Raw genomic sequence first — 57,671 nt, 5'->3', positions numbered from 1 at the left:
GTTTTAATATCTTCTAAAGCGCGTGGATCATTTTTCATGCCATCTCCTGGGGGTTCATCAACAAAACTAGGACAGCCTTTTGTAATATCCCAGTTGTAATCAACAAAATGATGAAAACTAGAGTTAGCTACAGTACGCCCTAAGTTATTACCTTGTGCATCTTGGTAATGGTCAATTGCCACAATCAAATTAAAATCACGACCTGTAACTAAGCTTTTTCCTAAAGCAATTACTCGCGCATTAGGATTACTTGGAGGTATACCAATACCGCCTTCGTGAGGATGTGCAGGGAAAAACTCAATCTTTCCTGAAGGTGAATTAGGATTTTTCAATAGTTCGTGAACAGGTTCAACAACCGTGATTTTTTGATAGTCACCATTTGCTCCTGAATGATAGTTAGGCCAAGAAATATAAGTTGTATACGGGTCATCTCGACTCCAGCGAGATTCATCAGGGTCAGGATTTTTGGTATTGAAATAATGGATATCGCCAATATCAATTAAATCGCACATGGAACACCCCATGTCTTGATGATCGCGCGTAGTTAAAATACCGCCACCGCGTCGTCGAAAAGCATTAATTCCGGCAATATCTTTGGCTGTTAAACCGTCACCGACATCTAAAGCAAATAACCAAAGTTCGTCAAAATCAGATTGATCAAGGCTACCTAAAATAGGATCATTACCTTCTGCATCTGAGTGGCGATCGCGTGCTACAACTTCAAATAAAGAATTGCCCACTTCATCTTGAATCGATGCCAAATACTCCTGTAGCATAGAAAAACGAACAATGCTCCAGTCGTTTTCAGTGGTAGGAATCGTCGTCTGTAAAAGAATCCGAATTGGTTGTGCCATACCCTGTGCAACTTAATTTTTCAGCCACTTGAGGTAATTAATACCACAATAGAGTGTATGGGTATAGCGATCGCAAAACTTGCTCACTTGATTTTGACACGGAACCGAATAAAACCATAAGAATTAGTTGGTGTACCTTGTCCAGTAGCTGGCGGTAAACTGGACAAAACAGAAGCTTTTGTAATATTTACTACTACAGCTCCATTCGTATTATTACCACAGCTTGCAGGCGTAGATGAACTATTAGCTGCGTAAAAAGCTCCCCGGTCAGTGTCTACGGCATTACTAAAATATACAGTCGGTGTAGCAGAACCAACAGCCAGTGCAATACCTTGGTCTCCTGCGGAACCACCATCATTAGGAGTTAGACCATTAAAAGCTGTTGTGACAAAACTGCTATTAGTTGGAATTAAATCACAGAATTTGACATTATTAGCGCTATTGCCACCGTTCGAGAGAAAATAAATTGTGTATTCTAATTCATCTCCTGATTTAACAGCACCAGCATTAATTTGTCCTCGCAAGTAGCCACTAGGCCATTTAGGATCATTATCATCAACGTCACGCGGCGATAGGACATAATTGTTAGCACTTGTAGGCACATCACTGCGACCATCAACAATATCAGTTACATCTTGATTGTTAATCCGGGTGATACGTTTTACTAACAGTAAGCTGGCGCTACTACCATTATTGCTTAGACCAACACTAGTAATTCGATTACCAATACCATCAGTATCTCTGGTTGGTAAATAAGTAGAACATCTATTGCTGGCACTGTTACTAGTAGATTGTTCCCAACAAGCACTAGTATTAGTGTCATTGCCATTGCGAGTTAAGCTAATCGACTGACCACTACTAGCCCCAGCCAGGGACGATTGATAAGCGCTGTCCCAAAGATTGAGAGAACTTGGCGGGGGTGTGTTAATGCCGTTATTCGCCCCATAAGCAACGTAATCAATAATCTGATTTTGACTATCGTATAACCAGACATCATCGCCATTATTATTGAGTCTAGAAGACAACCCTAACCAATCTTGAAAAGATGCTCCTGTAGCTTGGGTACTAGCGTTTTTTGAACCTATCCAAATAACAGCGTATTGTCCAGGTTGTAAAGTTGTCCCATTAGGAAATGTGTAAGTAAATCCACCGGATGAACCATCAGTATCATTAACTATAAGATTACCATCTGCTAACTTTAAACTACTCAAATCAGCAGGTGACGACGAAGCATTATATAGTTCAATAAACTCATCGTTTGTACTGGCACTACTTGATGTTTCTCTGTAAAGTACTTCATTAATAATGACTTGGCCTGCTAGAGGCGAGACTTTGTAAACATCAAAGCCGAAGTTTTGATTTACTATTGCATTGCCAGAGACACTAACAGCTAGGTCATTAGGTGTCCCCAACGAAAATCCAGCAGGAATGTTGCTATTAGTGGTATCAACTTGAATTTTATAATTACCATTCACTACACCTGTAAAGCTGTAAGTACCATCTGCTTTAGTCGTAGTAACAGTTACAACAGAATTATCACTAGCTCTCAGTAGTTTGACACTAATACCAGCAGGTAAAGTAGGTTCACCAGCATCAAAGTCATCTCCGCGATCGCTGTCTTGATATAAAGTGCCAGAGATAGTTACACCAAAGTCAATGATATTTAATGGCGTTTGTTCAGTATTACTGGGATAAAACGTCCATAAATCCAGTCCTTTACTATCTCCAAAAGAACCAGTGCATTTTGAATTGGTATTACCAAGGTTACCGAACTGGCCAAATTTCCTGTCATTGTTAGTACTATTAAACCCAGAAATCGGATTGCTAAAGGCTGGGTTTGGTTGACCAATACCACAGAGTACAGTCCCTGGAGTACCAACACTTGTACCACCAATGGTTGTATATCCGCGATCATCATAAAATACAGTGGTATTTCCCAGTGGATTAGTGCTATTCAGCAGTGTAATTGTCGGGCCACCAGAAAAATTATTCTCTGCATCTAGTAAAGGAAAGTGGTATTCACCTGAATGAACCTTGACGCGGACGTTATAATTAGTGCCAACCGGGAAATTATCACCACTATTATCTTTACCATTCCAAGTAACTGACTGTCCGCCTGCTGTATTCATTACACCTCGCAGCACACGGTTTTGGCTGCTAGTGGGGTCAAAATTTGAACCGTCTCTACTAATAACGATTTCGTAGTTGCCTGTTATGTTAGTGTTAAAAGTAAAAGTACCGCCTGTACCTAAAGAACTTGTATTTCCCCCAGCTGTACCTATGAAATTTAAACTATCTACAGTGGGTGCAATGGGAACAGCAGGAATACCAGTGCCATCCAACGTGCCATCGGGTCTGTAGCGATCAATATATGGAAGTACTGTAGAATCTAAGGTATTCAAAAATGTAGCATATTGCGGACGAGATAAGCTAGTACCCCCTTCTGGAGGATTAAGTGTATTATTTTGTGCCAGGATATCGTGATAAAGCGGTGTCTTACCATCACTGTCATAAAATCCCACTTGATTGCCGTAAAGAATAAATCCATTGGGATCTGTACCTCTTAGCTTTATTTCGTATTGGTAGCCATCTGTAGTTACAGGATAGACAGGAAAATTGAGATATCGACCGTTATCACCAGTAAATAAGGCAAAATAGTAACTGAATAACCTGCCGTTTATATCTGTTGTTGAGCTTGCACTGCTGCGGACTGTGACATCCCAAGCTGCAATACTGGTGCTTTGCTTGCTATTAAAATTGTCTGCATTAGTTAAATCAATTTCACCGGTGGGAGCAGTTTCACTGTCAGAGTTCTCTCCTGATGGGCCAGAAAAGACAATATCATAAATACCTGTTGTTGGAGCTTGATAAAAACAAGGTTCATAGCCATTTGTGTTACCCGTACCATCAACAGAACGAGGCCCAGCTAACTCTAGCTGACGAGTAGTAATTTTACCTGTATTTGTTCCTGGTTGAGCCTTACAGCTAAAAGCCGCTGAAGAAGGAATGTTTTCGTTGCCAACTGAACCTGTAACAGCACCAGGGCTAAAAACCCGAATATCACCATTATTAACTTTGACAGCAGAAGACCCCATCAGAATATATTCACCAGCTTGAGCATAGACCTTGAGTAAGGTACGACGCTTAACTAAATTGCCGTATGTACTAGTACGCCATTCTATGTTGGCGCGATGACCCGTAGCTCCACTAGGATAAAGTGTGCGACTTCCTTCTGCTCGGACAGTTTGTGAGCAAACACTCAGGGTTAATAGTGATAGCACTACACTGTTGAATAGTCTCTCATAGCATTTTAGAGGGCGTTTTTTAGATGCTAAAAGATGTATGTACAGTAGATTCATTGGTGTGTTACTAGCTCCTGAGGTCAATTGAAACCGCATTCACGGTAAGTTCAGAGATACTATTGCTGAAGGATAATTAACTCATTTACCAAGTCTTTAGCTTTTAGGTTGCCCAAAGTCTCGCAAAATCTACCATCTTAATAAAGTTATATTTATACTTTCTAACGTTGTGGTGGGGGAATTTTTTGCTGTCCAAAGCCGTCAAATAATTCGTTGAGTTTCAACGTTAAACCCAAATAAGGGCCGCCTGCGGAACGTACACCAGAAAAATCGCGGTCATCAACTCTACCAAAGGCATATCCCGCAGCTAAACGCAGGTTTGGAGACAGGTAATAACCCGTCTCCACAACAAAGCCTGTTTCACTATAATTACCTTGCCCTATCCAACGCGCCTCTCCGACTAAATCCATTTTGTATCCCAGGCGATAAGTAGCTCGAAATTGCGCCAAGTTAACGGTACTAGTCCCTACTAAATCGTTAGCTAAGTAAGATGTACTGTTACGCAAAGCATACTTACCGTAGAATTCCCATTGCCAGTTAGGCGCATAAATAGCTTCTAAAGCAAAGGTATGGTCTTGAGAGCCTGTACCACTATTTAGTAGGATAGTGTCTGGAATTACCTCTGGATTTTCTCGATATTCATAACGCAATAAAGCATTAAATTTATCATTGCTGGGGTCACGGTAGGCTAAACCCAGTTTCAGGTTTACTGTATCACCCAAGCCCGTGAGTTTTTGATTGGCTGAGTTTGCCTGTTGATAGCGTACTAAAGCTGTCAAAGCTGGCGAAATTTTTCCTGTAGCGGCTGCTGAGATTACAGTATTAGAACCACTAGCAGAGGTACGATGCTCATAACGCGCACTTGCTTGGAACTCAGGGTTATCACTGTATTCCAGACCAGCACTGTAGCTATCACCACTCTCAAAACCAATAGATGAAGCTGCTTGACCGACTGTAAAAGGTTGGGCATATTGTTGTCCTGTTGCAGTCCAGTTAAAGAAGCTGCCAAATACGTGTTCATACGCAAGATTCAGCCGCAAACCAGGAGCAATTGTCCAACGATTATTCAGACCAATAGCTCCTTGGGTTGTTAGTTGGTTTGCACCTCCTAAGATTGAGTAACGAGTTGTTATGGTGGTGTCTGTGCCGAGTTTGTGTTCGCCATTAATACTTAAACTGGTGATAGAATTCCCACTCAATTGACCACTACTGTAAAACTGTTGGGCGAGACTGATATTGACACCAGGGATAGCAGCCCAATTTAGCCCTAAGATGGTACGGTCTGGGTAAACAGTATCGGCACTAGATGATAGTGTTAGTTCATTTTGGGCTGCGAAAGTCAGGTTTTTGACAATGGGAAAAGCCAGACGCGATCGCAGTTGATGAGAATCACTAGTTAAAGCATTAATCGGAATCCTATCTTCTCGATGGCGATGAATCCAATCAACGTCAACCGTAGCCTTACCTAAACGTTGTTGAATCCCCGCCGAAATCGTCGTCAAGGAATTATCAACTTTACTTCCAGGTGTGGCTTCCGAACGTGGTGCAAATAGTTCTTCAAAGGTATCTAAAGGTTGGGGTGCAATGCCAAAATTATCTTCGTAGTCGTACTGCATCCGAAGATTAGTAGTTGTAGAAAGTCTACCTGTTAGTTGCGCTCCGTAGCGAGTTTGCCCAGGAACAAAGCTAATCGTGGCATTATTGGCAAAACCTGTATCGGCAAATCGATAATAAGCACGTCCTTGAATAGCATTGCTAATTTGTCCCTCAGCTTCTAAACGGTAAGCAGTACCACTGACTTTACCTATAACTTCCGAATCGTTCGTCGAATGGGCATATTCAGCTATTAGTCTGCCATTACTACCCAGAGAAATCAGCGCATCTGCACCATAAAGTTGAAAGTCACGCATTCCCTGATTTTCTTGAACGAAAGTTGCACCCAACCAACTTTCTTGATTCAAAGTGCGGGAGAGGTTATATTGCAATCGACCTGCATAGATATTACTGTCAGAGTTTTGGCTTTCGTATTGATAGCTAACAACAATCCGTCGTACCAAAACTTGTCCGGTGCTATCTATATCGGTGCGGAGAATTGGTTCGCGGAAAATTAGTGTACCGCGATCGTAGTCAATTTCGTAGTCTGGGCCGCGACTTAGTTGTTTGCGATTCAGTACAGTACCAGGACGATTCAGTTCTTCTAATTCAATAAAGACATTTTCACTTCCGGGAACTAATAGCCGTCGGGAAAGAAAGTAATAACCACTCGTACCATCAGGTGCGATGGTATCTCGTTGAAATCCTTCTAGATGATTGCCATAAAAACCTGTAAATTGCAGATTTCCAAAGTTATAGTTAGCTTTAAAACCGTGTAGTTGACGGGTGATAGAAGTATATTGCTGGGATGTGCGGGCAAACTCTTCTGTGTTGTAATCACCCCATATGAAAAAATCAGGAGCCGCATTAGGAATTTTCGAGTTTCGCTCAAACCGCAAAAACACACTATCTATGGAAGGTGCAACGACATCTATTTTGGAACTATCACCGTAAACTGGATAGTTCTGCTCGTTAAATTGGTAAGTTCTAAACAGACGATTATCACAGTTACAATCTTCGTTGAGATTGCGGGAACTGTTGTATGCACCTGTAAACAACCACTCTCCTAACGCACCTGTGGCAAATACGGCTGAGTGAAAATCTAATTGAGTTTTTTTATCTTTGTCTGGACGGATAAAGTCTCGAAAACTACCGTAATAATCTGTACCTCTAGCACCCAAGCGAACATCTATAACGCCAGTTAATAAACTGGGACGCAGGGACGTTTCAAATTGCAGTTGAGTAAAGGCTTCTAAAGCATTGGTTGTGGCGCGAATGCGGACTGTTTGTGCTTTTAAATCTGAGCGCAATGTTACTCTAAATTCACCAGCTTTCGCTTCTACCTGAAATCCAGGTTCATCAGGCTTGAAGTCCTTCTCGACAAACTCTCCCGCAGTCGATGTCAATGTAACAACAGCATCACGGTTAGAACGATTGCCATTTTCATCAAGTAATTGACCCCGAATGGTTGCTGTTGAACGTCCATCAGCGGGGATACGAGATTCAACTGTTTCTATAGTGAGTTTTTTTGCCGCACCCCGCACTACTATTCGCGCTGTTACAGATGATTCTGATTTACCTACCTCTTGTGCAGAGATGAAGTTGTCTCCTTCTTTAAGTGAGACACCGTACCATGTCTGCGTTACTAAATTGGTAGTACTATCAGTTTCTGTCCGTCCTATTAAAGATGAGTCTACTAAGATGCCATTGACACGCAATTCTACCTGACTACCACTAGGAAATTGCACACTGACATTGGCAGCAGGTAAATCAACCACACTGTCAGTAGTTGGAGTGAGAATTTTGATGGTTGGGTTTTGATTGTCTACAGATGCCGCAATTTTACGTAAGCCTTTAGGTAACTGAATATCAGTTGCGGGTTGAAATGATTGTATGTTGGTTTTTGTTAAGAGAGGTTCAATCGAGGTGAGTTTGTTAATTTCAGAAAAAGAAGCAGCAATCTGATTATCCTTCCCGCTTGTCTTATTAGTTTTTGTTGATGCGTTAACAGAAGGCTCATAATTTAATTCAGAGATATCCAAACTAGGAAAAGTCTGAATATTATCCTGAAGACTATTTTCTGTTTCAGGAATAAATGCTTGTGCTTTAACGACAGCTGGATACAAAATAAAGCTGATTGCACTTGCCATCGCACCCATCAGCTTGAGATTAAAGCTAGTTACACCGTGCAGTTTAGGTTTCATACTTTATTTACTCCTGCTGGGGGTGACAGCAAAGTTCATTCTGACTAAACCGCCAGGTTCCAGACGTACCCAGCGAGATTGGCTATTGCGTTCGCGGAACTTCCGGTTGGGAGCGAGAGTATAGCCAGGGATGCTGCTGAGGTCGAGAACACCAGTATGACTACCTGGCAAAACATTGGCGACAGAAAACAAGCCATTGGGATCTGTGGTGATGCGGTTACCGTCTTCCATAAAAATCACGGCATTTGCTATTCCCGGTTCACCAGATTGCTGTTCGCCGTCGAAGTTTTTATCTTCAAACACACGACCGATAATTGTGCCGCAGTCAGCAACAATCCCCGGACGAATCACTAATTGATGGGTTGCAGGGCCATCCTTGGTACTTAGACGGTTGTCAATTCGCAGTGCATTTGCGATCGCACTATTACGACCATTCCCCCGCAGTGCATCAGGTGTAAGTTGAGCAGCGTAGGCGATATTCAGAACTTTTTCTGGTGGGATAGTTGCATCTGTGCGGAAGGTGACTGTATTACCATTACGATCGCTAGTAATGTTAACTGCTTGACCATCTAACTCGCCCCGGACAGATTTCGGGATAAAATGGAAGCCTAAAGGCAAGCTATCAGTGACCACCAGGTTATTTAAGCCAATATCAGCTAAATTTTTCACAGATATGCGATAAATGACTGTATCTCCTGGTTCCGCAGTGGCGCGATCGCCTGTTTTAATAATCTGCAACTGTTGTGCTTGACACATGTTTGTTGTCAATTCAAAAGCTAATAAATCTAGCCCCACTACCTCTGCATTGGGTACTACAACAATGGTGTCTTCTACTCTGGTGTCACCTGTAAGACGGATTGGTTGACCATCTAAAGAAGTAGCGGCATAACGCACAACAGTGTTATTACCTGTACCTGTGCGATCAAGAATATCAATTCTAATCCGACGTTGTTGGTATCTAGAATTAGCTGGGGGATTGATGACAAAAATATATTTTCTTCCTGGATCAGTTTGACCTTTGTTGGGGTCAAGTAAGAAATTATAAACACCGGCTGGATTATTAGTAATCAAAAAGGGATTACTATTCTCGCTATTAGGTGATTTACCACCAGGAATATTATTATTAGGAATATCAGGAAGTTCTGTACGCGTTAAAGAAACTAATTGCCCTAATTCTGTTCCTGTGGGGTCACTGGGATTAGGTTCATATATACCCACAGAAAAACCTGTATAGTCTGCTAAAAGCGTACCTCCACAACCTAAAATTCTTCCTGATGGGTCAACTAATGAGCTAGTATTCACATTAAGTTGACTAGTAGTACCTTGATATGAAACATTCTGATCATTATCTTGATAAGTATAAGTAGCTTGGTTGATAAGATTAACTGTACGAGTATCTTGCGCGGTTGCTATTGTGGGTGCGTTAGTATGCAAAAAGCTGACCAAAAAAACTATTGGTGTTAACCTTTTGTGCCAGTTACTACCAAAATACATCTGTTTTTTTTTATGAGGACGACTCACTGAATTTAACTCCTCAGAAACGCCCTAACATTTGTTAATAAAGGCATTTATTTATAAGTGAAAACTATTGTTAGCGAGAAGAAGTAAGTATCTATGAATGATGAATTAGTAGTGATGTAGTCAACCAATGTTTTAAAAATGAAAATAGAACAACAGTTGACTAGTAAATAAATATTGCCCAAAAGCAGCACAAAAACCGTCAGTTAGCGTACCTGAGTTTGGTAAGTTACCTTAACTGTAGTTTTTGCTGCTACCAAGGGAAGTTGCACCCGGATGTGAGTGTACGCAGTTGCAGGCGCTGGTTGAGTTTCCACTTTGCCGTTAGGGCGATTCAGTTTAATCGTGGGATTTTCGACAAAACTGCGTCCGCCATCAATGCTGTAGGTAATTTTGGCATTACCAGGAAAATTTGCTGATTTCAACACATAAACCATGCCTTGGGGAATGGGAGGATTGAGTATCAGATTTTTGATGGGGCGATCGCTGGTATTTTCTCCAGTCAAGGTATACCGCAACACATCTCCTGGGTGGACAATTGCATTATTTTTCAAAGCTTGCCATGTTGCCTTTTGCTTACCTTGTTCATCCTTAACTAAAACCTGTTTTTCTGCTGCCAAAACTAACTTTAAAGCGGCTTGCTTTTGCGGACTTTGTGCCACAGCAGTACTAAGCCACCAACTAACTACCCCTGGTAAATGAGTAGTAAACGAAATTGTTGTTAGCAATAGACTGGAACCTACTCCAGCAATCAATAAATATTTCATCTTCATACTAGTTAACCTTACGTTGGAAGATAAATGTTCTTGTTTGACCTGGTGCAACCGGATTATTAAGGGTATTTACATACTTAGTGACATCCGTAGCCGCAGTAGCACCACTTTGTTCACTACCAAGAAGAGTAGTAGCAGGATCACCACTGAAAAATGTGAGTGTGCTGCTACCAGAGTCTTTAGCCGAGCCAACAACATGACTTGTATCAATTACGCCATTGGAGGGTGCGTTATCTTTTGCCCAGTTATTTGGTGATGCAGTACCATCTTCGGTAATTACTACATTAACTGCATTCAAAGTTACATTACTGCTACCACTCCCTGGCTGTGGTTCAGAAATATTTTTATACTGAATTAGGTACTCAATAATATTTCCTGGCGCAGGTTTTTTCGGTGTTGTACTGAAAGTACCATCACTACCTTGAACTGCTGGCCCAAATCCTTGTAAAATCCGTGACTGTTTTATCAGTTGCAAGAAACCAGTGTAGACGCGATCAATAGTGGTGTTTGTGGCTGCATCATCTAATAAACCGTTAGCATTAGTGTCAATGAAAGCTGTAATTGGTACAGGGAAACCGCGTTCAAAACCAGGATCAGTTGAAAGTTGTGTACCATTAGGTAGGTCAACAGTCACAGTGTAGTTAGCTGTACCGTTTGCTGCTATTCCATCAATTCGCACTGGGTTTGTGGGACTAACTGGGTTACCTCCCACAACACCAGTACCATTCGTGAATGTAAATGTCGTGCCATTGTATGTATAAGTGGCAGTAGTCGCACCATTGTTAGCGGATATAGTTACAACTGTACCTACTGGTAAGTGACTTGCATTAGCAGGTGGTGTAGGTACTATGGAGATATTGTCTGCTTGAGTACCACTATTTCTAATGGTGTTATTGAAAGTAACTACATTTGGATCAAATGTTGAACCTGGAGCAATATTAGCCGGAACATTAGAAGACTTGTTTGTAAAGTCATCATTGTTATTTGTTGGCCCTACTGCATCTGGTTGCCCATTTGGGCCATTCAGTAGTGTGGTAGTGTATATTGCAAAAACGTTAGCTTCACCACCAGAGCCTTGACCAGTGTTGTCATTATTGGTGTCAGTTCCTGTTGTGTTCAGAACACCTGGATTAGTTTTCGGGTCATCAAGATAACCATTAGGTACAGTAGGCGGTAACTGATCTGGTACGCCATCCCCATTATTGTCGGTAGTTGGTGGGGGTGTCATGTTACCTGGAGACCCGTCAAAGTTGCTGGGATTTTGGTCACCAGACTCATCCAGTACGGGAGCATTTGTTTCGGGTGTTTTACCGAATACTTGAGCGATGTTGGCGATGGTTAAAGGTGCAGTCTGTCCAGTTTTAACTTTTAACTGAATAGAGAATTGGGTGAGTTGTGCATCCGCAGCAGGTAAGTATGTACTCGTATTACCATCTACAGTGGCTTTAACAAAACCGATGCGAGTGACTGTAGATAAAGCTGGTGCTGTGGTTGTCCAGGTAGCAGCATTAGCAGGTGTAGAGGGCGAAGTAGTAGAGTAAACTACAGTCCAACCAGTGGGTGCGGTTGGTGCTGCTGCTAATTCTGTTCCAAAAGGAATAGCATCAGAAACTAAGATATTTTTGCCAGTAAGACCAGGCACATCAGAACCCGCTAAAGCTGAAGGAGTGATGTTTTGCCCTGTGTTATCTATAGACCTAACTTGCAAACTCAAGCTGTAGTTGATGGTATCGTCTGTGATATCTGCTGGTGTATTCTGGTTGCTATAAGCGCTACGAGTTTTGAGTATGGTAGCTAAGGAATAATACTTAGGAGCGATTGTGATGCTGGCTGATGCGCTGCCTTCTACTACACCGTTAGCAGGTACACCTAAAACTTCTCCAGGTGTACCATCAGGATTATCAACAGTGTAAACATCTCTAGCGTCATTAACAGATCCGGCACGCGGGGAATTAGTTGCAGTATCAGCAGGTGTAGTTTCCCCTAAAGTAACTTTAATTGTTTGACCTGGTGTTACTCCTGAATTTACTGTGACTGGTACTCGTACCTGTATCGTCCCATTAATAGGTATAGAAGGTGTAGTGAAGCCGCCAGCCGGAACATCTGTCCATGTTGCCCCATTGTCGGTGCTGTATTGTAATGTGCCTACTGTACCTGGGCCTGTAATACCAGCTTGGGTAGGAAGTTGGAACTGAGTCGGGTCGTTGCCGATGTTAGTAATAGTAAAAGGAAAATATACCAGATCACCTGATTGCAGAGTTCCACCGTTGTTATCTACAGGTGTACCAGCCACAACGGAGATACCAGCTACTTCAGCAACGGTGACAGTTACAGTGTTAGAAGTACTATTAATTGGTACGTTGGGATTGTTGGGGTCTTCGTAGGTGGCTGTCGCTTGGTTATTGATAGGTGTACCTGGGGCTGTTGGCGTAGTTTGAGCTAACACAGGAGAGACCAAAAAAAAGCCATTCGCCAGTAATGTTGTTGCTGCTAAGCTTCTGTAGAACTTGATACTCGTAGTTTTTTTAATTTTGTGACGAAGTTTCATTTAGTTAATATAGTTACTTGGCATATTCAGGTAATGAAAATCAGTCTGTTATTGCTGTATCAGACGAAATGATTCCAAAGCAATATAAATTACTTCGGAATACTGGTTTAACTACATATATAAACGTGCAATAGCGATGTAATTAGTTTTAGCTAACTCAGTTTTATTTACTGATATTGAGCCGACTAGTTGTTACACAGCGATCGCGTAACAATCACAACGTTAAATCAACTACATCTAATTCCAAAACAGTTTAAATACTAATATGTCAAAAATTCACACTCAAAAACCCTAAGTCTTATTACTTAAGTAAAGATTAATTTATATTATATTTTTATACTAAATATCTGTTATGCTTCCGTATGTACGTATTCTAATGAGCAAGAGAATACGTTTTTGCGAAGTTATTTAGACAGGACTTACGCAGAAAGGTTATCTGTTGAGACTGGGTGTAGGGGTGTAGGTGTTTAACGCCCTTACACCCTCATACCCTTACCTTCCTACACCCCTATACCCCTGCACTCTTCCCTCAAACCCTTAATTTTTCGTTTTCATGCGTAAGTCCTATTAGATTACCGGAACATACCCGATAATTTTTGTCGGGTATGTTTGACTGGTATTTTTACTCGTGATACTATCAAGCGACAGTTGACGGACAAACAGGGAAAGTGATCGCTATGACTCAGGCAACCTCCACACACACCCAAACAACCAACGCCACCTTAGAAGCTTTGAAATGTAAGGAATGTGGCGCGGAATACGAACTCAAAGCTAGTCATGTTTGTGAGTTTTGCTTTGGGCCTTTGGAAGTGAAATATAACTACAGCAATCTCCGCCTGAGTGTTAGCCGCGAAAAAATTCAAGCAGGGCCAAATTCAATTTGGCGCTATCGTCAATTTTTACCTGTTGCAACTGACAATGTAATTGATGTCGGAACTGGGATGACTCCTTTGGTGCGTTCCCAGCGCTTAGCCCGTCGCCTGGGTCTGAACAAGCTTTACATTAAAAATGATGCCGTCAACATGCCCACCCTCAGTTTCAAGGATCGGGTGGTATCAGTAGCACTGTCTCGTGCTAGAGAATTAGGGTTCACCACAGTATCTTGTGCAAGTACTGGTAACTTAGCAAATTCTACAGCTGCGATCGCTGCTCACGCTGGTTTAGATTGCTGTGTATTCATTCCCTCTGATTTAGAAGCAGGTAAAGTTTTGGGCAGCTTGATTTACAGCCCAACTCTCATGGCTGTCAAAGGCAACTATGATCAGGTAAACCGCTTGTGTTCTGAAGTTGCGAATACACATGGTTGGGGTTTTGTGAACATTAATCTGCGTCCCTACTATTCAGAAGGTTCCAAAACTCTTGGCTTTGAAGTTGCTGAACAACTTGGTTGGGAACTACCAGATCATATAGTTGCACCTCTGGCTTCTGGTTCACTATTTACCAAAATCTACAAAGGCTTCCAAGAATTTGTCGAAGTTGGTTTGGTAGAAGGTAAAAAAGTGCGTTTCAGCGGCGCACAAGCTGAAGGTTGTTCCCCTATCGCCCAAGCATTTAGAGAAGACCGCGACTTCATCAAACCTGTGAAACCAAATACAATTGCTAAATCGATCGCAATTGGTAATCCAGCAGATGGTGTATATGCTGTCGAAATTGCTAAGAAAACAGGCGGTAATATTGAATCAGTTACCGATGCAGAAATTATTGAAGGCATCAAACTGTTGGCAGAAACCGAAGGCATCTTCACAGAAACAGCTGGCGGTACAACCATAGCTGTGCTGAAAAAATTGGTGGAAGCTGGCAAAATTGACCCAGATGAAACTACCGTTGTTTACATCACTGGTAATGGTTTGAAAACCCAAGAAGCAGTTCAAGGTTACATTGGCGAACCATTAACTATTGATGCCAAACTCGATAGTTTTGAACGTGCGCTAGAACGTTCTCGCACCCTTGACCGCTTAGAATGGCAACAAGTTCTTGTCTAAAGTCTGAAGTTTAAAGTCTGAAGTCTGAAAGATTTAAACCCAAAGGGGTTGCTCGCAGGCTTCACATTTCATACTTCATAACTTCACACTTCACACTTCACACTTCATACTTCAATTATGGCTGTAACTGTTTTAGTTCCTACTGCTCTCCAAAAGTTCACAAATAATCAAGCTACCATAGAGTGCAGCGGTAGTAATATTTCTGAGTTGTTCGATGCTTTAGAAACAAGCTGTCCTGGTATCAAATCTCGCTTGTGTGATGAACAAGGACAACCGCGCCGCTTTTTAAATTTATATGTTAATAGCGAAGACATTCGCTTTTTAGAAGGAACAGCTACACCCTTGAAAGATGGTGATGAGGTAAGTATTGTACCCGCTGTTGCAGGTGGTTGATCTGGCAAAGTCTAAATTAGTAAAATCCGCTTTCTACAGCAAGTCAATCAAGTCAGTATAGCAAAAATTTATCCCCTATTTATCCCTGTTTATAGAGGATGAACTCTTAACCCAGTCTTGTAAACTGGGTTATTTTATTGTTGTCAAATGACTTTAAAAAAATACAGGATCATCCATTAATAGGATTCATCCTGTAATTCTGTGATTAACAAACTAAAACTGTTGGTATTGGTCAACGTGATCATATCTGGAATAACCAGATATGATATTAATTCACTACCTGACTACCATGACTGCGGGGGTCGTCTTGAGTTTTTGGTGTAACTGAGGTGGAAACTTTAGAAGTTTTACCACTAGCTTGGGCATAAGGTAAAGGCGTACCAGCTACTAACGCCTCGACATTATTAGCCATGATAGTACGAGGTATATCACCGATCGCCTGGGCTATGCTTTCTCCATCTTTAGTTAAAAATACAAAATGGGGAATGCCATCTACACGGTATTTCAGCATTTCTGGCAACCATTTGTTATTATCTACGTTCAGCATGACAAAATTTGCTTTGTCTGCATACTGCTGTTCTAGTTGAGCCATATCTGGAGCCATTTTTTGGCAGACAGTACACCAGTCAGCGTAAAACTCAACTATTGATGGTTTACCGTTAGTTAAAGCGACATCTAGGGGTGTAGAGTTTTTACCCAATTCTGCTACGGAAATAGAATTACTTTCAGTTCTTAACCCTAAGAAGAGGGCAACGCTGAGGACAATCGCTACTATTACAATTAAGAAGTTTCTCAAACGCCCCCCAAATGTAGATTCCGGCTTGGCGGGAGAATTCACGGGTGCTTCTGTAGTCATAGCAAATTTATTCATACTTATAATGCCACTATTTAGTTTATCGTTTTCTCTGTTTGTGACCTCGGCTCCCTAAAACTTAGACCAATCTCTGCTAAATCTGTGAAAAAACGAGTTACCCTTACCTTTCCCAAACGCGCCATTCAAATGCCAGTAACTTACGTATTGGCAAAAGATTTTAATGTAGCTGCCAATATTATCCGCGCCCAAGTTGCTCCTAATCAAATTGGCAAACTGGTGGTAGAACTATCAGGAGACATCGATCAGTTAGATGCAGCAATTGAGTGGATGCGATCGCGTCATATTGGTGTCTCTTCGAGTTTAGGAGAAATTGCCATTGATGAAGATGTCTGTGTTGACTGTGGCTTGTGTACTGGGGTATGTCCGACAGAAGCCCTCAGTCTACACCCAGAAACATACAAGTTAACATTTACGCGATCGCGCTGCATTGTTTGTGAACAGTGTATTCCGACTTGCCCTGTACAAGCGATTTCTACGAACCTTTAATTTAATTGAAATACATCTGCTGTGACGCTGCGATCGTCAATTAACCTAGTCTCGGCTGGAGAATCATAAACTACCAACACAGAAGGTACTCCAGATATATCTTGAAATAAAGTCATGCCCTCAGCATGGTCATTGCGATCGCCATAAGGAATTTCTTGCACAAGCTGTGGATAGTTTAGAAGATTGTCTGGCGAGTTAACACCATTTTGCCAACGATAAACTTGCACTGGGCCATCTAAATCCATTGTTGGCCCAGCTAAAATCAATAAATCTGTTCCATCCACACACAAATCTCGAATTCCTAACCCATTCAAGCAAACAAAATGTTTTTTATATTCTTTGTTTTCTGTACCAATCTGCAAAAGTTTCATCACTCCAGGGCTAGAATCTTCTAACTCAATTTCTAGAACTATAGCCCAACCTCGCAATACAGGGCCGCGCAGACCCAAAAAAATTCGGTTTTGATAAATCCCTAAACCTTCAATATCAAAACCATTATCTTTGCCTGGAATTGCAGCTTTAATAAATGAACCCAAATGAGGATCATTTGCTAAAGCTACCATAAGTAAGTTACCTTGCTCTGTTATCTCTAATTGGGCAGATGTTAACTGCACATTTGAGTCTTTTGGGTGTTGACAAGACAAACGTAGATTGCCGTCTATCAAGGGAATTCTGCCTAAAATGTAACGGTTGGGTTCTAATTCAATTTCTGCCAGCCGAGCAATATTTTTTTGATCAGACTTATCTGGCTTTGGTTTTTTACGCTTGTAGCTATGAGAACCGACCAACCATAAATAGTAATCTGTATAAGCCAGTCCTTCAATATCAATTTCTTGTTCTTCAGAAGCAGGTAGATTGAGAAAATCAGCTACTCGGAACTGTTGATGTTGGGCAAATATATTTTTCTCAGCAAAACTTAGCCGTTCCAGGGTTGTAGTTTCATCGGAACCCAGCCATAAATGCTTGTCATTTGTTAGCATTACTCCAGAAATATCTGTTCTGTGTTTTCGGAAACTTTCAGTAAATGAAAGTACTATTTGCTGGATTAAATGTGGGTTTTTCATTTTTTATTAATTATTTGCAATTGAAAAATTAACTTTGATGTTTGAAATTTTATAGTGAATATTATATATTAGGTAATTATATTTTTATTTAAAAATCTTTGTGATCGCCCATAGAAAATCGACTACAAATTTATCATATTTTAAAGTTTAATACATTTTTTTAAATCAATTAAAAAAATAATATAGACTAGATTTCATAAAAAGTATATTTATGTTAATAACTAAAAACTTGATAAAAATTATCAAGTTTTTATTCGAGTTTTCAGTAAATAAACATAGAAAATAAATTTGTATTTATGGGTGCTTTCGCATTTAGTAACTAAGTTTCATGTTAATATGAATGCCTATCATTGTAGCTGTAAAGTTAAAAAAAATATCTAAAGATAGATGGAAGTTTTTAGCTAATGCTATTATGCAATAAAACAAATAAGTAACTAGTTGTTATTAATCATGAAATTAGCTACCAAACCCACAGTAAAAACTCTAGGGGAATACGCCTATCAAGCTATTCAAAAACATTTTAATAAAACTTTAAAGTACGAAAAAACTGTTAAAAAAGATGAAGATCCCGAAGCATTACACCAAATGCGTGTAGGTATGCGCCGTCTCCGCACCGCAGTTAGTAGATTTGATATAGCTCTAAATTTGCCAAAGCCAGCCAGTGATAAAAATATTGGTAAAATTGCTCGTCGGCTTGGTAGCCTTCGAGATTTAGATGTATTAAAAGAAAGTTTAGAAACTAGTTATCAACCAAAATTACCCGAAAAAGAACAAGAATCTCTACGTAAAGTCTTTCAGACTTTAGCAAAACAGCGAGAAGATGCATTAGAAAAAGTGTTGAAGACATTCAAAGATGAACCGTATAAGTCTTTTAAGCAAACATTAGAAGAGTGGTTAGAAAAACCTAGCTATCAGTCTTTAGCTTCTCCACCAATTCAGCAAGTACTACCTGATTTGCTATTACCTGAAGTGAGTATTTTTTTCCTACATCCAGGATGGCTAGTTGGAACCCAAGTTACCGAGTCTAATGTGAAAGTTCGCACTGACTGGAAACCAGAAAAGATAGAACAACATTTAACTAACAAAGGCGACACAATTCATGATTTACGCAAACAAGCCAAACGTGTGCGTTATCAAATGGAATTATTTGCTGATTTGTATACTGACTCTTACGCAGCTTATATTGCAGAAGTAAAAAGCATACAAGACATTTTAGGTAGCATTCAAGACAGTGTAGTTCTGGGAGAATGGTTGACAGATGTTTTTAAATCAGAATTTAACACTCATTTACCCACACTAGCTAATTTATTAGCTGAAAATCGTTATCAATTATGGCAGCAGTGGCAACCTTTACAAGAGCGTTTCCTGACAGTTGAAAATAGGCATGATTTTCATTTAGCTATATTACAACCATCGGAAAATTATAGAGTTACTTCTCATTAGTCATTTACATGTATTTTTTATGAGATTGTCTGCTGTTGTCTTGTATTAACGAGGAGATAAACGCATCTATTTTGTTCAATGTCATTTGAGCAAACTTACATTTCTGTCCTTATGCTGTTAACAGCAAGAAGGACAGAATGCAAAAATATTAAATTTTTAACCTATTTACTGTTATTTAACAGTATTTTTGAATTCCCGAATGTAATTGACTGGCTGCTTCAATAGGTAAAGAGTTATCTAAATTCTTTATAGATTTTTCTAGGTGATTAGCTTCCGTAGCAATAAATTTATTTTGTATACATAAATTGCTTTTATTGGGTATTAGACTAGAACTAATGGGGTAAGCAATGATATCCGATGAATGAATAATATTTACCCATTTGAGATTTTGTTTTTGATATTGTAAGATAAACTCATTAATAGTTTCAGCTTGAATATCAAATATCATATTAAATAAAATTACTGGTGAACCCATAGTAGTTATACTCCCTAATTCCACTTTATCTTTAATTAATGAGCGGAACTTAAAGGCTGCATCACCAGGCTGAAATTTAGTGGAAAAGAGTATATCCCATAAAATTACAGTTCCCATCGAATGAGCAATTAGATGTATTTCTTTCTCTTCAGGATGATTATTGATAAAATCTTCTAAGTGTTCTGTAATAGACGCTCGTATTTTTGCACCTCTTTCAACGTTAAGATAAGTAAAGGCATCTCCTACAAAATCAGAGAGAAATTGTTCTCTAAATTCTTGTCCACGAAAAATATCTTGATGATTGGTATTAGGATATTCTTCACAAACACTTTCTAACTCTTGCTGAATAAAATTCCATATTTTACCTTTAGAGTTTAAAACATCAGCATAGAAACCTGAATGAAAGTATGGTAAAGATTTGCCCCTATTTAAAAACTTATTTTTAATTAAAGATTTTAATGGTTCAGCAAATTTCACTTTTGATTCAGCTACGCCATGAATAAAAAATACAAGCATTATATTCCTAGCCAAATGACAATGCTTGCAATTTACTCCATGATATTGCAAATCAACAATGTAGAAAAAACTTAGAAATATATCCTTTAATAATTTAGGTGCGAAAATTTACTTTTTCTTTCCCTGATTCAACTCACGCCTACGTAACTTTACTATAATAAAGACCGAATGGTTTGTAATTGGATAAAAAATTTTAACTTTGCTGACACTCTGCATATTTCTTTTGCAATTCTGCTGGGATGGGAATAGGACGATTATTTTGCAAACTCACAAACGCACCTTTTTGTGTAGCTACTGCTGCTAACTCATTATTAGAGAAAATTTTAGCTTGTACAGTCCATTTTAGCCGTCCTAATTCGCTCAACTATAAATTTCCAACTACTTTATCTATAAGTTTGATGGAACGTTTATAGCTGATTTCAGTTCCTAGTAGGATTGGTGTATAACCTTGCTCAATTTGTTGCTCAAGTTGCCAATGTTCATCTAAGAACTTTAAGCGTAAATCTTCTAGCCATCTGATATAAACAATGTTGCTGACAATTCCTGCAAAGTCGATGTCATAAGTTCTGACAGGAATTGTTAGTTTTACTTCTAAGGCTCTGTGCAGATGCTGATTTAATGCCATAATTTCTCCTTAAATTAATATTTAAGACTCAAAGGTCTGTTTGTTGTCAAACGTATCTAATCTAGATAATTATTGGGTAATTTTATTTTGGTTGATTACTGAGGCATAAATTCAAATTTCTACCTTGTAGTTCAAATTTAATTCATCTCCTGGAATTCCTCTAATTCCCCAGTTAGATTTAGGGGTCTCAAAGATAGTAATTTCAATATCATTAACAGAAATATTGAAAGTCTCATTAATATTTTGGAACAGGTTACAAATTAGCTCTTTTTTGGTTTCTATTGAGCGTCCCTCAAACATAACAATTTCAATAATCAGATAATTTTCTGACCGATCGCTGGGATAGTAAAAATTTTCTCTTTCTAGGGGGAAGAAACGGTGAAATTTCTTTTCAGGCGCAATTTTTAAAATTTCAATTAGAGATGTATGAACAATATTTGATAGTTCGGCTTTTATAGGATTAAGTTTATCTGCTAAACCGTAGATTTTAATTTGTACCATCGCTTTTAATATGAGTGTTTATATACTGTTTCAAGTGAGTAATTGCCCTTTGCATATAAATTTCATTGTCGTATAACTTACTCATCATCATCGCTCCTTCTAAGGTTGCAATGATAATAGTTGCGACTTCATCAACATTTACTCCAGGGCGAATTTCACCTCTATCAATTCCCTTGGTGATAATTTGAGCAATTAAGTTGAGCCAAGAGTTCATAGCTTTTTGCGCCCGATCTCGCAATGCAGGATGAGCATCATCACTCTCAATTGCTGTATTTAGCAGTGGACAACCGCCTTTAATCGGTGGATGCTCGACAAAGCTACTAAATACTTCAATAATCGCTTGCAGGCGTTCAATTGCATGATGTTGACTGCGCACTGCGGCTCTCGTCCGCTGACTAACAAGGGCGATCGCAAAATCAAAAGCTTGTAGTGCTAGTTCATCTTTGCTGGAGAAGTGATTGTAAATTCCTCCTTTCTGCAATCCAGTAACACGCATGATGTCTGAGATAGACGAACCTGCATATCCTTGTTGGTTAAACAGTTCCGCCGCTTGTTGGAGAATTCGCGTTTTGGTTTCTTCGCCTTTAGACATGAAAACATTACCGACCGATTGGTCTGATTAAGAATAACACGATAAAAAGTTGGAAATCAACTGTGATAGAGATGATTAACAATAAATACAGTCAGCGTAATTGATGAATATGTTTCGCAACCGCTATCAAAACCTAAATCTGATTCAGCAACTTGACCCAGTGCAAGACCATAGCCAGATATATTATCTGATGTCGGGGTATGAATTTACTTGGGAAATGCAGCGATCGCTCGAATTAGCCTTAATGCGAACTTATTGTGTTCCCAATATTTCTAAATTACTGGATAAGACAAAAGAATTTTATGAGCGTCCGCAAAAACGCTACGACGACACATCGATTATACTTGTGGAAATTATCAAGTGGGGTTATGAGAGCGATCGCGGTAAACAAGCATTGCAACGCATGAATGCCATCCACGGACGCTTTAAGATTGATAACGCAGATTATTTGTATGTACTTTCGACCTTTATTTATGATCCTATTCACTGGAATGCCAATTTTGGTTGGCGACAGATGTGCGAACAAGAAAAATTAGCTTCTTTTTACTTCTGGCGAGAAGTAGGTAAACGGATGCACATTCAAAATATCCCCGAAACCTACGCAGAGTTTGAACGCTATAAACAAGACTACGAACGTGATAACTTTCGCTATTCCGACACAAATCGCCGTGTTGGAGAAGGAACCCTCGCTTTATTTTTAAGTTGGTTTCCTTGGTGGATGCGACAACCCTTAAAACCAATCATCTATGCTTTACTTGATGAGACAATGCTCGATGCCTTTGGTTTTGAACATCCTTCACCATTGTTGCGCTCTACTATGGTAAGAATACTGAAATTCCGAGCCAAATTAATGCACTTGTTCCCACCCCGAACTCATACTGATTTTTATATTGATTCTCCTATTCCCAGTTATCCCAATGGTTACGAGATAGATAAAGTGGGGCCAGAAGATAAGGTAGCAAAATCACACGGTAAATAACGTTTGTGGTTGAGCAAGCGATCGCTGGGCGGTAAAACTGCAAAAATTAGGCATTGGTGATTCAATTTCTAAAACTAGATTTAAACTATGAGTCAACTTCCTAATACACTTGAAGATGCGATCGCTCAAGCTCGTGAAGCTACTAAAGCCGCTTTGGCAGATGGTTACACTCGTTTGCAAGTTGAGTTGCTGTTCCCCGAACTCAAACCTATGCCTGTAGCCGAACAATTTCTGCCGCTATTTGCGGAATACGAATCTCGTTTGAAGGTTTTCTTTGCCGATGCTGGTGGTGCAGCCTTAGCCCGCCGTGATTGGGTAGATGCACCATTTCAAATTTTTGATATCGGTACAGGTAGGGCTGCGTCGATTCAGTCTAAAATTCAGCCAGAAGACGAAATTTTCTTATTTGTTGCACCCACTGCTGTGGAAGTACCGCAACTAGAAAAAGTTTGTGAAATTATCGGCGATCGCGCTTTGGTGATGTTAAACCCACGTTTAGAAGATTCTGGTACTGTGGGTATTGGCTATGCTGCCAGACAAATCCGCGATCGCTTTATCAATACAATTGAATCTTGTTACTACCTGCGTCCAGTAGATGAAACCACGGCTGTATTTCGCTGCTATCCCGGACAGTGGGAAGTTTTAGTCCAAAAAGGCGAAACCTGGGAAAAAATTGCCGAATTGCCCAAAAAACCATCAGGTGATGATATAGATTATCTTCTCATGCAAGGGCGATCGCAGACATCAACTGATGCTACACCTGTGAAAAAGCCCAGTATGTTTAAGAGTTTGCAACGGTTTATCAAGGCTTTGAGTAGTTAGTCAAACAGAGGTAGCAAGGAAATATTTTTTGAGTAGAGACGCGAAATTTTGCGTCTCTACATCCTGGGAAATGAAGAAGAGTATCCTGTTTCCTATTCAATTTTAATAAATAAAAAAAGGTAGGAAGACCTACCTCATACCCAAAAAAAAGCATTTTGTAACCAAATACAGCATCTAATATCACACATACGTATGACGACAATATTGCAAACACACGACAAATTTGTGAATAATTTTACTTCTTAGCTGCTTGCACTAGTTTGCCATCTTCCATCTGTACAATGCGATCGGCAATGTCTAAAATCCGATGGTCATGAGTCACCATTAAGATGGTACAGCCTTGTTCTTTGGCAAGTTTTTGCATCAGGTTAACTACATCTCGCCCTGATTGGCTATCAAGCGCGGCGGTAGGTTCATCGGCTAGGACAATTTTGGGATAACTTACCAAGGCGCGGGCGATCGCTACTCTTTGTTTTTGTCCGCCTGAGAGTTTATCGGGATAGTAATGTAAGTGATTTCCCAATCCAACCTGCTCTAGCATCTGGGTTGAGCGAGTTTGTATTTCTTGTGAACTAATATGTGAGTGTAATTCTAAACCGATTTTGACGTTCTGCACTGCTGTTAAACTACCATGCAGATTGTGTGCTTGAAATATATAACCGTTATGGCGACGTGTCTGCACTAATTGTTCTGCTGTCGCACCGCAAAGTTCTTTTCCTAAAACCTGCAAGCTGCCAAACTGTGGAGAGCGCAGCCCACCTACTAAAGTTAATAAAGTAGTCTTACCAGAACCAGAAGGGCCAGTCAAAATAATTATTTCACCAGCGTTAATTTTTAAGTTGATTTTAAATAAAACTTGCTTACGCAAAGGCCCGTGTCCAAAATAGTGATTGAGATTTTCAATGGCAATAATGGGTTTGTAAGTCATAAGTAAGTTGTAATTAAATCAGGGATAATTATGATTTTTTGTCCTTGATACTCAAAATCAAATTTTATTGATGAAAAAATCTAATTACCTCATTAATTCGTAATTTTTTTAAACGCAGCGAAAAGTTGCGTGCGGGGGTTCCCCCCGTTGAGCAAACTTGTCAAGACAAAGGTATGCAGAGTCTTCATTCAAATTTTCTTTATGAACTTGTGAAATCCTGTACTAAGTATTTGATAGAAGTGTGATGCTGTTGCTATAAGAAAGGCGATTCCTATAAAAACGATACTAAAATTGAGAAATATATTGCTGCTCTTTGTACAGATAATATGAACACTAATACCGTCAGTTTACCTGCTCCCCTCGAATTAAGTATTGACTTAACTGACGAGCAATTTTTTCAGCTTTGTCAAAATAATCGTGACTTGAGATTCGAGCGTACAGCTACAGGAGAATTAATTATTATGCCACCTACAGGAAGCGAAACTGGTGATCGTAATGCCGATCTAACTTATCAGTTAAGAGCTTGGAGTCGCCAGAATCAGCTAGGAAAATCCTTTGACTCTTCTAGTGGTTTCAAACTTCCTAACGGTGCAGAGCGCTCCCCAGATGCGTCTTGGGTGAAAATGGAACGGTGGAATGCTTTGACTCAAGCCGAAAAAGAAAGATTTGCTCCTTTGTGTCCCGATTTTGTGGTGGAATTAATGTCTCCCAGTGATTCTCTAGAAAAGACACGCGCCAAAATGAGAGAATATATGGATAATGGCGCAAAACTAGGATGGTTGATTAATCGCCAACAGCAGCAGCTAGAAATTTATCGCCCCAATCAAGAAGTCGAAATTTTGCAAAGTCCACAAACTTTATCGGGAGAGGATGTTTTACCAGGGTTTGTTTTGGATTTAGCGGAAATATGGTGAATATTTTTCGACAACTTTTAAAACATATCAGCAGGGTCAGCAGATTGAAGTTTACGGGTAGCGATCGCTCCTGAAATCGCACACATGATAAAAGTTAAAATTATTACCTGCAATCCCCGCATTAAAGTCATATACATTGGCAGATTTGTAGCGGCGCGAGTTAGTTGGTAAAGTCCCAAGGATACTGCTACACCAGGGATAAAACCTAGTAATGCTAAAATTAATGCCTCTTCAAAAACTACACTAAGCAAATAGTAATTGCGATACCCGATCGCTTTAAAGGTGGCATATTCTTTGATATGGGCATTAACATCAGCAGAAAGAACTTGATAGACAATAATTACTCCAACAACAAATCCCATTGATACACCCAGGCTAAAAATAAACCCAATGGGTGAGTTTGTTCGCCAAAAGTTGTTTTCAAATTCAATAAATTCGGCATGAGTTAGCACCGTAACATCATCTCTGAGATGTGCTTGCAATGCCATTGCTACCTGTTTGGAATCATACCCAGGTTTTACCTGAATTAAAGCCAAACTAATACTACTTGACTGTCGCCGGGGAAATATCCGCAGAAAATTCTGATCACTAGTAATCAGGCTACCATCTGCCCCAAAAGATGCACCAACTTGGAATAATCCACTAATTTTAATTGTGCGTCGTTCGATTTCAGTAGTCAGGATTTTACCTTGATCAATTTGTGCGATCGCTTTTTGATAATCACCTCTAGCACCACGATCAAATAGAACATTATCAGGGAGGGCGATCGTCTGCAATTGTTGGTTGACATCAGGTAAATCAAACGCTGGCTTATTGGGATTAAACCCAATCACTAACACCCCCGTCTCACGTCGCGTTTGGGGATTCTTCCAAATACTGTTACTGAAATACATTGGTTCGGCTGACTTTACCCCTGGTACATCCATCGCTTGGTACAAGCGTCGCCGCGAAAACGAAGACATACTTTGCAGGTTACGGGCTTGAGGACTCAGTAACACAATATCTGCTTGTAAACTCCGATGCAGTCTTGTATTACTGTCATACAGTGCAGTCTCAAAGCCAAGCTGCATAAACATCAGCACATCAGCAAAAGCAATGCCTGATAATGCTACCAACAGACGACTTTTTTCATGACTCAGTTGCAGCCATCCTAACGGTGTGCGTCGCTGCATTTGTTTGATTAGTCCCATCATAATTAAGTGCTGAGTGCTGAGTAATAAGAGTTAAGTAATAAATTACCCTCCTGCCTCCTGCCTCCTCAAATTTGAATTACTACTTTGACTTGCATATTGCTAAGAGTGGCTGCTTTTTGGCTGGATGCTTTATCTAGTCGGATATGCACTTCGACTACGCGGTTATCAATATTGCTCATGGGATCAGTATTGACTAGATTCTGCCGACGTACTTGCAAGCCTTTGCGTTCTACTGTTCCTTGCAATTCAATTGGCAAAAAATCACCGACTATTTGCACTTTTTGTCCTGGACTGACTTTGCCGATATCACTTTCATAAACTTCAGCGACAACATACATCTGGCTGGTTTGTCCAATGTCCGCAATGCCATCATTGCCAATTAATTCACCTGGCTGGGTGTGAATTTCAATTACTTGGCCATCTTGGAGCGATCGCACGTAAGCTTGTTGTAAATTGGCCTTAGCCTGATTCATTGCTGCTACAGCACGATTTACTTCTGCTTGGGCAGCTTCGACATCAACTTTTGGGACTTCGGTAATTTGGTCTAGTGTGGCGGTGGCTTCTTTGAGTTGTTGCTGACTAGATGCTTGAATGCGTTTTAACTGTGCTTGGGCTTCTTGAAGATTTTTTTGGGCAGTTTCTAAATTTAAGCGTTTACTATCTCGTTGAGAAACTGAAATTGCCCCCTCTTGATAAAGAACTTGGTAGCGCTTATCTTCAAGTACAGCGTTGCGGACTTCGGCTTGCAACCGGGCAACTGTTGCGGCTTGGGAAGCAATATTTCCTTGTCTTTCTGCTTCTAGTCCGGCTATTTTGGCTGTTTGGGCGGCAATTTCTCCACGTTTTGCCCCTGCTTGAATGCGGTTTAGATTCGCTTGGGCGACTTTTACTTGTTCTTGTGCTTCTTTAAATGCTGCTTCTAAGCGATCGCGATTATCTAAAATGGCAATTACTTGCCCTGCTTTTACTTTATCCCCTTCATTAATTAACAATTGCTCGACTCGACTCACTTCTGTTGATGTCGAAGCTGAGAGTTTTATAACTTTTCCCTTTGGTTCAATTCGCCCCAAAGCTGTTACTGTTTTAATTTCTGGCAAAAGTGCTGCTGGAACTTGCGCCCTTTGATTAGCAACTTCCCGAAATTTCAATACAGTAAAAATACTGCTGCCAATTACGGTTAAAGATACAATAGTGGCTATAAAAAAGGGTGGACGGAAAATCGACTGACGAGATATCGGCCTACCTAGCTTTGAGTTCTGCACAATAGCATACCTTTGAAACCATTCCAAATCGGTTGATTCAAATTCGGGAAAATAAATTTTGGTAAATGCTGTGACCCAGTTTGGATAATTGGATGTAGAGAAGAGTATAGAGGTGTAAAATAACACCTACTTCCTTACACCCTCATACCCTTACACCCTGTTCTATGTAAGTCCTGATGTAGATGCTCAACGGTTATTAGAGAACAATGAAGCGTGAAATACAAAACTAAACCGTATAGTTATATAATTAGGATTATACTAAACCGAGTAGTTTAGTCAAGCGATCGCGGAAAAGTATTTACTATTTAAAACCATTGCTAGACTTACTTTCGACTCAAGTGTTACAGCTACAGAAATTCTTAAGACAGTTTACATAAGGAATATTGAAGATGGCACGCCCAAAAGTGGGAGAAACTGACCGTTCAAATTCAACAGAGAAAGTAGAAAAGATTCTCCAAGGGGCAATGCAGGAGTTTCTCGCTCACGGCTATGCTGCTACTAGTATGGATAAAGTAGCAGAAGCAGCCAGCGTTTCTAAAGCCACGGTATACAGCCACTTTCAAGATAAAGAAGGATTATTTCGGGCATTAATAGAGAAACTAGCTAGAAAGCGGTTTCATTCAATTTTGGGAACGCAACCCCTCCAAGGAGAACCTTACATCGTGCTGCGGAGGTTAGCCAAAACAGCGTTAGATCAGATGGTTAATGACCAAGAATATCAAGCATTTGAACGGTTGCTGATGGGAGAGTCAGCGCGTTTTCCCGAATTAGCGCAGGTATTTATCGCTAGTATTGCCAAACCCGCAATCGAGACTATCAGTAAATATTTAGCCTCTTGTTCTGAATTAAACATCCCAGATCCAGAAGCAACAGCCAGAATACTCATTGGTTCATTAGTGCATTTTGTGATTACACAGGAGATTATGCACGGTAAGAATATTATGCCAATGGAGAGCGATCGCTTAATTGATGCCTTAACTCACCTAATTGTCAATTGCGCTGATTAACAGCTTGTATTTTCCATAAACCAAAAACTAAATTTTTTTCCATATAAACAGGTTCTAGATTATAGTGAACCCTTAAATATTTACGTAAATTTATTGATGGATAGAACAAAAATAAGTTTTCTTTTACTTGAGAAATAACCAAATCTTGAGGCTGAGTAATTAGCTGAAAATTAACATCTGAATTAACTATATGAGTTAATCCTAAAATATAAGGGAATTTAGCATCACTTACTACTATAGGATGAGAAATTTGATTGATGACAGCAGCGACTTGATTTAATCTTAAATTATTTGCCGCACCTTTATTCCACCAAATGTCAGCAGAGGAGATAATTACACAAGATATCACCCCACCAAAAATTACAAAAATAGTGATTCCTCTCCAAATTTTTTGCCATTTTAGGCTTTGAAGTGCGACTAACTTACTAGCTAATAAATAAGCAACTGTTAATTGAATTCCTAAAAATGTCGGTATTAGATATCTAGCAACTCCCGAACGTCTACCGCCAAAGATAATATCAGGAATTATTAAGGCTATTGCCGTTGTTAAAGTTAAAGTGAATATAAATAACCAAGTAGTTTTAGGCGTTGAGCGACAGAGATAGTAAAATCCATAAGTAATCAATATTAAAAATGCCAAAGTAAATGGTATCAACCAAATTATTGCTTTAATTGATGTATTTTCATTAATAATTATCCAATCTAAAAAAATTCGGGTGATATTTAGCAGCCACTTACTAATTAAAGCTGGTAAACTAGTCGGTTCTGTTATCCAATCTAATCGTTGAATTCTACCAGCCATTCTGCTTTGATTAATAACTATCAGCCAAGGGATAAAAGCGATAATTGCTGCTGTTAGAGATAATATATAAGCCATTAATGTCTTAGTTATTTTAAATCTATTAATTCCTAATATATAAATGCCGTGTCCAAAAGCTAAAAAGATTGAGAACAAAAATGTGTAAAAACTCAAAGCCAGGGAAATTGTATAAATCAACCAACTGAAAAATGTTTTTTTCCTTAAAGCTAATAAAACTGAATAATTAGCCATGACAATAGTTAATGTCCATAAGCTATATTCTCTAGCTTCCTGAGCATATAAAACATGAAACGGAGAGATAGCTATCAGTGAAACAGCCATCCATCTTGTTAATGGCAATTCAAATAATTCTCGGCATAAATAATATATGCTGATTAAAGAAAGCACACTAATAATGGCAGATAAGCTTCTAATTGTAGCTACCGAGCTACCAAACCAAGCTGACCATAACCAAGCCAGACAGTAATATAGTGGTGGATGTTGAGAATCTTCTAAAGCCAGCCGCGTAATTGCACTACTAATACCTTGTGCAATATTGGGCTGTTGATATTGTTGTAATACGCCAACATTAACAATTTCACCATTATAAAATTTTTCAATAATTTCTGTACTAGCATGACCAGAAAGCCATAAAGAAGTATAAACTTCATCTGTCCAATAAACTTTTTGATCAATGTTAACAAAACGAAAATAAATCCCTAAAAGCAAGATAGAAATAACAATAATTGTTAGCCAGATATAATCTCTTTTGCGATGTTGACTAGCTAGATTTTTCATTGTCAGAGAAGTTAGTAGAATGTGAATTTAACTAATCCAGTCATAAGTACATTACAGGAAAAAGACTATCTCAAGATTTCTTTTTCCAGGCAACTCTTGGGTTAACTTCGAGCAAGTATTTTTTTATACTATAAACTTTTGCTGGCAATGCAGCATCAAATAAGTATTTTTGCTTATGAAACGGTTGTAATTAGCCTCATCTCTAAATTCATGGTTAGCAGTGACTTACAATGAACGATGCCAATCTATTCAATAGTTGTAGTTGGGCTGTTTCAACAAGAAAGCACAAATTTTGTCGCCTCAATACCAACAATTTAACCCTTAGATAGATAAAAATTTGTATGCTGAAGTTAACAGGTCTTAATAGTTCTTTTTAAAGATTGTGCAGGAAGATTTTAGATTAATTGTCGATTTAGTATCAGTTTTGGCAGTTGCAGCCTGTGGGGGACTGTTGGCATCCCTTTTAAAACAACCCGTGCTGTTGGGGTATCTCATCGGCGGAATGGTTGTTGGGCCTGCGGGGCTAGGGCTGATTAAAGAAGTTATTCAAGTAGAGACTCTAGCGCAGTTTGGAGTCGCCTTTTTATTATTTGCCTTGGGTGTAGAATTTTCTTTTGCTGAATTAAAAAAAGTAAAAGCGATCGCCCTTGGTGGAGGTGGACTACAAATAGCCTTGACAATCTTAGTCACAGTGGTAGTGTGTGGAGTAACGGGAGCTTGGGGCAGTTTACCCGCTAAAGGTGTATTTTTGGGGTCAATTCTCTCCTTGTCTTCCACCGCCGTTGTCCTCAAGTGCTTGATGGAGCGAAACGAGACGGAAACGCCCCACGGACAGGTAATGCTGGGGATTTTAGTGGTGCAGGACTTGGCTTTAGGGCTAATGCTTGCCGTCCTACCCGCGCTTCACGCACCGGCCGAAGTCATTGGTGTAGCAGTACTCACAGCGTTGGTGCGGATTGGTTTATTTGCCGCTGGGGCAGTAGTAGCGGGTATTTGGCTGATACCGCCATTATTGCGAATGTTAGCCCGCACGGAAAGTAGAGAATTATTTTTACTAGGTGTAGTGGCTCTATGCTTAGGTATTGCTCTGTTAACAGAGTATTTGGGCTTATCTATTGAAATGGGGGCTTTTGTCGCCGGCTTGATGATTTCTGAGGTGGAGTACGCTGACCAAACCCTGACTTACGTAGAACCGCTACGAGATATTTTTGCCAGTTTGTTCTTTGCCGCCATTGGGATGCTAATTGACCCAGTGTTTTTGTGGAACAATCTGGAATTAATTTTAGGCTTAGTAGCGCTGGTATTTGTCGGTAAGTTTTTGATTATTACTCCCTTAGTCAAACTGTTCCGCTACCCGTTGAAAACCGCCTTAATTGCTGGGTTAGGACTAGCACAAATTGGAGAATTTTCCTTTGTTCTAGCCAGTGAAGGTCAAGCGTTGGGGTTGGTGTCTCGACGCATATATTTATTAATTTTAGGAACTACAGCCGTTACGCTGATTTTGACTCCTTTTGTGCTACGGCTATTACCATTCCTGTTTAATTTTGCCGAATCCATGCCTTGGCTGAAACCTTATTTAGCTGGAGAAGGTGAAGCACGAGATGTATCGGAAGAATTACCTGTAAAAGACCATATAGTTGTCTGTGGCTATGGGCGTGTGGGCAAGAATTTGGTGAAGTTATTGCAACAGCATGACTTGCCTGTGGTAGTTATAGACCAATCCGAAAGTCGAATTCAGCAGTTACGGGATGCGGGAGTATCTTATGTTTATGGTAATTGCGTGAGTTTTCATGTTCTAGAAACCGCAGGTGTCAACCACGCCAAAGGAATGGCGATCGCACTTCCTGACCCCATGAGTACTCGTCTGTCCTTAAAACGTGCTTTAGAACTACATCCAGAATTAAATTTGGTTGTCCGCGCCACCCAAGACAAAAATATTGAAGTGCTTTATCAGCTAGGGGCTAGGGAAGTAGTACAACCAGAATTTGAAGCCAGCTTAGAAATGGCAACTTATTTATTAAATGGTTTAGGTTTCTCGCCATTTATCGTCCAACGCGAAATGCAGCAAATCCGTAATGATCATTACTTAGATTTACGGCCAGAGCGTTCTGCTTCCGAGGTTTCCCGTGATTTACACCAAGCAACCCGTGATTTAAATCGTCGTTGGTATCCCCTACCTTCTACTTCACCCCTAATTGGGATGAGCTTAGAAGAAGCCGATATGCGTTACTTAACAGGGGTCAGCTTGATGGCAATTCGCCGCGTTAACGGCAATGAAATCGACTATCCTAATAATCAAACCAAATTAGAGGAAGGCGATCGCTTGTTGGTTGTCGGCGCATCCGAAGAACTAGCAGCCTTAGAAGAATTCGCTCAGGGTAAGATAGCCGTTCCTGGAGAAAACACTGCTTGTCAGTGGATAGCTATTGAAGCGGATTCTCCGATTGAGAAGAAAACCCTTGCAGACTTGAGGAAACAGGATAAATCTGTACAGGTACAAGCACTGCGACGGGATGGCAAGTTTATTCGCCGCCCTGATGACAAAACAGAACTAAGAGTTGATGATCAAGTATTACTATGTGGTAGCTTACCGAGCTTGAATCAACTACAACCATTATTCGCCGCAGCCAATAAAGTGCCTTTATCTATCCCTATAGCCAAAGCTAATGAAGCGCAGACGCTGAAAGAGTTTCTGCCTTGAAGATTAACCTTTGGGTTGGAAGTAGGCGATCGCTTGTTTCCAAATAGTTGTTTGCTGACTGTTTTCATCCGCAATACACACACAACTGGGGTCTTGCCATAAAATCTTACCTGTCAACAGGTCGCCTGTGACCAGTTTGAACTCAACTACTGCGGCTTGTTTAATCAAGTTCTGCACTTGCCGAATGCTTGGCAGTGACGTATCAAATTCAGTTGTAGACATTTTTGATAATGGTTTATGCACAATGGAAAATGTTTTCTGTAAGCAGTTATGAATTATCAATTATGAAGGATAAAATTTGATACTACCCTTAAGGAAGCCACCCAAAGGTGTCTACAAACTTTATCCTTCACACTTCATACTTCATACTTTCTAATCATTGATAATTCATCATTGGAAAAATGGCAATCGAATTTACTAAGTATCACGGTCTAGGAAACGACTTTATTTTAATTGACAATCGCTCGTCAGCTTCACCAGTCCTGACTCCAGAACAAGCAATTCAGTGGTGCGATCGCCACTTTGGCATTGGTGCAGATGGTGTGATTTTTGCCTTACCAGGAGAAAACGGTACTGACTATACCATGCGAATTTTTAATTCTGATGGTTCAGAACCCGAAATGTGTGGTAACGGGATTCGCTGTTTAGCTGCATTTCTCGCCGATTTAGAAGATATATCCCGCACTCAAGATAAATATCGTATTCATACCTTAGCGGGTACGATTACACCCCAGCTAACACCCGATGGTCAAGTTAAGGTAGATATGGGTTTACCCAGGCTACTAGCTAGAGAAATTCCAACTACTCTGGGTGTTGCTGATGCCAAAGTGATTAATCAACCTTTAGAAGTCGCAGGGCAAACTTGGGAAGTCACCTGTGTGAGTATGGGTAATCCCCACTGCATAACTTTTGTTGAAGATGTAGCGGCGATTCCGTTAGAAACAATAGGGCCGAAGTTTGAACATCACCCAGTTTTTCCCCAAAGAACCAACACCGAATTTATTCAAGTGGTGAGTCGTGACCACCTCAAAATGCGAGTATGGGAGAGAGGCGCAGGTATTACATTAGCTTGTGGTACAGGTGCGTGTGCATCTTTAGTTGCTGGCGTGTTAACTGGAAAATGCGATCGCTCTGCTACCGTAGAATTACCAGGAGGTTGCTTACAAATTGAATGGTCAGAAATAGACCAACGAATTTACATGACTGGCCCGGCTGAACGAGTCTTTAAGGGTACTGCATAACTGAATAGGGAACAGGAAACCAGCATCACACCGTTTCCTGTTCCCTATATTGCAGACTATTGCTAAGTTATTCCTAGTATTTAATCAAACATATTTACTAAGCGATAACCTCTAGTATAAAGCGGCTCAGAAATTTGAGTCTGTCGTCGTTGCCGCATCTGTTCTACAGTTTCATCAAATACAATTAACGTTTCTTTGCCAACCTTCAGCCAGTCTTCATAAGGTACACTCATATCTTCTTCAACACCGCCAATATTAGGTGCTACCATTGCTCGGTAAGCTTCATTGAATTTCCTGCGAAACCGAAAATCTACTGAAATCCTCAGACCTTCTGTTTTCCGTCTAACAGTTTGATGCAATCCCCGTGCATCATTAAAGTACATCGTTCCGTGTTTTAGTTTTGCTTCTGTGTAAGAAACAACCATCGGAATATTTTTACCTTCATCGAAGTCAGACATAACACGCATAGCTTGTAGTTCCATTTTGCGGGGCATTTCACCTGCTTCGATGGTGATATGATCAATGTCACCAAATAATGGTAAAACTACTACAGTTGCATCAGCAGGAACACCAGCCCATACATCACTATGGCACTTTGAACTTGTAAAAGGCAAACGCAGTTTTTCTATACTAGTTTGACCGTAAACCATCCGCAGATTGACTGGTAAATCTACAGCATCAATAATGTCATTTGCACCTAATTGGTAAAAAGCGTCAGCTACACTTTTTTGAAAAACGTTAAATGCTAAAATATGTTCTCGCTTGGGCATTAATAAGCCAGTTCCAGTGTAGTTAGGCAAATTATTTCTGGCTTCTAACAGCCGATGCAGCATTTCAGTTTCTGAGAGAATAATAGGGCTATTTAGACAAGCTGAAATATAACCTGCGGCTGCAACTCTAATTTGCTGAAATAGCTCAGGTTTTAATGTATGTTCAAATAATAATCGATACTGATGCCTTGTCGCCATTCTCTCTGCAAGTTCATTGAATAGTTGGTCACCAAGTTGAGAAAAAGCGATCGCACGTTCGTATTGTAATTGCTCGGTTACTGGTGATTCTTTAATTATCATTTTTGCCTGAGATATTTCTAAATTAACAAAACTACTTAGTATATCCAGAGATAAATCGTTACTTAAAACGAATACTGCTATTAAAATTTAACAATGTTTATTACATTTATTCTTCGTAGGATATACGAATTTATTTTTTAAGTTCTCTTTAGGAAATTATTAATTACTGGAAATCTCAGTTAAATCAAGATAAAGTTAAAGATAGCTTAATAAACAGATACAATTATGAATTTCATGTATATTTCTAAAATCAAGAATTTATTAAGTGAGAAATAGATTTATTTAGCCACATTGAAAAAAATGAATATTTCACTGTTGATAAGCGTCTAATACAACGCAAATATACGCTATCCAACCAAAAACAGATTCAAGAAATCAACTTCAGTAAAATCTACATTCAAAAATCTACTTGATAGATGTTAGAAAATAAGTAATTTCAGTAACTATTAATCTTTTGATTTTTGCAATGAATAAAGATTAATACATCCAAAATATAAATAATCATTTAACAATGTCAATGTCAAATAATACTAAATCCACTAGGCAGTTATATAATTGCACAGCAACAGAGTGGATTAGAACTGAACCTATTTCCCTCTCTGACTTTACAGCGCGTCCTTTTATCCTGGAACTTTGTGAACCTGTTCATGGGCTGCGAGTACTCGACTTAGGTTGTGGCGAAGGTTATTGCAGTCGAGAGTTGCGCCGCCGTGGTGCTGCACAAGTTCATGGCATAGACCTTTCCCAAGGCATGATAGAAGCAGCCCGTTCACAACAAGTAGAAGAAAATTTAGGAATTACATACGAAGTAGGATGTGCTACCGATTTAAAACAATTTGGTAATGAAGAAATCGACTTAATAGTTGCAGTTTTCTTATTTAACTATTTGACAATTTCTCAGACCCAAGAATGTATGCAAGAAGTTGCACGCGTTCTTTGTCCTGGAGGTCAATTTATATTCAGCATCCCCCATCCTTCTTTTCCATATATGCGGGAAGCAGCATATCCGTTTTATTTTCAAGTGGAGGATAAAGGCTACTTTAGCAAACGAGATCAGCTATTTCCTGGCCGTATTTGGAAGCGTGATGGTTCTTGGCTAAATGTCCAGCTAATTCATAAAACTCTTGAGGATTATTTTAGTGCTATGAAAATTGCTGGCTTCAATACAATGCCAACGTTACAGGAGTTACGCGTTACTCCAGAGCATGTTGCATTAGATCAAGCTTTTTTTAGTCCTTTACTCGATTTACCTCTCCATTTAGCCATCAAAGTCTCGAAGTAACAAATAACGCATTATGTCATCTTTAATCAAACATTCTTACAGTGAAATTACGGCTAATCATCCTTTATGGAACCATGATTTCTTGAGGCGTTGTCGTACTGGCAATTTATACCTTTCAGACATACAGATACTAGCTGTTCAAATGTATAAATTCTCTAAAGAATTCAATCGAATTTTAGCCAGTATCTTGTCCTGCTGTCCAGATGAAGTTGTTCAGTTAGTCATCCTAGAAAACCTATTTGATGAAATGGGACAGGGAGACACAAATAAGTCTCATCCAGAATTGTTTCGTCGATTTACCCGCGCCCTTGGTATTGATGACAACACTTTAGCAAAATTACCCACCGCCCCAGAAACTCGTGCTTTAATTGAAACCTATTTACGAATTCCCCATCAATATGGCTACTTAGCTGCACTAGGTGCAGTTTGTTATGCTTCTGAGGGAATTGTTAGTTCCTTATACACGCAACTTTATAACGGTATTGTTGGTGCTGCACCTTTACCTAAAGAATCTTTAGTGTTTTTTGAAGTCCATATTGATGTGGATGATAGTCATGCAGCAAAACTAGCAGAAGTTATTGAACCTAGAATTGCTATGAGTGAAGAAGATAGCGACATTAAGGTTAAGCTGGCTATTGTAGAAGCAATGAATGCTCGTGTGCAATTCTTTAACGGTATCCAGCGTCAAATTTCTAAATATAACTTTTCTTCCGATTCCTTGCTGCTCATCAACCCATAAGTATAGGCAAATGAAAAGGGTGTAAATACGGATGCAATCATCATGACTTGTAGCATTAAAATTCAAGAAATGTGTTTTACTTTTTTTAGTTTTTAAAACTATAAATTATCCGCCAGATTAAAGAGAAATAAGGAAAAAGCGAAATTTAGATCACTAAGGTAGGAAATACTTTAGTTGAGCCTTGGTCAACTTGACCAATTAAAAGTTGGGTATAGATTTAGAGGAGGCTTTTATGTATGGATTAGTCAACAAAGCGATTCAAGATATGGTGTGTACTCGCTTTGGTGAAGAAATTTGGAAAGAGATTAAGCAAAAAGCTGAGGTGGGTGTAGATGTTTTCATTAGTATGGAAGGCTATCCCGATGACATCACTCACCGCTTAGTGAAAGCTGCTAGTGTGGTTTTAGGTTTATCCACTTCCGAGATTATGCAAGCCTTTGGAGAATTTTGGGTGCAATATACATCCGAAGAAGGCTATGGCGAAATGATGGATATGAGTGGAGATAACCTACCTGAATTCCTAGAAAATCTGGACAATCTTCATGCTCGTGTCGGAGTAAGTTTTCCTCATCTCCAACCCCCATTATTTGAGTGTAGTGAGATGGAAGAAAATTCTCTTAGTTTACACTATCGTTCTCACAGAGAGGGGCTAACTCCAATGATTGTTGGTCTAGTTCAGGGTTTGGGAACAAGGTTTGATACAGAAGTTGAGATTACCCAAACCCAGAGCCGGGATGATGGTGCTGAACATGATGAATTTTTAGTGAAGTATAAACCACACTAAGCACTGAGCGTTACATGAATGGTTACTCCTCACATCAGCCTTTCACCAGAGTTGTTTGCTAAAGCTTTTCCATTCCACTTTGTATTCAACCGGAAGCGAGAAATTTTGCAGACTGGAGATGTATTAGAGCGTATCAGTCCTGAATTATTAGTTGGTAGTCAGATTGAGCAGCATTTCCAGATTAATCGTCCAACTATTACGGTTGATTTTGATGCCATTAATAAAAAGTCACGCTCTCTTTTTATTTTGGAGTTTATCCATAATGGTATGTATCTCAAGGGCCAAATGATGTATCAGCAAGAGCAGGAAATTATATTTTTTCTAGGCTCTCCCTGGATTACTGATACAGCCAGCTTACCTCCTTTTGGTATTAAACTTAAGGATTTTGCAATTCACGACCCAATCACTGATTTTCTATTTCTTTTACAAGCAAAAAATACTGCTTTAGCTGATACCGAAAAGTTAACTACAGAACTAACTCAGCAACGTACAGAATTACAGAACGCTCTCCGCATCAAAGAGCATCTAACTAAAGTTGCCCAGATGCAGGCTCAAAAACTGGAAGAATCTCTGAAGGAACTACAGCAAACTCAAGCGCAATTAATTCAAGCTGAGAAAATGTCGAGTTTAGGGCAATTAGTCGCAGGAATCGCTCACGAAATCAATAACCCTGTTAATTTTATATATGGAAATTTAAAGTATATTAATGACTATACTAAAGACTTGCTTAAACTAGTACATCTTTATCAAAAGTATTATGACTGTCCAGAGGCTGAAATCCGCAATCATATCAAAGCTATAGAATTGGATTTTATACTGGAGGACTTACCCAAAATTGTCCATTCAATGCAGGTAGGAACTGAACGCATTACAGAGATTGTTCTATCTCTAAGAAATTTCTCTCGTCTTGATGAGGCGGAGATGAAAAAAGTTGATATTCACCAAGGTATTGATAGTACTTTATTAATTTTACAAAATCGTCTGAAAGAAAAAGTTGATCATTATCGGATTGAAGTTGTAAAAAATTATGGAAATATACCTTTACTAGAATGTTATCCTGGTTCTCTTAATCAGGTATTCATGAATATTATTAGTAATGCAATTGATGCGTTGGATAGCTTTAATAGTGAACGAGCGATCGCAGAAGTTCAATCCAATCCCAGTAAAATTACCATTACTACAGAAGTTTTACAAACAAACTACGTCGCTATCCGAATTATTGATAATGGCTCAGGAATGCCTGAAGCAGTTAAAGAAAGAGTATTTGATCCATTTTTTACAACAAAGCCCGTCGGTAAGGGTACAGGATTAGGTTTATCAATTAGCTATCAAATTATAGTTGACAAGCACAAGGGTAATATGAGGTGTGTGTCAGAACCGGGAAAAGGAACAGAGTTTTGTATTGAACTACCTCTATCAATCAATAGTGAAGCTGTTAGCGGTGTTCAACCACTAAGTTTGGCTAAATAAAATATAGAGTTCTTTGTTCTGCCAAAGTGAGAAAAACCTATTCCTAAAAGCTTTCTGCTCCTTGACCCATTTTCTATTACATTACTGTTTAACTGCTTTCATTGACAAACTAATTCGTTTTAATTTTTCGTTGACTTCTAGTACTTTAACTTTGACAACTTGTCCCACCTTAACTATGAGTTTGGGGTCATTGACAAATCTATCGGCGAGTTGGGAAATATGCACTAAGCCATCTTGATGTACGCCGATATCCACGAATGCACCAAAATTAGCAACATTAGTCACTATTCCTTCTAATTCCATACCAATTTGTAAATCGGCGATGTCCTTGATCCCCTCTTTAAAAGTGGCATACTTAAATTCAGCACGAGGGTCTCTACCTGGTTTTTCAAGTTCGTTGAGGATGTCGCGCAATGTAGGTTCACCAATATTATCGGTGACATATTTTTTGAGATTAACTTTTTTGAGTTTTTCCGGAATTTGGATTACTTGATTTAATGGTACGTTGAGGTCAGAAGCGATCGCTTCAACTACTGAGTAGCTTTCTGGATGTACCGCTGTATTATCTAAAGGATGATCTCCATTACGAATCCGCAAAAATCCTGCTGCTTGTTCAAAAGCTTTCGGCCCTAATTTTGGGACTTTCAAAAGTTGGCGGCGATTTTTAAAAGCTCCATACTGGTTACGATAAGTAACAATGTTATTGGCAACTGCGGCTGTAATGCCAGAAACAAAAGTTAAAAGTTCTTTAGAAGCGGTATTTAAATCTACACCAACAAAGTTCACACAGCTTTCAACAGTTTCGTCTAGCTTTTTTTTCAGTAACTTTTGATCAACATCGTGCTGATATTGTCCCACCCCAATTGATTTAGGATCAATTTTGACTAATTCTGCTAATGGGTCTTGCAAACGACGACCGATACTAATCGCACCCCGCACTGTCACGTCTAAGTCGGGAAATTCTTCCAAGGCTACTTTGCTGGCAGAATATATCGATGCACCAGATTCATTCACCATCACCTTAATTGGTTTGCGGTCTAGAGTTTGTAATACTTGCGTGACAAATTCATCAGTTTCGCGAGAAGCTGTACCGTTACCAATAGCAATTAGCTCAATTTTGTATTTTTCAATCAAATTTTTAATAGTTTGTGCTGCTTTAGTTCGCTGTTCAGCAGCTTGGTGGGGGAAAACTGCCTGATATTCTAAAAATTTGCCTGTTTCATCCAAAACTGCTACTTTGCATCCAGTTCTAAATCCGGGATCAATCGCTAGGGTCGGTTTCATTCCCGCAGGTGCAGACAGTAATAACTCACGCAGATTAGCTTCAAATGTTTTGATTGATTCGATATCTGCATAATCTTTTTTAGCAGAGATCACCTCTGCCGTTAGAGAGGTCTTCATCAGACGATTAAAAGCATCTTTCAGCATCATCTGATAGAAATCTCTAATTGCTCTGACTTTTGTGCGAATTACTTGAGATTCGAGATAAGCAAGCACATAATCTTCATCAAAAGTAATATCAAAGTCTAATATTTTCTCTGTTTCACCACGACACAATGCCAACATATTGTGGGGAGCAATATTTTTCACTTTGATTTGATAATTCCGGTACATCTCAAATTTAGTTGTACCTTCTGAATAATCATCTTTAATTTTGGAAACAAATACTCCTGATTCCAGTAGGTAGTCGCGCAAATAGGCACGAAGTTCAGCGTTTTCTGCTACTGTTTCTGCTAGAATATCGGCTGCTCCTTTGAGCGCTTCATCTGAGGTTTTTACACCTTTCTCTTCAGAAATATATTTGCTGGCTTCTACTTCTAAAGATGCAGCTATGCCATTTTTGATATTCAGCGATTTGATAAACTCTGCTAGAGGTTCTAATCCTTTTTCTTTAGCCACTGTGGCACGGGTGCGTCGCTTTGGTCGATATGGTAGGTATAAATCCTCAAGTTCGGTTTTTTGTTGACAAGAGATAATTTTTGCTTTTAACTCATCAGTGAGTTTACCTTGTTCGGCGATCGCATTTAAAATTACTGCTTTTCTCGCTTCTAATTCTGTTAAGTAATTGTACTTATCAAACAAATCACGCAATTGCACTTCATTCATTTCACCAGTGCGCTCTTTGCGGTAACGTGCAATAAATGGAATTGTTGCACCCTCCGCCAAAAGTTCCAGCGCGTTTTGCACCTGATAAGGTTTGAGGTCTAGTTCAGTTGCTAATAGTTGAGGAATGTTCAGCATTGGGTATCTAAGTGGAAAACGTTACTTCTAAGGGTAATATCCTAGATCGTTATTATAGTGACAGCACTGAGTGTTAAACTTATTTACTAGATAATTACGGAATTTTGACTTGCAGATTGTTTCTTTATTGAGAGTATTGTGAAGAAAACATCTTTGGATGTAAGATTGACAGCAATGATTATGAAGAAAAATTTAAATTAAAACTGTTCATTCCTTTACATCTTACGTTAGGAGAAGATTAACGATGCCTTTGTTTTTTTTAATTCCACTGTTTGCAGGTTTAGCAACTGGCTACTTATCTAAAAAATGTAATGATGAACTAGCCTATCTCACCAGTGTCTTTACAATTGTCAGTCTAGTTGTAAGTTTAGTCTTAGCACCTTGGCAAATCCAGCTGATACTGTTAGTTTTTGTGGTGATCACTACTAACAAACTTTTACGAGATAACGATAAAAATTATACTCAAGTCAGTAGAAAATAGCTAAAAAGAATTAAATTATCAGGAAAAAGCAATCAATACTATAGCAGCCCTAATTGAGTAGCACATAAGTCTACTACCTATTGCCTATCTCCAAGAGTAGTTGATGAATCAAATAGAATTGCTATCGCTCACTTAGGGTTGTATGTGCAGATATGGCATATGTGACTGTACTTATCTACTATAGATAAAGAGGCTTCAGTCTTAAAGCGATCGCGCCCTTGACAAGAACATTTGATGCTAGAAATTTACAAAAAATCTAGTATTAATGCTACTCTTCATCTTTTGTGTTCACTTTGCACCAACTCATACAAAGCTTATCTATCTTTTAATAATTTTGAAAGTTATTTTTTTCTCCGTTACCAACTATACCTAATATATTCAAGCGAGAAAGCTTCAGATTTTCCATAGCACGTTTCAGTACCAAAGACTGTGTTTTGCCAATCTTCACGACTATCAAAATACCGTCTGTATGCGGTGCAATCAAGCTGACATCAGCCAAGCCAACCAAAGGAGGTACATCATAAATTACTAAGTCAAAAGAATTATGAAACTCTACCATCAGTCGCTTCATTTTTTCAGAAGATAACAATTTTGTAGCATCTGGTGGTACTGGCCCAGAAGTAACTACAGATAACTGACTTAATGTGGGTATCTGCTGAATTGCTTCCCCTACTGGCAAGTTTGTCGAAATTAAGTTACTCAATCCCCACATATTACTTAAGTCTGATAAAGCATGAATTGTGGGTTTACGTAGATCTGCATCTACAAGTAACACTCTTTGTCCCATTGCTGTCGCTATTTGAGCCAGATTAAAAGCAACCGTAGATTTCCCATCACCAGGCATAGCTGAAGAGATGATAATAGAGCGAATCGGGCGATCGGAACTGAGAAGCTGAATATTTGTATACAGTATTCGTAAAGATTCTAAAAAGTTTGTAGAGTAGTTACTGCTTTCTTGAACTGTTGCAACATTTAAATCAGGAAGAAATTCAGCAAAGTATTTGGGTAGGTTGATTAAAGGGAGATTTTGTGCAAAATGGTGGTCTTGCTCGGTTTGAATTTGCTTTTCAAAAGGTATGTTTCCTAATAAAGGTAATTGAACTTTTTCTTTTAAATCTTTAATACTGTTATATGTACTGTCCAGTTTTTCTAATAGTAAAGCAACGCCAATTCCCATTAAAATACTCGCAATCAATCCTGATATGAGATTTCGTTTTAAGCTAGATGAAGTTATGGGATATCCTGGTCTAACTGGTGCTTGAAGTAACTGCCAACCAAATTCTGTTTGTGATTTTTGAATTTGCAGAGTTTCACGAGTAGATAAAAACCGATTCAGACTTTCAATTGCAACTTGTAATTTCCGTTGTAGATCTGTATATTGTCGTGACAAGATAGGTAGTTGTTGGCGTTTTTTTTGTAGTTCCTGTTCTCTTTTAGTTAGTGCCTGACTCTGTACTTCCAAAAGTCTAATTCCAGTCGTTATCTCGGCACGTTTACTATCTAAAAATCGCTTTGCTTCTTGGTTAATTAAAGGTAACAAACTATCTCGCTTTTCTTTTAATGATTGCAGTGTAGGATTATTTGGTTGAAAACGAGTGGACTCCGCAGCTACCTGAGCATCTAATTGACTTTTTTGAGTCGTTAATTGCTGATATATCAGCATCCTGATATTGCGATCGCTCTGGGCGTGATTTCCAAGAGTCATTGGCTAGTCAGAATGTGGCGTACCATTAACAAACAAGTCTGGCTCAATGCAAAAGGAATTATAGTTCTCAGTCCAGCCATGAAACAACGGGTGTTAGCCCATTGTCCGCAGATCAGCGATCAGATTTCTGTCATTCACAGTTGGGCTAATCCAGATCTGATTGTACCAATTGCCAAACAAGAAAATTGGTTTGCCTGGAAACACAACATCGTCCAAAAGTTTACAGTTCTCTACTCTGGTAATATGGGGCGCTGTCATGACATTGACACAATGCTAGAAGCAGCTAAAGAACTGCAAGATGAACCAATTCAGTTTGTGTGCATTGGTGGTGGAGCAAAGCGAGAAGAATTAATTAAAGAAGTCAACCGCTTGCAGTTGAAAAACTTTACGTTTTTACCATATCAAGACAAGCAAGTACTACCCTATTCTTTAACAGCCTGTGATTTATCCTTTGTCAGTGTAGATGAAACTACAGAAGGTTTGGTTGTTCCTAGCAAACTCTACTCTGCCTTAGCTGCGGGAAGACCTGTAGCAGTCATTTGTTCACCGTACTCTTATCTTAGACAGTTAATTGCAGAAGCTAACTGCGGTGGTACTTTCGACAACGGAGACGGTCACGGACTAGCTCAATTTATTCGTTTACTTAGCCGCGACCCACAATTAGGAGAAAGGATGGGAAAAGCAGGTCGTCAGTATTTGCGATCGCATTTTACACCCAAGTTGATCTCTCAACAGTATTTTGACGTTTTACAGCAAGCAATAGCCTCCGATGATGTGATACCTGTGTCTCAAATACAGACTAAATAGACTTGCTTGGTCACTCAATGTTGACCCTGTAAAAATATTCATTGTAGTTTTATATTCCAACAGTGCAATCTTAGCAACATCCTAATGTGCTGTTGATAACAAACTCACTAATAACAACTACAAGGTTCATTTCTATTCTCATTTCAGGAGGAATACAATATTCAATAGCTTGCTCTTATTCATCTGTTTGAAGAGAGCAAGTCATCAATCAATAAACAATTTTTTGATTTTGCCTGCATTCATTTTATACATATAAGGAAAATATTATTTCTCAAGATTTGGCGGTCACTATATTAGTGTAAATAATATATTTTTGCTGAAAAAATTTAAAAATATTCCAGAAAAAAAATTATTTGAAATTTAGGATAAACCTGTTATCAAAGATAATTAACGTTTTAAAACATGTTATAATAGCGTACAAGCGAGGTAAGTAAAAAAATCTACTTTCTCTTGAAAATATCAAAAAAAACTATTGAATAATAATACACTTACGAAATACAAAACTCATCTAAAAACGTTGATTTAAAATTCTAAGACGCAATTTAATTCTTCTTCATTCTTAGCATTCAAATAACATGAGAAAGTATGAATTGAAATAGCCTAAATATTTATAAATTTGTAGGAGACGGGCTTTGATGGTCATTTTGATCTCAGTCCCTCCAACGAAACCTTCCTTATCTATTTTGTAGTTAATTAATGTGGGAGGCCGAATTGCAGAGAAGGTGTGACCGAAATCGGAAGCGTTCTAAAAGGAGGGCAATTTATTGCCCAGTTCACAGTTGCTATATAGATAGCGTCAGTCAGAAATATCAAATTTTTGCTGACCAACCAGGCCAGTTGCAACAAAGAGGTATGAGTCGGCGTAATGCCTTAATGCTTGTAGCAAGCCAAAAAACAGTTCCTTTAGAGGGGGAATGGTTAGAAGCATTCTGGTGTGAACAATGCCAACAAACAAAATGGTATCACGTACAAAAATCTGGCGATCGCACCTATGAAATTTCACCAGCCCCACAAGAACTTTGGCAGCAGGTAGCAGGAGTTATACATCCACACGGAAATCCTTCTGTTGGAGAATTCACGCGCAGACAATCAAAACTAATTAACTACAACAGCATTAAAGATTTTGAATTTGTGGGTTAATCATTAAATAAATTATCAATGAGAGAGCAAAATATTGTCTCCAAACAGGAGTTAGTAATTGAAGCTGGGCGTACCGAACGCCAGTACTGGCAAGATTTGTGGCGCTATCGGGAACTATTTTATTTTTTGGCTTGGCGCGATATTCTAGTGCGTTACAAACAAACAGCTATTGGTATAGCGTGGGCATTGATCCGCCCTTTTTTAACGATGGTAGTATTTACAGTTGTATTCGGCAATCTAGCTAAACTACCATCTGAAGGCGCACCATACCCAATATTAGTATTTGCTGCGATGCTACCTTGGCAGTTTTTTGCCAACGCTTTAAGTGAGTGTAGTAACAGCCTAATTAATAACTCCAACTTGATATCTAAGGTATACTTTCCACGCCTGATTGTGCCTACCAGTGCAGTAATTGTCAGTTTTGTGGATTTTATGATTTCTGGAATAATTCTGTTGGGCTTGATGGCATGGTATAATTTTGTACCCGATTGGCGAATTTTGACATTGCCATTATTTATATTAATTGCATTTGCAGCTGCGATCGGAGCAGGTTTATGGTTAGCTGCATTGAATGTAGAATATAGAGATTTTCGTTACATTGTGCCGTTTATTGTGCAATTCGGTTTATATATTTCGCCTGTAGGATTTAGTAGCAGTATTGTACCGCAGCAATGGCGATTGCTTTATTCATTAAACCCTATGGTAAGTGTAATTGATGGATTCCGCTGGGCAATTATTGGGCGGGAATCCAGTATCTATTTACCAGGATTTTTACTATCTCTGGGATTCGTAATCTTGTTGTTAGTAAGTGGAATCTGGTATTTCCGCAAAACGGAAAGAACATTTGCCGATGTAATTTAGACATGCTCAGTCAATTAATCTACATTGACATATTGATATTGACAAAATTTGCTTTTTTTAACTGCGATGAATTCTAAATCATCAACTTCTCATGTGAAATTAGTTTCATATACTAGTTTATTTGCCAGTATAGGATTTGGCATAATTGGCCAGTTGCTGATGAAGCATACCATGAGTAATACAACTACACTACTGTTTACTTGGTCATTTATTCAGCAATTAATTCTAGCTTTAACCATTTACAGTCTGGGAATAATCAATTGGATATTTGCCCTGCGAGTTGTCAAACTTAGTATTGCCTATCCGCTTACTAGCTTAAATTATGTAGGAATATTATTGGGATCATACTACTTTTTTGGTGAAACAATTACAACTAGTAGAATAGTTGGAATATTTTTAATTTTTATTGGAGTTCTTTTAGTAGCTATACCGCTGAAAAATCGCACGTCTCTTAATAAAGAGATTAGCTAAAAACATAATTGTATAGAAGATATTTGCTGATGAATATAATTCCTTGGCTAATTTTATTGCTTGTAGTTGTATTAGGTACAGTAGGTCAGTTATCACTGAAGTATGCATTTCAAAATTCTAATAATCAGTCGGCAAGCAAGCCAATCCAAAATATTTTATTGTCACCTTATTTTTGGATTTGGTTTGTATCATACGTAGTTGTAACTATTTTATGGTTAATTGTTTTGCGGACGATTCCTCTTAGCCAGGCATTTCCTACACTAGGATTAACTTTTGCTCTAGTACCTTTGGCATCCTATTATTTTCTCCGTGAGCACGTTGTATTGAGTCAATGGATAGGAATTTCCATTATTATCTCTGGTGTAATTCTTGTTGTCCAAAAATAATTATAACTATAACTGTCTATTCCACATATTGTTCATCTTGAAAATAGGAAGTTTTATGAATCAATTACCTCGAAAAATTTTAGTGACAGGAGTTGCAGGATTTCTAGGTTCCCATTTGTTAGATAAGCTCTTGGCATCGGGTCATGAGGTCATTGGTATTGATAATCTCTCTATGGGTAAATTAGAAAATATTTCCCATAACTTTAGCAACAAAGGGTTTCAATTTCTGCAAAAAGATGTTACCGAAAAAAGTACATTTGAAAGTTTAGATAATGATATTGATTGTATTGTTCATTTAGCTGCTTTCAAAATTCCTCGATATGGCAAAGCTATCGATACTCTTAAAATAAATTATCAAGGTACAGAAAATGTATTAGATTTAGCACAAAAATTAAACTGTAAATGTGTTTTAGCTTCTACATCAGATGTATATGGACGTAACCCCAAAATCCCCTTTAGCGAAGAAGATAACTCCGTAATTGGCCCATCAACAGTAGCACGTTGGAGTTATGCAGTATCTAAGCTATTTGATGAACATTTAGCTTTTGCTTACCAAGACAGTTACGGTATCCCTGTTGTTCTTCTGCGCTTTTTCGGTTCCTATGGGCCACGGCATCATTTATCGTGGTGGGGTGGCCCCCAATCAGTATTTATAGAACAAGTATTGAATGATGGTGAAATTACGATTCACGGTGATGGGCTGCAAACCCGCAGTTTTACTTTTGTTAGCGATACTGTAGCTGGCATTTATGCTGCAACTGTCAAATCAGAAGCTAACGGGGAAATTTTTAACATTGGTAGCAATCATGAAATTACCATCCTTGATTTAGCTAAGACTATTAAGCGACTGAGTAATACACCAGGAGAACTCAAGCTGAACTTTATCCCTTATGAATCTTTTACAGGTCGCAAATATGAAGATGTTAGACGGCGTGTTCCAGATAGCAGTAAGTGTGAACAAATTCTGGGTGTGAAGGCTGTAGTCAGTTTAGAAGAGGGACTATCTCGTACAATTGAATGGCAACGTCGTCTTGGTCTTTATAAATATTAAGAGTTTTTTGATAGCCAAATATCAAGTTTTCAGGTGCGTTAAGAATCAGGTCAACGCACCTTTCCTCAAATGAAATAGTTTTTACAAATCTAATTTGAAATATTATGAATATCGGTATTGTAGGTGGCGGTATGATGGGATTAGCGTTAGCCTATAGGCTTTCGCAGCAAGGTCATAAAATAACTGTTTTTGAGAGTAACCAACAACTAGGCGGACTTACCACCTATCATGATTACGGTTCCTTTATTTGGGATCGTTTTTATCACGTTATCCTACCATCTGATACTCATCTAATTAAATTTCTTCAAGATATTGGGCTTGCTGACAAGCTACGTTGGCATCGCACTCTTACAGGATGTTACATAGATCAGAAATTATATTCCATTAGCAACACTCTGGAATTTTTGCTGTTTCCACCGTTGACTATCATTGGAAAGCTGCGGTTGGCTATCACTCTACTGTATGGTTCCAGAATTAATAACTGGCGCAGACTGGAAAAAATTCCTGTAGAAGATTGGCTTTTGAAACTTTCAGGTAGAAATACATATGAAAAGTTATGGAAGCCTTTGCTATTAGCCAAACTAGGAGACAACTATAAACGTGTCTCTGCTGTGTTTATTTGGTCGTATATCAAACGCCTGTTTTCAGCCCGTGATTCCTCATTGCATAAAGAACAATTGGGTTATGTGGAAGGTGGTTACAAAACTGTTTTTGATAGATTAGAAGAATTAATTCGTCTGGCTGGTGGTGACATTCACACTAGTGCCACAGTTGAATACATTGCACCTCATCCCAATGGTGGTATTTGGGTTGAATATAATGGCAAGAAAGAGCATTTTGATAAAGTAATATTTACCGGGCCAGTAAATATTCTACAAAGTGTAGTTGCCAAAGATATGGTAAAGATTGGACAAACAACTGACACAGTGGAATACTTGGGTGTCATTTGTATGGCACTAATTACTCGTAAAGCTTTAGTGCCTTATTACATAGTTAATATTGCTGACCAGCGTCTTCCCTTTACAGGGGTTCTTGGTATGAGTAACCTAGTTTCCTTACAGGAAACAGCAGGTATGCACATCACTTACTTTCCGAAATATGTGCATTCCGATGATCCACTGTTAAAGCAATCAGATGATGAAATTCAAAAGCTATTTTTTCAAGGACTGCGTTTGCTGTTTCCAGAACTTAAAGCAGATGATATAGTAGCAAGCCATATTAATCGTGCTAAAAAAATGCAGCCATTACAAGTATTAAATTATTCTAATTTAGTCTCCCAAATATTTACAGAAAATAATGATTTTTTCGTTCTTAACACATCACAGTTTGTTAATGATACGCTCAATAATAATACAGTAGTGAAACACGTAGAACAATTTGTGAAAAAGCTAGTATCAGCATTATAGATTTGATAAATATGTCTATCAATTTATCTGCTGCAAAGCAGCATCTACAAAATAATCGTTATGTGCAGATTGACTCTGGGCTGATAGCTGTACTTATCTGCTTTATTCTACTTGCTTGGATTAATTGGGGAAAGTTAGAAACGCCTATTATTGATATTGGGCGGGAAGTTGAAATCTCAGCACGTCTTGCTGATGGACAAGTACTCTATAGAGATGTAGCAACTTACTACGGGCCACTTGCATACTATGTCAATGCGTTTATACTACTAATCTTTGGACATCGACTGGAAGTTTTTTATGCAGTGGGTGTAGGATTATCGTTGATAGCAGCATTACTATTTTATCGATTGGCAAAAAGGTTAACCAATGCTAATTGGGCTGTTATTTGTACATTATCTATGTTGGTTTACTGCGCTCTAGGCCCTGGGATATTTAACTTTATAATGCCTTATAGCTTTGGAGCAGTTTACGCAATAGTGTTGTCTTTGATAGCGATCGCCTGTCTTGATTTGTACGTCAGTGAAAATCACTTGAAGTGGCTGGTAGTAGCTGCGATCGCTTGTGGGTTAGCGGGGTTAGCAAAACAAGAATATGGAGTAGCTGTATTAGGGAGTGTTATAGTTGGCATTAATCTCAATTCTCATCATAAGCTCAGTAACAGAATAGTGCGGAGCTTGCTGGTAATTCTGATAGCGTCAATTTGTGTTTTCCTACCCTTAGCTTTGCTGGCGCATTCAATTACATGGGAAAAACTTTATCTATCATTATTTCCAGTCGGTCAAGCTAATATACTACAACGCAATCTTGCTTTTCAGGTTTCTCCTTTTAAAACTATAATTATTTGGTGGATTCAATTTAGATCGTTTTTTGTGAGTTCACTAGTAATTGCTGTAGCAGTATTAGCTGCTCACTGGGTAGCAAAATTGAAATTTTTGCATAGTTTTCAACGTATTAGTTACTTAATTGAATTACCAATAAGTGTCACTTTGGCATGGCTTGGATTAAACTTAGTAGCTTGGTTAATTTTTATAATTTATAAAAAACAATATTTTCCTTTCCATACTCTCCAAAATTTATCCTGGTTTTTACTAATTTCAGGAATATGGTTTGCTTTAATCTTATTTAAAAAATATCAACAAAAAAATAGTTATTTATTAGGTACATTATTATTTTTTTCATTATTACTTAATGCCCGCTGGGGATTTTATATTGATTTTTATGGTCTATATGCTGCACCAGTCATACTGACACTATTCACATTTTTCTATTCTTTTTCCCAAAAATTGAGATGGTTTTTGTACCGTTGTCTTTTGGTCTGTTTGTTATTAGGTAGTTTTTTTATATTAGAGAATACATTAAATATCTATCAATATAAAGTCAACTCTGATTATGGTACTTTTTATACTACCAATGCTACTGTTGCTACTGCCTTAAATCAGACTATCAAAACTATTAATACCTCAGGTGCTAAATCTGTATTGGTATTACCTGAAGGCAATATTCTCAATTTTCTTACAAAAACTCACTCACCAAGTCGAGAACTTACATTTTTACCAGTAACTCTTGCAAATACCAAAGAAGAGCAATATTTTTTGGAGCGGATGCGATCTAAACCTCCTGAAATTATTGTATACATACACCGTTCTTTTGAAATATGGAATTATCGAAACTATGCTGATTTTAATCCTTTAATTGATAATTGGATTACTCAAAAACATAAATTAATTCATACCTTTGAGTTAGATGAAGGTGAAATTCGTGTATTTAGACAATGATAAAAAATAAAATTCAGTTATATTTACTATAATTGAAATTATGTTTGCGGGAATCTGCGAATAAAGATTGAAATTAGATATTTTTTGTTATGTGTATTTGATTAAAAAACACACAGACGTACTGTATTTTAAACCAGGTCTTAAATGTTAAATAAAAAGTTTTAGTATAAGGAAAACTATGATGAATAATCAAAGTAATTTCGATAAAAATCAGAACAAATCTATAAGCAATCAATCTGAAATATCCAATGAGAACGATGAATTTTTAATAGCACAAGTTTTAACAAGTCAAACAGTATTAACAACCCAGACTCCAGATAATACCGATGCCAGTGATAATAATGCCTCCTATGAACTGGGAATGAAGTTTCGTAGCACCAGAGCAGGTAAAATTACAGGAATTAGATACTATAAAGCTCCTAGTGAAACTGGCACTCATGTAGGCAAAATTTGGGCAGCAACTGGTGGTAATCCTTTGACAACAGTTACATTTACTAATGAGACTGCTTCGGGTTGGCAAGAACAGTTACTTAGTTCACCACTAAATATTCAAGCTAATACAACCTATGTGGTAAGTGTCAACTGTAATACCCACTTTCCGATCACTTATGATCAACTGCAAAACTCCATTGTTAATAGTGATCTCAGTTCTGTTGCAGACGGTAATAATGGTGTATTTGGTAGTGCTGGTAGTTTTCCTAGCAATTCCTATAGGAATAGCAACTATTTCCGTGACATAGTGTTTATTGCTGATGCTACATCTACTATTACTAAGGTGGGAGGCGATAACCAAACAGGTACAGCAGGAACTACCTTACCCAATCCCTTAGTTGTCCAAATTCATGATCCTAGCGGTAATCCTCAAGCAGGAGTCACAGTTAATTTTGCAGTTACCAGTGGTGGCGGGTCGGTTTCACCTGCAAGTGCAGTTACTAATGCTAATGGTCAAGCAAGCACAACTTTAACATTGGGAGCAGCATCAGGTGCTACAAATCCTGTAACCAATACAGTGAATTTAACGGCATCTGGGATTGGTGGTGTCACCTTCACGGCAACTGCTAATCCTTTAGTGCAGAACAATAATCTCACTATATTGACCACTCAAACACCAAGTATCCAAGATGCCAGCGACGGTACATCTTATGAACTAGGGATGAAGTTTCTGAGTACCGCAGCAGGTAAAATTACAGCTATTAGATTTTTAAAAACTCCTAGTGAAACTGGAACTCATGTGGGCAAAATTTGGGCTGGAACAGGAGGTGTGCCTTTAGCAACTGTAACTTTTACAAATGAGAGTGCTTCAGGTTGGCAGCAACAAAATTTGGTAGATCCATTATTCATTGAAGCCAATAAAGTCTACGTAGTTTCAGTTAACTGCAATAGTCATTTCTCTATTGCATACGATCAATTAGCTAGTCCCATTGTCAATGGGCCTCTCAGATCAGTGGCTGATGGTAATAACGGAGTATTTGGTAGCCTAAATAATTTTCCGACTAATTCCTACAGCAACAGCAACTATTTCCGCGATATTGTTTTCTCAGCTGGTAGTACTTTAATCAAGGTAAGTGGTGATAATCAAAGTGGCATTGTGGGTACTACTTTACCCAACAACTTGGTAGTTCAAGTTAATGATAGTTCTGGCACTCCCCAATCAGGAGTCCCAATTAACTTTGCAGTCTCCGGTGGAGGAGGATCTGTTTCACCTACTAGTGCAGTTACTAATGCTAATGGTCAAGCAAGCACAACGCTAACCTTGGGATCTATACCTAGTGGTGCCAATAATGGTACTGTTGTTACTGTCTCTGCCGCAGGTATTGGTAGTGTCTACTTTACGGCTACAGCTGTGCCAGCAAGTAGTAATCATATTGTTATGGAAAATCAAAAACCTGGCACTACAAATTGGAAAATCACCAACCCAGGGGGTAATGAAATTGCTGGCTACGCTACAGCAACTAGCGTCAACAAGGGTAGTAGTATAGGAATCAAAGTTTCCGTAGCAACACCAGGGGCATTTACCATAGATATCTATCGTTTAGGATACTATGGCGGTACTGGAGGACGGCTAATTACCAGCAGTGGTTCACTAAATGGGATTACCCAACCAGCTTTCACAATTACCGATGAGAATACTCGTCTTGCAGAGGCTAACTGGTCAACTTCTTATACTGTAAACGTTGGTAACGACTGGACTAGTGGTTTGTACATTGCCAAACTTACTTATCAGGCAACTGGCAAGCAATCACATGTATGGTTTGTTGTCCGTGATGACAGTAGCAATGCTGATATCTTATTTCAAAGTAGCTTTACAAACCACTTAGCTTATAGCAACAGTAGTGGTCGTAGTTTGTATGCTTTTAACAGTACTGGAGGTCAAAGAGCATTAAAAGTTTCTTTCGATATGCCATTCTCACAAACAACTACACAACTTGGTGAGTTTAACAATCTTCTGCGTTGGGAATATAACATGGCACGCTGGTTAGAGTCACAAGGTTATGACGTGACATACGTTACTAACGTAGATGTACACTCTAATTCGGCGTTGCTACCGCAGCACAAGATATTTATGTCAGTTGGCCATGATGAATATTGGTCAATGGAAGCACGGAATCATGTTGAACAAGCCCGTGATGGTAGTCAACCAGTGAATTTAGCGTTTTTCTCAGCTAATACTTGTTATTGGCGGGTGCGGCTTGAGAACTCCAGCACTGGCCAGGCTAATCGAGTTATGGCATGTTACAAAGATGATTGGGCGCAAGATCCAGTCGCACCAACTAATAAATTCCGCAGTCCACAAAACAATAATCCGGAAAATGCCCTGCTAGGTGTAATGTACACAGGCGATCGCGATTCTGTATATGGTGGTTATGATTTTGTGGTAACCAATAGTACCGACCCTTACTATGCCCACACAGGTCTAGAAGATGGTGATGAAATACCACTATTAGTGGGTTTTGAATGGGATGCAGTGATTAACAATGGTGCAAGCCCAAGTGGGTTAGTTGTTTTGTCACAATCACCAGTTGATCCAGGAACTATAGATCCGGATGTTCCTCCTGGAACAGATTATCAAATATCAAATGCTGTTCGCTACACAGCTGCTAGTGGAGCCAAAGTCTTTTCTACTGGTTCTATTCAGTGGGCATGGGGACTAGATAGTGATGGTGTGATCACACCACGCGAAGATATCCGCGCTAAACAAATCACTGTCAATATCTTAAAAGATATGGGTGCAATCCCAACAACCCCAGATTCAGGCATCATAGTGTCTTGATGAAAACTGTAAAGCAGGTAGTAATGATTGACATTGCTACCTGCTTTACATCTGAGAAATATGTATCTTCTCAGCCGTATAAAAATATTTTTAATCAATCTGGAAATCATATGAACCTGAGCTTAAGACGCCGCAGATTTGGTCAGCTGATGATCGCTAGTGCCACTACCGCCGCGATCGCTAAAGTAGGAGACAAAACATTAGCACAATCCACATCTTCAAAACTTGTTGGCTTTAGTCTTGACCCCAACAGTATCAAGCTTGAGCTATCTCTTTTTGGTTTACTATCTCTCTCTGTTAGTACCAATCTTGCCAATACAACTCCACAAGTAGTTATACAAACTTTAGACTCGCTAACTGGAAAATTATTATCAACACTGGAAGTTGCATCTAACCTCGTTACAAACTTAAGAACCTCAACTGAAAGCGTTCCTAAAGCCTTATATAGCCAAACCTATGAGCGGATTACTGATGCAACCACTTTAACTGATGGTAGGTTGGTAATTTCTTCTTGTGTAAGTACCCAGAAGGGTAATTATAACAAAATTGTCATATTTGATGCTAAGAATTATTCATATCAACAAGGTCTAAAAGTATCAGGATTTCGTACCAATAACGCCACTATTGAAAGCGTGATGGCGATGAAAGATAATCGGCTTTTGAGTATTATCAGTTTAGGCGAGGGAGTTCCACCTTTTTACTTCGCTGTGATTGACTCTAAAACAGGTAAAATCACTGCTGGGACGGAACTAGGATTACCTGATTTGTCTCCAGATGAACGCTTTAGTAATTTGGCTCAAGCTCCTGATGGTAAAATTTACGCTACTAATATTGATCGAGAAGGAAATATAAATATAGTGCAAATAGATTTAAAGAACAGGTCATTACTTACTGGTAAAGCAAAAATTGTCCCCTATGTACAGTTGCACTTGGAAAAAAAAGCGTTGAGAAATGATTTATTAAGTATGGCCTTTTCTTCAACCGGACAACTGTATGCACTTGCTGCTCCTCATGGTGAAAAAACTAAATCCTTGTACACCATAGACTTGAAAACAGGTGAGTTGCAGTACTTAACAAAATTTTTAGTTGATCAAATTGCATTTGCTTTCTATTGATTTAGCAGTATCTAAAATGCAATTAAAGTTCTCTAAACCCCTACTGTTCAACAGGCAGGGGTTTTTATTATCGGATACTCAAAATTGTTCTAATTGACTTAAATAAAGGCGAAAAATATGCACTCACAATTCTCGTTTTTAGAAAAAATAGCTCAAAAACAATCCATTAGCATTATAGTTCCCTGTTTTAATGAATCTGAAGGGATTGCATCTTTAAAGAAAAAATTGGAGCCAGTTTTAACAGAACTGAGAACCATGAGATCAGTGGAAGTAATTTGTGTTGATGATGGCAGCAGTGATGATACTTTTTTGAAATTACACGAATACTTTGGTCAAGAAGCTCAAATTATCCGTCATCCAAAAAATAAAGGTTTGTCAGCAGCAACAAAAACTGGTGTGGCGCACTCAACAGGTGAGATTATTTGCACTATAGATAGTGATTGTACTTACGAGCCTTACCAGCTAATCGGTCTTTTAGAATTAATGTATGACGATGTTGACATTGTGACAGCATCGCCTTATCATCCCCAAGGTAAGGTGAAAAATGTTCCAGAGTGGCGTTTATTTCTCAGCAAAGGTTTATCAAAACTTTATAGACTGGTGCTTCCTCAAAAGTTACATACCTATACCAGTATGTTTCGCGCCTACCGCCGGGAAGTATTAGAAACAGTCAACATCAGGCATCCAGGATTTCTGGGTTTAGTAGAAATCATTGCAGAAGCAATGTTACAGGGTTATAAAGTTGCAGAGTATCCAGCCGAATTGAAGCGTCGGCAGTTTGGACAGTCTAAACTGCGTGTAGCAAGAGTTATTTGGAGCCACATCAAATATATTAGTCACCTAGTTGTAAGGCAAATGTTTCAACCAAGGAAAGCTAGCTCATGGCAACGTAAATATAATACTAATAAAATTTATGCTTCTAAAAATAATCGATGACTTTGGAGTGACAACTCCTCTTCTAAGATTCTGGCAGCATATTATTCGGAAACGTTTATTTACCTTGCCATAACCCGTATTATGCTGAAGCGACTTCGCTTAACCTTGACTCTCTAAAAATTTTAAAACACCCTCTTACAGAATGACCTTATTCCAAAAAGTTATGATAACATCGTGTTTTATTTTACCCTTGTGTTCAAGGGTAGTAACCTTAAAACAAGTGAAATTACTAATTT

44 protein-coding genes and 2 pseudogenes (1 of these 46 cut by a window edge) are annotated in these 57,671 nt (G+C 38.8%); 26 read left to right on the top strand and 20 right to left on the bottom strand.

All coding sequences use genetic code 11. The features are described 5' to 3' along the window. The 6 genes from ACMX3D_RS11700 to ACMX3D_RS11675 form a co-directional block, all read right to left on the bottom strand. Positions 1-854: the 5' portion of a hypothetical protein gene (locus ACMX3D_RS11700; RefSeq protein ID WP_482751580.1), read on the bottom strand. The gene continues 43 nt to the left of window position 1, outside the view; 854 of the gene's 897 nt are visible here — the first part of the coding sequence; its start codon is at positions 852-854; its stop codon lies beyond the left edge, outside the window. An 83-nt stretch (positions 855-937) separates the two neighbouring features. Next, on the bottom strand, positions 938-4,135 hold the full coding sequence (locus ACMX3D_RS11695) for a lamin tail domain-containing protein (RefSeq protein ID WP_482751579.1): 3,198 nt from the start codon (positions 4,133-4,135) through the stop codon (positions 938-940). Between the two features lie 239 nt (positions 4,136-4,374). Next, positions 4,375-8,010 carry a TonB-dependent receptor gene (locus ACMX3D_RS11690; protein WP_482751578.1) on the bottom strand — a complete coding sequence of 1,212 codons (3,636 nt, stop codon included), beginning with the start codon at positions 8,008-8,010 and terminating at the stop codon, positions 4,375-4,377. Positions 8,011-8,013: 3 nt separating this feature from the next. Continuing rightward, positions 8,014-9,504 (bottom strand): hypothetical protein, encoded by a 1,491-nt coding sequence (locus ACMX3D_RS11685; RefSeq protein ID WP_482752324.1) that lies wholly within the window; start codon positions 9,502-9,504, stop codon positions 8,014-8,016. A 230-nt stretch (positions 9,505-9,734) separates the two neighbouring features. Beyond that, positions 9,735-10,295 carry a hypothetical protein gene (locus tag ACMX3D_RS11680; RefSeq protein WP_482752323.1) on the bottom strand — a complete coding sequence of 187 codons (561 nt, stop codon included), beginning with the start codon at positions 10,293-10,295 and terminating at the stop codon, positions 9,735-9,737. A gap of 7 nt (positions 10,296-10,302) precedes the next feature. After that, positions 10,303-12,849: a beta strand repeat-containing protein gene (locus tag ACMX3D_RS11675; RefSeq protein WP_482751577.1), complete on the bottom strand. Its 2,547-nt coding sequence runs from the start codon at positions 12,847-12,849 to the stop codon at positions 10,303-10,305. A 677-nt stretch (positions 12,850-13,526) separates the two neighbouring features. Between ACMX3D_RS11675 and thrC the strand changes: the two genes are divergently transcribed. Together thrC and ACMX3D_RS11665 are read left to right on the top strand one after the other, a co-directional pair. Beyond that, a complete protein-coding gene (gene thrC / locus ACMX3D_RS11670) occupies positions 13,527-14,831 on the top strand; it encodes a threonine synthase (protein ID WP_482751576.1) in 1,305 nt (434 codons plus the stop codon). Positions 14,832-14,948: 117 nt separating this feature from the next. Next, on the top strand, positions 14,949-15,224 hold the full coding sequence (locus ACMX3D_RS11665) for a MoaD/ThiS family protein (protein ID WP_482751575.1): 276 nt from the start codon (positions 14,949-14,951) through the stop codon (positions 15,222-15,224). A gap of 268 nt (positions 15,225-15,492) precedes the next feature. Here the strand turns inward: ACMX3D_RS11665 and ACMX3D_RS11660 are convergent, their stop codons facing one another. Further along, positions 15,493-16,080 (bottom strand): thioredoxin family protein, encoded by a 588-nt coding sequence (locus tag ACMX3D_RS11660; protein WP_482752322.1) that lies wholly within the window; start codon positions 16,078-16,080, stop codon positions 15,493-15,495. A gap of 99 nt (positions 16,081-16,179) precedes the next feature. On the opposite strand from ACMX3D_RS11660, the gene ACMX3D_RS11655 reads away from it, so the two are divergent. Continuing rightward, positions 16,180-16,584 carry an NIL domain-containing protein gene (locus ACMX3D_RS11655; RefSeq protein ID WP_015111384.1) on the top strand — a complete coding sequence of 135 codons (405 nt, stop codon included), beginning with the start codon at positions 16,180-16,182 and terminating at the stop codon, positions 16,582-16,584. On the opposite strand, the gene ACMX3D_RS11650 is transcribed toward ACMX3D_RS11655, so the two are convergent. Further along, a complete protein-coding gene (locus ACMX3D_RS11650; protein ID WP_482751574.1) occupies positions 16,581-17,648 on the bottom strand; it encodes a DUF3616 domain-containing protein in 1,068 nt (355 codons plus the stop codon). The genes ACMX3D_RS11655 and ACMX3D_RS11650 overlap by 4 nt on opposite strands. Before the next feature lie 450 nt (positions 17,649-18,098). On the opposite strand from ACMX3D_RS11650, the gene ACMX3D_RS11645 reads away from it, so the two are divergent. Further along, entirely contained in the window at positions 18,099-19,091 is a 993-nt protein-coding gene (locus tag ACMX3D_RS11645; RefSeq protein ID WP_482751573.1) for a CHAD domain-containing protein, read from the top strand. Between the two features lie 175 nt (positions 19,092-19,266). Here ACMX3D_RS11645 and ACMX3D_RS11640 read toward each other — a convergent pair whose 3' ends face one another. The 4 genes and pseudogenes from ACMX3D_RS11640 to ACMX3D_RS11625 form a co-directional block, all read right to left on the bottom strand. Continuing rightward, entirely contained in the window at positions 19,267-20,082 is an 816-nt protein-coding gene (locus ACMX3D_RS11640; protein WP_482751572.1) for a hypothetical protein, read from the bottom strand. 193 nt (positions 20,083-20,275) lie between these two features. Continuing rightward, positions 20,276-20,707, bottom strand: a pseudogene (locus tag ACMX3D_RS11635) (acyl-CoA thioesterase). A 111-nt stretch (positions 20,708-20,818) separates the two neighbouring features. Beyond that, positions 20,819-21,208 carry a tautomerase family protein gene (locus tag ACMX3D_RS11630; RefSeq protein ID WP_482751571.1) on the bottom strand — a complete coding sequence of 130 codons (390 nt, stop codon included), beginning with the start codon at positions 21,206-21,208 and terminating at the stop codon, positions 20,819-20,821. Then, the gene (locus tag ACMX3D_RS11625) at positions 21,195-21,800 is read right to left on the bottom strand and encodes a TetR family transcriptional regulator C-terminal domain-containing protein (RefSeq protein WP_482751570.1); all 606 of its coding nucleotides are present in this window, start codon (positions 21,798-21,800) and stop codon (positions 21,195-21,197) included. The genes ACMX3D_RS11630 and ACMX3D_RS11625 overlap by 14 nt, the downstream gene beginning before the upstream one ends. A 103-nt stretch (positions 21,801-21,903) precedes the next feature. Here ACMX3D_RS11625 and ACMX3D_RS11620 point away from each other — a divergent pair, with 103 nt between their 5' ends. Both ACMX3D_RS11620 and ACMX3D_RS11615 read left to right on the top strand, forming a co-directional pair. Further along, on the top strand, positions 21,904-22,779 hold the full coding sequence (locus ACMX3D_RS11620) for an oxygenase MpaB family protein (protein ID WP_482751569.1): 876 nt from the start codon (positions 21,904-21,906) through the stop codon (positions 22,777-22,779). Between the two features lie 87 nt (positions 22,780-22,866). Further along, on the top strand, positions 22,867-23,601 hold the full coding sequence (locus ACMX3D_RS11615) for a DUF1995 family protein (protein WP_482751568.1): 735 nt from the start codon (positions 22,867-22,869) through the stop codon (positions 23,599-23,601). 235 nt (positions 23,602-23,836) lie between these two features. Here ACMX3D_RS11615 and ACMX3D_RS11610 read toward each other — a convergent pair whose 3' ends face one another. Further along, positions 23,837-24,529 (bottom strand): DevA family ABC transporter ATP-binding protein, encoded by a 693-nt coding sequence (locus ACMX3D_RS11610; RefSeq protein WP_482751567.1) that lies wholly within the window; start codon positions 24,527-24,529, stop codon positions 23,837-23,839. A gap of 326 nt (positions 24,530-24,855) precedes the next feature. Between ACMX3D_RS11610 and ACMX3D_RS11605 the strand changes: the two genes are divergently transcribed. Further along, positions 24,856-25,443, top strand: a complete 588-nt coding sequence (locus ACMX3D_RS11605; RefSeq protein ID WP_482751566.1) for a Uma2 family endonuclease — start codon at positions 24,856-24,858, stop codon at positions 25,441-25,443. Positions 25,444-25,460: 17 nt separating this feature from the next. Here the strand turns inward: ACMX3D_RS11605 and devC are convergent, their stop codons facing one another. Both devC and ACMX3D_RS11595 read right to left on the bottom strand, forming a co-directional pair. Continuing rightward, complete coding sequence (devC, locus tag ACMX3D_RS11600; RefSeq protein ID WP_482752321.1) at positions 25,461-26,633, bottom strand: ABC transporter permease DevC; 1,173 nt, start codon at positions 26,631-26,633, stop codon at positions 25,461-25,463. Between the two features lie 68 nt (positions 26,634-26,701). Next, positions 26,702-27,898 (bottom strand): ABC exporter membrane fusion protein, encoded by a 1,197-nt coding sequence (locus tag ACMX3D_RS11595; protein WP_482751565.1) that lies wholly within the window; start codon positions 27,896-27,898, stop codon positions 26,702-26,704. A 389-nt stretch (positions 27,899-28,287) separates the two neighbouring features. On the opposite strand from ACMX3D_RS11595, the gene ACMX3D_RS11590 reads away from it, so the two are divergent. Continuing rightward, on the top strand, positions 28,288-28,905 hold the full coding sequence (locus ACMX3D_RS11590) for a TetR/AcrR family transcriptional regulator (protein WP_482751564.1): 618 nt from the start codon (positions 28,288-28,290) through the stop codon (positions 28,903-28,905). Here the strand turns inward: ACMX3D_RS11590 and ACMX3D_RS11585 are convergent. After that, positions 28,889-30,502, bottom strand: coding sequence for a glycosyltransferase family 39 protein (locus ACMX3D_RS11585; protein WP_482751563.1), 1,614 nt, complete (start codon positions 30,500-30,502; stop codon positions 28,889-28,891). The two genes, ACMX3D_RS11590 and ACMX3D_RS11585, sit on opposite strands and share 17 nt — an antisense overlap. Before the next feature lie 382 nt (positions 30,503-30,884). Here ACMX3D_RS11585 and ACMX3D_RS11580 point away from each other — a divergent pair, with 382 nt between their 5' ends. Beyond that, positions 30,885-33,203 carry a cation:proton antiporter domain-containing protein gene (locus tag ACMX3D_RS11580; protein WP_482751562.1) on the top strand — a complete coding sequence of 773 codons (2,319 nt, stop codon included), beginning with the start codon at positions 30,885-30,887 and terminating at the stop codon, positions 33,201-33,203. Between the two features lie 3 nt (positions 33,204-33,206). On the opposite strand, the gene ACMX3D_RS11575 is transcribed toward ACMX3D_RS11580, so the two are convergent. Then, on the bottom strand, positions 33,207-33,425 hold the full coding sequence (locus ACMX3D_RS11575) for an Hfq-related RNA-binding protein (protein ID WP_229541296.1): 219 nt from the start codon (positions 33,423-33,425) through the stop codon (positions 33,207-33,209). A 179-nt stretch (positions 33,426-33,604) separates the two neighbouring features. Here ACMX3D_RS11575 and dapF point away from each other — a divergent pair, with 179 nt between their 5' ends. Then, entirely contained in the window at positions 33,605-34,444 is an 840-nt protein-coding gene (gene dapF, locus ACMX3D_RS11570) for a diaminopimelate epimerase (protein WP_482751561.1), read from the top strand. An 80-nt stretch (positions 34,445-34,524) separates the two neighbouring features. Here the strand turns inward: dapF and ACMX3D_RS11565 are convergent, their stop codons facing one another. After that, complete coding sequence (locus ACMX3D_RS11565) at positions 34,525-35,514, bottom strand: hypothetical protein (RefSeq protein ID WP_482751560.1); 990 nt, start codon at positions 35,512-35,514, stop codon at positions 34,525-34,527. Between the two features lie 511 nt (positions 35,515-36,025). Here ACMX3D_RS11565 and ACMX3D_RS11560 point away from each other — a divergent pair. The 4 genes from ACMX3D_RS11560 (at position 36,026) to ACMX3D_RS11545 (ending at position 39,789) form a co-directional block, all read left to right on the top strand. After that, positions 36,026-36,796 carry a class I SAM-dependent methyltransferase gene (locus ACMX3D_RS11560; protein ID WP_482751559.1) on the top strand — a complete coding sequence of 257 codons (771 nt, stop codon included), beginning with the start codon at positions 36,026-36,028 and terminating at the stop codon, positions 36,794-36,796. A gap of 13 nt (positions 36,797-36,809) precedes the next feature. Beyond that, the gene (locus tag ACMX3D_RS11555; RefSeq protein ID WP_482751558.1) at positions 36,810-37,535 is read left to right on the top strand and encodes an iron-containing redox enzyme family protein; all 726 of its coding nucleotides are present in this window, start codon (positions 36,810-36,812) and stop codon (positions 37,533-37,535) included. Positions 37,536-37,767: 232 nt separating this feature from the next. Continuing rightward, complete coding sequence (locus ACMX3D_RS11550; RefSeq protein ID WP_482751557.1) at positions 37,768-38,319, top strand: heme NO-binding domain-containing protein; 552 nt, start codon at positions 37,768-37,770, stop codon at positions 38,317-38,319. Between the two features lie 18 nt (positions 38,320-38,337). Further along, positions 38,338-39,789 (top strand): sensor histidine kinase, encoded by a 1,452-nt coding sequence (locus ACMX3D_RS11545; protein ID WP_482751556.1) that lies wholly within the window; start codon positions 38,338-38,340, stop codon positions 39,787-39,789. Positions 39,790-39,870: 81 nt separating this feature from the next. Here the strand turns inward: ACMX3D_RS11545 and ACMX3D_RS11540 are convergent, their stop codons facing one another. Continuing rightward, positions 39,871-42,030, bottom strand: coding sequence for a Tex family protein (locus tag ACMX3D_RS11540; protein ID WP_482751555.1), 2,160 nt, complete (start codon positions 42,028-42,030; stop codon positions 39,871-39,873). A gap of 244 nt (positions 42,031-42,274) precedes the next feature. On the opposite strand from ACMX3D_RS11540, the gene ACMX3D_RS11535 reads away from it, so the two are divergent. Next, positions 42,275-42,511: a hypothetical protein gene (locus tag ACMX3D_RS11535; RefSeq protein WP_482751554.1), complete on the top strand. Its 237-nt coding sequence runs from the start codon at positions 42,275-42,277 to the stop codon at positions 42,509-42,511. 325 nt (positions 42,512-42,836) lie between these two features. On the opposite strand, the gene ACMX3D_RS11530 is transcribed toward ACMX3D_RS11535, so the two are convergent. Beyond that, positions 42,837-43,688, bottom strand: coding sequence for a CpsD/CapB family tyrosine-protein kinase (locus ACMX3D_RS11530; RefSeq protein WP_482752320.1), 852 nt, complete (start codon positions 43,686-43,688; stop codon positions 42,837-42,839). 483 nt (positions 43,689-44,171) lie between these two features. Between ACMX3D_RS11530 and ACMX3D_RS11525 the strand changes: the two are divergent. The 11 genes and pseudogenes from ACMX3D_RS11525 to ACMX3D_RS11475 all read left to right on the top strand — a co-directional run. After that, positions 44,172-45,023 (top strand): annotated as a pseudogene (locus ACMX3D_RS11525) (glycosyltransferase family 4 protein); the annotation flags it as partial. 711 nt (positions 45,024-45,734) lie between these two features. Next, entirely contained in the window at positions 45,735-46,163 is a 429-nt protein-coding gene (locus ACMX3D_RS11520) for a hypothetical protein (RefSeq protein WP_482752319.1), read from the top strand. Between the two features lie 18 nt (positions 46,164-46,181). After that, positions 46,182-47,024, top strand: coding sequence for an ABC transporter permease (locus tag ACMX3D_RS11515; RefSeq protein ID WP_482751553.1), 843 nt, complete (start codon positions 46,182-46,184; stop codon positions 47,022-47,024). 66 nt (positions 47,025-47,090) lie between these two features. Continuing rightward, entirely contained in the window at positions 47,091-47,495 is a 405-nt protein-coding gene (locus tag ACMX3D_RS11510; protein ID WP_482751552.1) for an EamA family transporter, read from the top strand. A gap of 29 nt (positions 47,496-47,524) precedes the next feature. After that, on the top strand, positions 47,525-47,881 hold the full coding sequence (locus tag ACMX3D_RS11505) for an EamA family transporter (protein ID WP_482751551.1): 357 nt from the start codon (positions 47,525-47,527) through the stop codon (positions 47,879-47,881). Between the two features lie 55 nt (positions 47,882-47,936). Further along, positions 47,937-48,932 carry a GDP-mannose 4,6-dehydratase gene (locus ACMX3D_RS11500; protein ID WP_482751550.1) on the top strand — a complete coding sequence of 332 codons (996 nt, stop codon included), beginning with the start codon at positions 47,937-47,939 and terminating at the stop codon, positions 48,930-48,932. 104 nt (positions 48,933-49,036) lie between these two features. After that, a complete protein-coding gene (locus ACMX3D_RS11495) occupies positions 49,037-50,338 on the top strand; it encodes an NAD(P)/FAD-dependent oxidoreductase (RefSeq protein ID WP_482751549.1) in 1,302 nt (433 codons plus the stop codon). A gap of 11 nt (positions 50,339-50,349) precedes the next feature. Next, positions 50,350-52,113 carry an ArnT family glycosyltransferase gene (locus ACMX3D_RS11490; protein WP_482751548.1) on the top strand — a complete coding sequence of 588 codons (1,764 nt, stop codon included), beginning with the start codon at positions 50,350-50,352 and terminating at the stop codon, positions 52,111-52,113. A gap of 178 nt (positions 52,114-52,291) precedes the next feature. Beyond that, positions 52,292-55,384, top strand: a complete 3,093-nt coding sequence (locus tag ACMX3D_RS11485) for a N,N-dimethylformamidase beta subunit family domain-containing protein (protein ID WP_482751547.1) — start codon at positions 52,292-52,294, stop codon at positions 55,382-55,384. Further along, complete coding sequence (locus tag ACMX3D_RS11480) at positions 55,384-56,499, top strand: hypothetical protein (RefSeq protein WP_482751546.1); 1,116 nt, start codon at positions 55,384-55,386, stop codon at positions 56,497-56,499. Before ACMX3D_RS11485 ends, ACMX3D_RS11480 begins: the two co-directional genes overlap by 1 nt. Positions 56,500-56,616: 117 nt before the next feature. Continuing rightward, the gene (locus ACMX3D_RS11475; RefSeq protein ID WP_482751545.1) at positions 56,617-57,435 is read left to right on the top strand and encodes a glycosyltransferase family 2 protein; all 819 of its coding nucleotides are present in this window, start codon (positions 56,617-56,619) and stop codon (positions 57,433-57,435) included. Positions 57,436-57,671: the final 236 nt, after the last annotated feature.

This window comes from Anabaena sp. TISTR 8404 (assembly GCF_056847745.1).
The sequence above is the reverse complement of the archived record's forward strand: the minus strand, read 5'-3'. Positions and strand labels throughout refer to the sequence as shown.

What these genes read in the sequence shown, in the direction of transcription:
- ACMX3D_RS11690 (WP_482751578.1), bottom strand. Translation starts at nt 8,010, where the DNA reads ATGAAACCTAAACTGCACGGTGTAACTAGCTTTAATCTCAAGCTGATG.
- ACMX3D_RS11685 (WP_482752324.1), bottom strand. Translation starts at nt 9,504, where the DNA reads ATGTATTTTGGTAGTAACTGGCACAAAAGGTTAACACCAATAGTTTTT.
- ACMX3D_RS11680 (WP_482752323.1), bottom strand. Translation starts at nt 10,295, where the DNA reads ATGAAATATTTATTGATTGCTGGAGTAGGTTCCAGTCTATTGCTAACA.
- ACMX3D_RS11675 (WP_482751577.1), bottom strand. Translation starts at nt 12,849, where the DNA reads ATGAAACTTCGTCACAAAATTAAAAAAACTACGAGTATCAAGTTCTAC.
- thrC (WP_482751576.1), top strand. Translation starts at nt 13,527, where the DNA reads ATGACTCAGGCAACCTCCACACACACCCAAACAACCAACGCCACCTTA.
- ACMX3D_RS11665 (WP_482751575.1), top strand. Translation starts at nt 14,949, where the DNA reads ATGGCTGTAACTGTTTTAGTTCCTACTGCTCTCCAAAAGTTCACAAAT.
- ACMX3D_RS11660 (WP_482752322.1), bottom strand. Translation starts at nt 16,080, where the DNA reads ATGACTACAGAAGCACCCGTGAATTCTCCCGCCAAGCCGGAATCTACA.
- ACMX3D_RS11650 (WP_482751574.1), bottom strand. Translation starts at nt 17,648, where the DNA reads ATGAAAAACCCACATTTAATCCAGCAAATAGTACTTTCATTTACTGAA.
- ACMX3D_RS11645 (WP_482751573.1), top strand. Translation starts at nt 18,099, where the DNA reads ATGAAATTAGCTACCAAACCCACAGTAAAAACTCTAGGGGAATACGCC.
- ACMX3D_RS11640 (WP_482751572.1), bottom strand. Translation starts at nt 20,082, where the DNA reads ATGCTTGTATTTTTTATTCATGGCGTAGCTGAATCAAAAGTGAAATTT.
- ACMX3D_RS11630 (WP_482751571.1), bottom strand. Translation starts at nt 21,208, where the DNA reads ATGGTACAAATTAAAATCTACGGTTTAGCAGATAAACTTAATCCTATA.
- ACMX3D_RS11625 (WP_482751570.1), bottom strand. Translation starts at nt 21,800, where the DNA reads ATGTCTAAAGGCGAAGAAACCAAAACGCGAATTCTCCAACAAGCGGCG.
- ACMX3D_RS11620 (WP_482751569.1), top strand. Translation starts at nt 21,904, where the DNA reads ATGAATATGTTTCGCAACCGCTATCAAAACCTAAATCTGATTCAGCAA.
- ACMX3D_RS11615 (WP_482751568.1), top strand. Translation starts at nt 22,867, where the DNA reads ATGAGTCAACTTCCTAATACACTTGAAGATGCGATCGCTCAAGCTCGT.
- ACMX3D_RS11610 (WP_482751567.1), bottom strand. Translation starts at nt 24,529, where the DNA reads ATGACTTACAAACCCATTATTGCCATTGAAAATCTCAATCACTATTTT.
- ACMX3D_RS11605 (WP_482751566.1), top strand. Translation starts at nt 24,856, where the DNA reads ATGAACACTAATACCGTCAGTTTACCTGCTCCCCTCGAATTAAGTATT.
- devC (WP_482752321.1), bottom strand. Translation starts at nt 26,633, where the DNA reads ATGGGACTAATCAAACAAATGCAGCGACGCACACCGTTAGGATGGCTG.
- ACMX3D_RS11590 (WP_482751564.1), top strand. Translation starts at nt 28,288, where the DNA reads ATGGCACGCCCAAAAGTGGGAGAAACTGACCGTTCAAATTCAACAGAG.
- ACMX3D_RS11585 (WP_482751563.1), bottom strand. Translation starts at nt 30,502, where the DNA reads ATGAAAAATCTAGCTAGTCAACATCGCAAAAGAGATTATATCTGGCTA.
- ACMX3D_RS11575 (WP_229541296.1), bottom strand. Translation starts at nt 33,425, where the DNA reads ATGTCTACAACTGAATTTGATACGTCACTGCCAAGCATTCGGCAAGTG.
- dapF (WP_482751561.1), top strand. Translation starts at nt 33,605, where the DNA reads ATGGCAATCGAATTTACTAAGTATCACGGTCTAGGAAACGACTTTATT.
- ACMX3D_RS11565 (WP_482751560.1), bottom strand. Translation starts at nt 35,514, where the DNA reads ATGATAATTAAAGAATCACCAGTAACCGAGCAATTACAATACGAACGT.
- ACMX3D_RS11560 (WP_482751559.1), top strand. Translation starts at nt 36,026, where the DNA reads ATGTCAATGTCAAATAATACTAAATCCACTAGGCAGTTATATAATTGC.
- ACMX3D_RS11555 (WP_482751558.1), top strand. Translation starts at nt 36,810, where the DNA reads ATGTCATCTTTAATCAAACATTCTTACAGTGAAATTACGGCTAATCAT.
- ACMX3D_RS11550 (WP_482751557.1), top strand. Translation starts at nt 37,768, where the DNA reads ATGTATGGATTAGTCAACAAAGCGATTCAAGATATGGTGTGTACTCGC.
- ACMX3D_RS11545 (WP_482751556.1), top strand. Translation starts at nt 38,338, where the DNA reads ATGGTTACTCCTCACATCAGCCTTTCACCAGAGTTGTTTGCTAAAGCT.
- ACMX3D_RS11540 (WP_482751555.1), bottom strand. Translation starts at nt 42,030, where the DNA reads ATGCTGAACATTCCTCAACTATTAGCAACTGAACTAGACCTCAAACCT.
- ACMX3D_RS11535 (WP_482751554.1), top strand. Translation starts at nt 42,275, where the DNA reads ATGCCTTTGTTTTTTTTAATTCCACTGTTTGCAGGTTTAGCAACTGGC.
- ACMX3D_RS11530 (WP_482752320.1), bottom strand. Translation starts at nt 43,688, where the DNA reads ATGGGAATTGGCGTTGCTTTACTATTAGAAAAACTGGACAGTACATAT.
- ACMX3D_RS11515 (WP_482751553.1), top strand. Translation starts at nt 46,182, where the DNA reads ATGAGAGAGCAAAATATTGTCTCCAAACAGGAGTTAGTAATTGAAGCT.
- ACMX3D_RS11510 (WP_482751552.1), top strand. Translation starts at nt 47,091, where the DNA reads ATGAATTCTAAATCATCAACTTCTCATGTGAAATTAGTTTCATATACT.
- ACMX3D_RS11505 (WP_482751551.1), top strand. Translation starts at nt 47,525, where the DNA reads ATGAATATAATTCCTTGGCTAATTTTATTGCTTGTAGTTGTATTAGGT.
- ACMX3D_RS11500 (WP_482751550.1), top strand. Translation starts at nt 47,937, where the DNA reads ATGAATCAATTACCTCGAAAAATTTTAGTGACAGGAGTTGCAGGATTT.
- ACMX3D_RS11495 (WP_482751549.1), top strand. Translation starts at nt 49,037, where the DNA reads ATGAATATCGGTATTGTAGGTGGCGGTATGATGGGATTAGCGTTAGCC.
- ACMX3D_RS11490 (WP_482751548.1), top strand. Translation starts at nt 50,350, where the DNA reads ATGTCTATCAATTTATCTGCTGCAAAGCAGCATCTACAAAATAATCGT.
- ACMX3D_RS11485 (WP_482751547.1), top strand. Translation starts at nt 52,292, where the DNA reads ATGATGAATAATCAAAGTAATTTCGATAAAAATCAGAACAAATCTATA.
- ACMX3D_RS11480 (WP_482751546.1), top strand. Translation starts at nt 55,384, where the DNA reads ATGAAAACTGTAAAGCAGGTAGTAATGATTGACATTGCTACCTGCTTT.
- ACMX3D_RS11475 (WP_482751545.1), top strand. Translation starts at nt 56,617, where the DNA reads ATGCACTCACAATTCTCGTTTTTAGAAAAAATAGCTCAAAAACAATCC.